The 40894-nt window shown below is 72.2% G+C and carries 37 protein-coding genes and 1 tRNA gene; 15 read left to right on the top strand and 23 right to left on the bottom strand.

Annotated elements, in window-relative coordinates:
- The first annotated feature begins 173 nt into the window (after positions 1–173).
- From ACFXDE_RS10320 to ACFXDE_RS10335, 4 genes are read left to right on the top strand one after another with little or no spacing between them, the layout of a single operon-like run.
- Positions 174–1103, top strand: a complete 930-nt coding sequence (locus tag ACFXDE_RS10320) for a branched-chain amino acid ABC transporter permease (RefSeq protein ID WP_380492781.1) — start codon at positions 174–176, stop codon at positions 1101–1103.
- Complete coding sequence (locus ACFXDE_RS10325; protein ID WP_380492783.1) at positions 1100–3040, top strand: branched-chain amino acid ABC transporter permease; 1941 nt, start codon at positions 1100–1102, stop codon at positions 3038–3040. Before ACFXDE_RS10320 ends, ACFXDE_RS10325 begins: the two co-directional genes overlap by 4 nt.
- A gap of 8 nt (positions 3041–3048) precedes the next feature.
- The gene (locus tag ACFXDE_RS10330; RefSeq protein ID WP_380440602.1) at positions 3049–3888 is read left to right on the top strand and encodes an ABC transporter ATP-binding protein; all 840 of its coding nucleotides are present in this window, start codon (positions 3049–3051) and stop codon (positions 3886–3888) included.
- Entirely contained in the window at positions 3885–4601 is a 717-nt protein-coding gene (locus ACFXDE_RS10335) for an ABC transporter ATP-binding protein (RefSeq protein ID WP_380492785.1), read from the top strand. Before ACFXDE_RS10330 ends, ACFXDE_RS10335 begins: the two co-directional genes overlap by 4 nt.
- Positions 4602–4661: 60 nt before the next feature.
- On the opposite strand, the gene ACFXDE_RS10340 is transcribed toward ACFXDE_RS10335, so the two are convergent.
- Positions 4662–5279, bottom strand: coding sequence for an ANTAR domain-containing response regulator (locus tag ACFXDE_RS10340; RefSeq protein ID WP_380440485.1), 618 nt, complete (start codon positions 5277–5279; stop codon positions 4662–4664).
- Positions 5280–5413: 134 nt separating this feature from the next.
- Between ACFXDE_RS10340 and ACFXDE_RS10345 the strand changes: the two genes are divergently transcribed.
- Both ACFXDE_RS10345 and ACFXDE_RS10350 read left to right on the top strand, forming a co-directional pair.
- Positions 5414–5496: transfer RNA gene (locus ACFXDE_RS10345), tRNA-Leu, on the top strand.
- Positions 5497–5600: 104 nt separating this feature from the next.
- Positions 5601–6389, top strand: a complete 789-nt coding sequence (locus ACFXDE_RS10350; protein WP_380492787.1) for a helix-turn-helix domain-containing protein — start codon at positions 5601–5603, stop codon at positions 6387–6389.
- 46 nt (positions 6390–6435) lie between these two features.
- Here the strand turns inward: ACFXDE_RS10350 and pyk are convergent, their stop codons facing one another.
- A complete protein-coding gene (pyk, locus tag ACFXDE_RS10355; protein ID WP_380440491.1) occupies positions 6436–7866 on the bottom strand; it encodes a pyruvate kinase in 1431 nt (476 codons plus the stop codon).
- Positions 7867–8167: 301 nt separating this feature from the next.
- Between pyk and ACFXDE_RS10360 the strand changes: the two genes are divergently transcribed.
- The 6 genes from ACFXDE_RS10360 (at position 8168) to ACFXDE_RS10385 (ending at position 15668) form a co-directional block, all read left to right on the top strand.
- Positions 8168–9259 (top strand): hypothetical protein, encoded by a 1092-nt coding sequence (locus ACFXDE_RS10360; protein ID WP_380492789.1) that lies wholly within the window; start codon positions 8168–8170, stop codon positions 9257–9259.
- Positions 9256–10914 carry an extracellular solute-binding protein gene (locus ACFXDE_RS10365; protein ID WP_380492791.1) on the top strand — a complete coding sequence of 553 codons (1659 nt, stop codon included), beginning with the start codon at positions 9256–9258 and terminating at the stop codon, positions 10912–10914. The genes ACFXDE_RS10360 and ACFXDE_RS10365 overlap by 4 nt, the downstream gene beginning before the upstream one ends.
- Positions 10901–11365: a hypothetical protein gene (locus tag ACFXDE_RS10370; protein ID WP_380492793.1), complete on the top strand. Its 465-nt coding sequence runs from the start codon at positions 10901–10903 to the stop codon at positions 11363–11365. The genes ACFXDE_RS10365 and ACFXDE_RS10370 overlap by 14 nt, the downstream gene beginning before the upstream one ends.
- Before the next feature lie 238 nt (positions 11366–11603).
- A complete protein-coding gene (locus ACFXDE_RS10375) occupies positions 11604–13445 on the top strand; it encodes a bifunctional metallophosphatase/5'-nucleotidase (protein WP_380492795.1) in 1842 nt (613 codons plus the stop codon).
- A gap of 334 nt (positions 13446–13779) precedes the next feature.
- Positions 13780–14706 (top strand): NADP-dependent oxidoreductase, encoded by a 927-nt coding sequence (locus ACFXDE_RS10380; RefSeq protein WP_380492796.1) that lies wholly within the window; start codon positions 13780–13782, stop codon positions 14704–14706.
- A gap of 29 nt (positions 14707–14735) precedes the next feature.
- Entirely contained in the window at positions 14736–15668 is a 933-nt protein-coding gene (locus ACFXDE_RS10385) for an AraC family transcriptional regulator (protein ID WP_380492798.1), read from the top strand.
- A 25-nt stretch (positions 15669–15693) separates the two neighbouring features.
- Here the strand turns inward: ACFXDE_RS10385 and ACFXDE_RS10390 are convergent, their stop codons facing one another.
- The 3 genes from ACFXDE_RS10390 to ACFXDE_RS10400 form a co-directional block, all read right to left on the bottom strand.
- Positions 15694–17151, bottom strand: a complete 1458-nt coding sequence (locus ACFXDE_RS10390) for an aldehyde dehydrogenase family protein (protein ID WP_380492800.1) — start codon at positions 17149–17151, stop codon at positions 15694–15696.
- A 106-nt stretch (positions 17152–17257) separates the two neighbouring features.
- Positions 17258–18124, bottom strand: a complete 867-nt coding sequence (locus ACFXDE_RS10395) for a helix-turn-helix domain-containing protein (RefSeq protein ID WP_380440509.1) — start codon at positions 18122–18124, stop codon at positions 17258–17260.
- A 78-nt stretch (positions 18125–18202) separates the two neighbouring features.
- Positions 18203–19420, bottom strand: a complete 1218-nt coding sequence (locus ACFXDE_RS10400) for an MFS transporter (protein WP_380492803.1) — start codon at positions 19418–19420, stop codon at positions 18203–18205.
- 67 nt (positions 19421–19487) lie between these two features.
- Here ACFXDE_RS10400 and ACFXDE_RS10405 point away from each other — a divergent pair, with 67 nt between their 5' ends.
- Entirely contained in the window at positions 19488–20459 is a 972-nt protein-coding gene (locus ACFXDE_RS10405) for a DUF5937 family protein (RefSeq protein ID WP_380492805.1), read from the top strand.
- A gap of 214 nt (positions 20460–20673) precedes the next feature.
- Here ACFXDE_RS10405 and ACFXDE_RS10410 read toward each other — a convergent pair whose 3' ends face one another.
- The 18 genes from ACFXDE_RS10410 to ACFXDE_RS10495 all read right to left on the bottom strand — a co-directional run bounded on the left by ACFXDE_RS10410 (position 20674) and on the right by ACFXDE_RS10495 (position 39394).
- Entirely contained in the window at positions 20674–22134 is a 1461-nt protein-coding gene (locus ACFXDE_RS10410; protein WP_380440515.1) for a glutamate synthase subunit beta, read from the bottom strand.
- Positions 22127–26713, bottom strand: coding sequence for a glutamate synthase large subunit (gltB, locus tag ACFXDE_RS10415; protein ID WP_380492807.1), 4587 nt, complete (start codon positions 26711–26713; stop codon positions 22127–22129). Before gltB ends, ACFXDE_RS10410 begins: the two co-directional genes overlap by 8 nt.
- A 450-nt stretch (positions 26714–27163) precedes the next feature.
- Complete coding sequence (locus ACFXDE_RS10420; protein ID WP_380440518.1) at positions 27164–27901, bottom strand: VIT1/CCC1 transporter family protein; 738 nt, start codon at positions 27899–27901, stop codon at positions 27164–27166.
- Positions 27902–28049: 148 nt separating this feature from the next.
- Entirely contained in the window at positions 28050–29156 is a 1107-nt protein-coding gene (lgt, locus tag ACFXDE_RS10425; protein WP_380492810.1) for a prolipoprotein diacylglyceryl transferase, read from the bottom strand.
- A 150-nt stretch (positions 29157–29306) separates the two neighbouring features.
- Complete coding sequence (locus ACFXDE_RS10430) at positions 29307–30170, bottom strand: DsbA family protein (RefSeq protein WP_380440522.1); 864 nt, start codon at positions 30168–30170, stop codon at positions 29307–29309.
- A 62-nt stretch (positions 30171–30232) separates the two neighbouring features.
- Positions 30233–30760, bottom strand: a complete 528-nt coding sequence (locus tag ACFXDE_RS10435) for a MauE/DoxX family redox-associated membrane protein (RefSeq protein ID WP_380492812.1) — start codon at positions 30758–30760, stop codon at positions 30233–30235.
- 159 nt (positions 30761–30919) lie between these two features.
- A complete protein-coding gene (locus ACFXDE_RS10440) occupies positions 30920–31165 on the bottom strand; it encodes a hypothetical protein (RefSeq protein ID WP_380492813.1) in 246 nt (81 codons plus the stop codon).
- A 243-nt stretch (positions 31166–31408) separates the two neighbouring features.
- Positions 31409–32233, bottom strand: a complete 825-nt coding sequence (gene trpA / locus ACFXDE_RS10445; protein ID WP_380492815.1) for a tryptophan synthase subunit alpha — start codon at positions 32231–32233, stop codon at positions 31409–31411.
- A 1-nt stretch (position 32234) separates the two neighbouring features.
- The gene (gene trpB, locus ACFXDE_RS10450) at positions 32235–33485 is read right to left on the bottom strand and encodes a tryptophan synthase subunit beta (protein ID WP_380492817.1); all 1251 of its coding nucleotides are present in this window, start codon (positions 33483–33485) and stop codon (positions 32235–32237) included.
- Between the two features lie 49 nt (positions 33486–33534).
- Positions 33535–33684, bottom strand: a complete 150-nt coding sequence (gene trpM / locus ACFXDE_RS10455) for a tryptophan biosynthesis modulator TrpM (RefSeq protein ID WP_329928299.1) — start codon at positions 33682–33684, stop codon at positions 33535–33537.
- A 9-nt stretch (positions 33685–33693) separates the two neighbouring features.
- The gene (trpC, locus tag ACFXDE_RS10460) at positions 33694–34500 is read right to left on the bottom strand and encodes an indole-3-glycerol phosphate synthase TrpC (RefSeq protein ID WP_359963056.1); all 807 of its coding nucleotides are present in this window, start codon (positions 34498–34500) and stop codon (positions 33694–33696) included.
- A gap of 295 nt (positions 34501–34795) precedes the next feature.
- Positions 34796–35236, bottom strand: coding sequence for a DUF2752 domain-containing protein (locus ACFXDE_RS10465; RefSeq protein ID WP_380440532.1), 441 nt, complete (start codon positions 35234–35236; stop codon positions 34796–34798).
- Positions 35237–35323: 87 nt separating this feature from the next.
- Positions 35324–35587, bottom strand: coding sequence for an HGxxPAAW family protein (locus ACFXDE_RS10470; protein ID WP_380492820.1), 264 nt, complete (start codon positions 35585–35587; stop codon positions 35324–35326).
- 146 nt (positions 35588–35733) lie between these two features.
- Positions 35734–36375 carry a TIGR02234 family membrane protein gene (locus tag ACFXDE_RS10475; RefSeq protein ID WP_380492822.1) on the bottom strand — a complete coding sequence of 214 codons (642 nt, stop codon included), beginning with the start codon at positions 36373–36375 and terminating at the stop codon, positions 35734–35736.
- Between the two features lie 26 nt (positions 36376–36401).
- Positions 36402–36878, bottom strand: coding sequence for a Uma2 family endonuclease (locus tag ACFXDE_RS10480; protein WP_380492824.1), 477 nt, complete (start codon positions 36876–36878; stop codon positions 36402–36404).
- Positions 36879–36908: 30 nt separating this feature from the next.
- Complete coding sequence (locus tag ACFXDE_RS10485) at positions 36909–38432, bottom strand: anthranilate synthase component I (protein ID WP_380440540.1); 1524 nt, start codon at positions 38430–38432, stop codon at positions 36909–36911.
- Positions 38433–38470: 38 nt separating this feature from the next.
- Positions 38471–38842 (bottom strand): phosphoribosyl-AMP cyclohydrolase, encoded by a 372-nt coding sequence (hisI, locus tag ACFXDE_RS10490; protein WP_329928306.1) that lies wholly within the window; start codon positions 38840–38842, stop codon positions 38471–38473.
- Positions 38843–38905: 63 nt separating this feature from the next.
- Entirely contained in the window at positions 38906–39394 is a 489-nt protein-coding gene (locus ACFXDE_RS10495; protein WP_380440542.1) for a hypothetical protein, read from the bottom strand.
- 107 nt (positions 39395–39501) lie between these two features.
- Between ACFXDE_RS10495 and ACFXDE_RS10500 the strand changes: the two genes are divergently transcribed.
- Positions 39502–40083: a hypothetical protein gene (locus ACFXDE_RS10500; protein WP_380492827.1), complete on the top strand. Its 582-nt coding sequence runs from the start codon at positions 39502–39504 to the stop codon at positions 40081–40083.
- 25 nt (positions 40084–40108) lie between these two features.
- On the top strand, positions 40109–40753 hold the full coding sequence (locus ACFXDE_RS10505) for a TIGR03085 family metal-binding protein (protein ID WP_380492829.1): 645 nt from the start codon (positions 40109–40111) through the stop codon (positions 40751–40753).
- Positions 40754–40894 lie beyond the last annotated feature (141 nt).

A 40894-nucleotide genomic window follows, 5' to 3' on the forward strand; every position in this document is an offset into this window, starting at 1 on the left:
CCCACACCCGCCGTCCCCCGGGCCCACCCTACGCACGCTTCCACCCCCGGCCCGGCCGGCCCCCCCCCGACCACCCCCCCCCCCCCCCGGGGGGGGCCGCCCGCTTCCCCCCCGCCCGCGCCCACATCCACCCACCCCACGCGGACACCCGAACGCACAACGGAGGCCCAGCGGTGCACGACCTACCGCAGCAGCTGGCCAACGGCCTGATCCTCGGAGCCCTCTACGGGCTCGTCGCGATCGGCTACACGATGGTCTACGGCATCGTCCAGCTCATCAACTTCGCCCACGGCGAGATCGTCATGGTCGGCGGCTTCGGCGCCCTGACCGCCTACCTCGCCCTCCCGGGCGGCACCACCATGTGGCTGGCCCTACCGCTGATGCTGATCGCCGGCGTCCTGGTCTCCACCCTCACCGCCGTCGCCGCCGAACGCTTCGCCTACCGGCCCCTGCGGAGCGCACCCCGCCTCGCGCCCCTCATCACCGCCATCGGGCTCTCCATCCTCCTCCAGCAGCTCGTCTTCTCCTTCTACCCGGACGCCAAGAAGGCCCGCGTCTTCCCCAAGATCCCCGGCGACCCGCTCAGCCTCGGCTCCGTCACCATCCAGCCCAGCGACCTCTTCCTCATCGCCGCGGCCCCGCTCTGCATGCTCGCCCTCGGCTGGTTCGTCACCCGCACCCGCTCCGGCCGCGCCATGCAGGCCACCAGCCAGGACCCCGACACCGCCAAGCTCATGGGCATCGACACCGACCGCATCATCGTCATGGCCTTCGCCATCGGCGCCGCGTTCGCCGCCGTCGCCGCCGTCGCCTACGGACTGCGCACCGGCCAGGTCGACTTCCGCATGGGCTTCATCCTCGGCCTCAAGGCCTTCACCGCCGCCGTCCTCGGCGGCATCGGCAACATCTACGGCGCCATGCTCGGCGGCCTCGCCCTCGGCCTCGCCGAAACCCTCGCCACCGGCTACATCCAGCACCTGCCCGGCATGCACCTCTTCGGAGGCGGCGCCTGGAAGGACGTCTGGGCCTTCGTACTCCTCATCCTCGTGCTCCTCGTCCGGCCACAAGGCCTGCTCGGCGAGCGCGTCGCGGACAGGGCGTGACCACCATGACCACCACCAGCACCGAGACCACCCCGGTCATCCCCCTGCCCGCCCGCGCCGCCACGGCCCTCACCGGCCTCGGCGCCCTCGCCACCGCCGCCTCCGCCGCCATGCCCTGGACCTGGACCAGCGACTTCCCCGGCGACCTCACCTACGCGGGCTCCCCCGCCGGCCTCCAGTGGCTCGCCCTCGTCGCCGGCGTCCTCGGCCTCGCCCTGCTGCTCGCCGGCCACGGCACCCCCGGCCTTCGCTGGGCCGCCCCCAACCGCAGCAACAACGCCGTCCTGTACGCCGCCACCGGCGCCCTCGCCGTCGCCGCCTACTCCGTCACGGCCATCTCCGTCGAACTCGGCGGCCTCGCCAACCTCGAACCCGGCGGCTGGGTCCTCGCCGCCGGCGGCCTCCTCGGCGTCCTCGGCGCCCTCGGCCTCCCCCTCGACCGGCGCACCGCCGTCCCCCTGAAAATCCTCGACCGGCGGCTCTTCCTGCTCGTCCCCGTCGCCCCCATCGGCTGGATCGGCGCCCACGCCATCCCCGCCGACCACCCCGTCGCCCCGGTGATGACCGCCCTGTCCGGCGCCCTCGCCATCGCCGCCGGCGCCGTTCTCCTCATCCAGCTCGGCCACCTCGCCAACACCTGGCTGCGCCTCGGGAAGATCGACCGGCCGCTGCCCGCGCCGCGCCAACTCCCCTCCTGGGTCGAGGTCCTGCTCATCGTCCTGGCCTTCGGAATCGGCCTGTACGCGATCACCTTCGGCATCGACACCGAGTACGGCGAACTCTTCATCGGCTACCTGCTGCTCGCCGGCCCCACCCTCGCCGCGCTCGCCAGGTCCGGCCTGCTGGGCCGGCTGCGCGCACTGACCGTCAAGTACCGCCCGGTCACCACCGGCGCCGCCTTCGCCGCCGCAGCCAGCTTCCCGTTCACCCAGAGCAGCGACCAGTACACCTCGGTCGCCACCAACATCCTGATCTTCGCCACCGTCGCCCTCGGCCTCAACATCGTCGTCGGCCTGGCCGGCCTGCTCGACCTCGGGTACGTCGCCTTCCTCGGCGTCGGCGCCTACGCCGCCGCCCTGGTCTCCGGCTCCCCCGCCTCGCCCGTCCACGTCCAGTTCCCGTTCTGGGCCGCTATGCTCACCGGCGCCGCCGCCTCCATGGTCTTCGGCGTCCTGATCGGCGCCCCCACCCTGCGGCTGCGCGGCGACTACCTCGCCATCGTCACCCTCGGCTTCGGCGAGATCTTCCGCATCAGCATGCAGAGCCTCAACGGCACCACCGGCCCCAACGTCACCAACGGCGCCAACGGCATCCCCCGCATCCCCGACCTGGAGATCCTCGGCTTCAACCTCGGCAAGTCGCACACCGTCGGCAGCTTCGAACTCGGCCGGTTCTCCAACTACTACCTGCTGATGCTGCTCGTCACGGCCCTCGTCGTGCTCGTCTTCGCGCGCGTCGGCAACTCCCGCATCGGGCGCGCGTGGGTCGCCATCCGCGAGGACGAGACCGCCGCCGAGGCCATGGGCATCAACGGCTTCCGCCTCAAGCTCCTCGCCTTCGCCCTCGGCGCCTGCCTCGCCGGCCTCGCCGGCACCGTCCAGGCCCACGTCAGCTACACCGTGACGCCCGACCAGTACACCTTCGCCGAGGCCCTCCCGCCCAACTCCGCCTTCCTCCTCGCCGCCGTCATCCTCGGCGGCATGGGCACCATCAGCGGACCCCTCGCCGGCGCCACCCTCCTCTTCCTCATCCCGAAGAAGCTCGAATTCCTCTCCGACTACCAGCTCCTCGCCTTCGGCGCCGCCCTCATCGTCCTCATGCGCGTCCGCCCCGAAGGCCTCATCCCCAACCGGCGGCAGCAGCTCGAGTTCCACGAGGCCGCCATCCCGGCCCAGCCCACGGGCGAGCCGACCGCACTCACCAAGGCAGGGGCGTGACCGACCCGATGACCACCACCGATACGCCCCCCGCCGACGCACCGAAGTCCACCGAGCCGATCCTCGACGTCACCGGCGTCACCATGCGCTTCGGCGGCCTCACCGCCGTCAACGACGTCTCCCTCACCGTCGGCGAGGGCGAGATCATCGGCCTCATCGGCCCCAACGGCGCCGGCAAGACCACCTTCTTCAACTGCCTCACCGGCCTCTACGTCCCCACCGAGGGCCAGGTCCGCTACCGGGGCACCGTCCTGCCGCCCAAACCCCACCTCGTCACCCAGGCCGGCATCGCCCGCACCTTCCAGAACATCCGGCTCTTCGCCAACATGACCGTCCTGGAGAACGTCCTCGTCGGCCGCCACACCCGCACCAAGGAAGGCCTCTTCTCCGCCATCCTCCGCGGCCCCGGGTACAAGCGCGCCGAAGCCGAGAGCCGCGAACGGGCCATGGAACTCCTCGCGTTCACCGGACTCGCCGAGAAGGCCGACCACCTCGCGCGGAACCTCCCCTACGGCGAGCAGCGCAAGCTGGAGATCGCCCGCGCCCTCGCCTCCGACCCCGGCCTCCTCCTGCTCGACGAACCCACCGCCGGCATGAACCCCCAGGAGACCCGCGCCGCCGAGGAACTCGTCTTCGCCATCCGCGACAAGGGCATCTCCATCCTCGTCATCGAGCACGACATGCGGTTCATCTTCAACCTCTGCGACCGCACCGCCGTGCTCGTCCAGGGCCAGAAGATCGTCGAGGGCGACCGCGAGACCGTCCAGAACGACGAGCGCGTCATCACCGCCTACCTCGGCGCCCCGCTGGAGGACAGCACCACCGCAACACCGGAGGACACCAAGTGACCGCGCTCCTGGAGGTCGAGGACCTCCGCGTCTCCTACGGCAAGATCGAAGCCGTCAAGGGCATCAGCTTCACCGTCAACCAGGGCGAGGTCACCACCCTCATCGGCACCAACGGCGCCGGCAAGACCACCACCCTGCGCACCCTCTCCGGCCTGCTCAGACCCACCACCGGCCGGATCACCTTCGAGGGCCGGGATCTCGCGAGCGTCCCCGCCCACAAGATCGTCGCCCTCGGCCTCGCCCACTCCCCCGAGGGCCGGCACATCTTCCCGCGCATGACCATCGAGGAGAACCTCCTCCTCGGCGCCTTCCTGCGCAGCGACACCGCCGGCATCACCGCTGACGTGGAACGGGCCTACACCCTGTTCCCGATCCTCGGCGAGCGCCGCAAGCAGGCCGCCGGCACCCTGTCCGGCGGCGAACAGCAGATGCTCGCGATGGGCCGGGCGCTGATGTCCCAGCCCAAGCTGCTGATGCTCGACGAGCCGTCGATGGGCCTGTCGCCGCTGATGATGCAGAAGATCATGGCGACGATCGTCGAACTCAAGTCGAGCGGCACGACGATCCTCCTCGTCGAACAGAACGCCCAGGCGGCGCTCTCGCTGTCCGACCGCGGCTACGTCATGGAGACCGGCCGCATCGTCCTCAGCGGCACCGGCGCCGACCTCCTGCACAACGAGTCCGTGCGCAAGGCGTACCTCGGCGAGGACTGATCCCCGCACACGGCGAAGGGCCCGGCAGAAACGATCTGCCGGGCCCTTCGCCAAGCCGTCCTACTCGGCGGGCTTGCCCTCGTCCGCCTTCTTGCGGTCCTGGGCCTCGCCCTCCTCGATGACCGCCTCGGCGACGGCGGCCATCGTCATGCGGCGGTCCATCGACGTCTTCTGGATCCACCGGAAGGCAGCCGGCTCGTTCAGCCCGAACTTCGTCTGCAGCACGCTCTTCGCCCGGTCCACCAGCTTCCGGGTCTCCAGGCGCTGCGAGAGGTCCGCGATCTCCTGCTCCAGCGTGCGCATCTCCGCGTACCGCGAAACGGCCATCTCGATCGCCGGCACCAGGTCCGCCTTGGAGAACGGCTTCACGATGTACGCCATCGCCCCGGCGTCCCGCGCCCGGTCCACCAGCTCCCGCTGCGAGAACGCGGTCAGCATCAGCACCGGAGCCAGGTGCTTCTCATGGATCTGCTCCGCTGCGGAGAGCCCGTCCAGGACCGGCATCTTCACATCGAAGATCGCCAGATCCGGCTTCAACTCCTCCACCAGCCGCACCGCCGTGGCCCCGTCCCCGGCCTCGCCGACGACGGTGTAACCCTCCTCTTCGAGCATCTCCTTGAGATCAAGACGGATCAACGCCTCGTCCTCGGCGATCACAATCCGAGTGATCTGGGGCATATCGGTCTCAAGCGGCTGTGCCTGCTCGTCGGCGGCGCTCACGTGGCTCCTCGTTCCGGCGGGGTACTGCATGCACGAGGGTACCTAGCTGCGCCCAGCAGCGCTCACGGGGTATCCTTCACGGGCGCGAACTTGCCGGGTTGGTGGAAGGGCAGACACGATCGCCTCAAAAGCGATTGTCCGAAAGGGCGTGTGGGTTCGAATCCCACACTCGGCACTGGAATTCTCCTCATATTCCCAGGTTGCGGGAAATTCACCTCATCTGGTGGATCGCATCCAAGGCGCTCACCCTCCGGCGTGACCCGCCTCAACCTGACGTACATGACGACTCTCTCCGTGCGCGAACAGGCAGTCCATCTCCTTCGCCGCGGCATCAGCAATGCCGAAGTGGCCCGCCGCCTCGGCGTCCCGAAGGGCACGGTTTCCTGGTGGAAGCACCGGGATCTGGCCAAGCAGCACAAGCTTCCCGGCCGAAAGCGCTCCACCTGTCCCCGCTGCTACGGCAGCGAGCTCGACCGCCCCGCCTACAGCTATTTGCTGGGCCTCTATCTCGGCGATGGCCACATCCTGCTGCCCAACGAGTACCGCAGAACCCAGAGCCTCCAGATCACTTGCGACGACAAGTGGCCCGGCATCATCAACTCGGTCGAGCAGGCCATGCGCCTGGTCCTTCCCAACAACAAGCCCTGCCGTGTGCGGCGCACTGGTTGCCATGACGTCAAGATCTACTCGAATCACTTGACCTGCCACTTCCCCCAACACGGCCCGGGCAAGAAGCACGAGCGCACCATAGCCCTGGAGCCCTGGCAGCAGGAGATCGTCGACGAGCACCCCTGGGAGTTCCTGCGCGGCCTCATCCACTCCGACGGCTGCCGCATCACCAACTGGGTGACCCGGACGGTAGGTGGTGTCCAGAAGCGCTACGAGTACCCCCGGTACTTCTTCACCAACACCTCGGCCGACATCATCGGCCTCTTCACCGCCACACTCGACGCCGTCGGCGTCGAGTGGAAGGCCTCAATCCCCCGCCCGACGGGCCAGGTCAACATCTCCATCGCCCGCAAGGACGACGTCGCCCTCATGGACGCCCACATCGGCCCCAAGTACTGACGGCGGCGCGGCCCTTCCGCACGAAGGGCCGCGCCGAAGTGGGGGCTCAGACGTCCAGGGTGCCCACGTGGTGGACGCGGACGAGGTTGGTGGAGCCGGCGAGGCCGGGCGGGGAGCCGGCGGTGATGATGACGATGTCGCCCTTCTGGCAGCGGCCCAGGGACAGCAGGGCGGCGTCGACCTGTTCGACCATCTGGTCGGTGGTCGGGGCGAAGGGGCCGAGGAAGGTCTCGACGCCCCAGGTGAGGGCGAGTTGGCTGCGGACGGCGGGTTCGTAGGTGAAGGCGAGGACGGGGATGGGCGAGCGGTAGCGGGTCAAGCGACGCGCGGTGTCGCCGGACTGGGTGAAGGCGATGAGGTACTTGGCGTGCAGGAAGTCGCCGATCTCGGCGGCCGCGCGGGCGACGGCGCCGCCCTGGGTGCGCGGTTTGCTGCCGATGGTCAAGGGCGGCAGGCCTGCCGCCAGGATGTCGTTCTCGGCGGCCTCGATGATGCGGCCCATGGTCTTGACGGTCTCGACGGGGTACTTGCCCACCGAGGTCTCGCCGGAGAGCATCACCGCGTCCGTCCCGTCCAGGACGGCGTTGGCGACGTCGGAGGCCTCGGCGCGGGTGGGCCGGGAGGCGTTGATCATCGAGTCGAGCATCTGGGTGGCGACGATGACCGGCTTGGCGTTGCGCTTGGCGAGCTTGACGGCGCGCTTCTGGACGAGCGGGACCTGTTCGAGGGGCATCTCCACGCCCAGGTCGCCGCGGGCCACCATGACGCCGTCGAAGGCGTCGACGATGGCTTCCAGGTTCTCGACCGCCTGCGGCTTCTCGATCTTGGCGATGACCGGGACGAACCGCCCCTCCTCGGCCATGATCCGGTGGACGTCGAGGATGTCGCGCCCGCTGCGGACGAAGGAGAGCGCGACGAGGTCGGCGCCGGTCCGCAGGCCCCACCGCAGGTCGGCGACGTCCTTGTCGCTGAGCGCGGGGACGGAGACGGCGACGCCGGGGAGGTTGAGGCCCTTGTGGTCGGAGACGAGGCCGCCTTCGATGACGATGCACCGCACGTGCGGCCCGTCGACCTCGGTGACCTCCAGGGTGACGCGGCCGTCGTCGACGAGGATGCGCTCGCCGCGCGAGACGTCGCCGGCGAGGCCCTTGTAGGTGGTGCCGCAGATGTCCTTGTCCCCCACGACGCCGTCGTCGGTGGAGATCGTGAACTCGTCGCCGCGTTCGAGGAGTACGGGCCCGTGGGCGAAGGTGTCGAGGCGGATCTTCGGGCCTTGGAGGTCGACGAGGACGCCGACGCTGCGGCCGGTCTCGTCGGCGGCCTTGCGGACGCGGCGGTAGCGCTCCTCGTGTTCGATGTGGGAGCCGTGGCTGAGGTTGAAGCGGGCGATGTCCATCCCGGCGTCGACCAGGGCCTTGATCTGGTCGTACGAGTCGGTGGCGGGCCCGAGGGTACAGACGATTTTTGCTCGGCGCATACTGCTGAGCGTAGGCATTACCGGCGCGTAACACCGACGTGGGTCCGGGCCTCGGGATGACCTTTGCCGGACGGCGAGTTGAACAATCTGACACATCCTCGGACCGGTGTGCGACGGGCCCGGTCGCGGTGCTCGCCGCCCGGTCGGCCGATGCGATTCCGTGAAGGGGAGTTCACCCCCGGTTCACCGTCGCTTCGGCCGCCGCTCCCGGCCCGGCGGGACGCTCGTCACCCGGGGACCACCCGGTTGACGTAACGGACGTAACGGACGAGGGGGGAAGCATGAGGGGGAAGCGTTCGGCATGAGACGCGCGTTGGGGGTGCTGGCGGCCTTGGTGCTGCTCGGCGGAGTGACGTACGCGCTGATCCCGGACCCGGATCCGCATCCGGGGCCCGGGCCGCTCGTCAAGGTGAACGGCCTGATCGGTTCGGAGAAGCGCGCCTTCTTCGAGAACCAGGAGGTCAAGGACGAGTTGGCGAAGCAGGGACTGGAGGTGCACGCGGACTCGACCGGTTCGTGGACGATGGTCGACCAGGCGAACCAGGCGAACATCGACTTCGCCTTCCCGGCGAGCACGTCGCCGGTGAAGGACATCCAGAAGATCTGGGGCCTCCAGGACTCGCCGCTGGTGCCGTTCTACTCGCCGCTGGTGATCGTGACGCACGAGGCCGTCGCGGCCGTGCTGAAGGCGAACGGCCTGGCGACCGAGGACGCGGGCATCGTGACGTTCCGGATGGACGCGTACCTGGAGGCGTTGCGGAACAGCAAGAAGTGGCAGGACCTGAACGGCGCGACCGCCCACCCCGAGCTGTCCGGGCGGATCTTCGTGACCACGACGGACCCGCAGAGCTCGTCGTCGGGCGCGATGTACGTCGCCCTGCTGTCGTACCTCCTCAACGGCCACCAGCCGGTGGCCGACCAGGCGGGGATCGACGCCTCGAAGGACGTCCTGCGCACCGCGACGTCCGTGCAGGGCGGCCAGAAGAGCAGCAGCGACGAGCCGTTCAAGGACTTCCTGGCGGGCGTCGGCAACCCGCTGGTGTTCGCCTACGAGTCGCAGGCCGCGCAGCTCGTGCTGAGCGGCGTGCCGACCGGCGACATGGTGGTGATGTACCCGGACTCGACGATCTACTCGGACCACACGGTGGTCGCCCGCGACGACAAGGGCGCCAAGCTGGCCGGCCTGCTCCAGGACGATCCCGAACTCCGCCGCCTGGAGGCGAAGTTCGGCTTCCGCCCGCAGGCCGACAAGGACGTGTTCGCCAAGGAGGTGAACGGCCGGAAGCCGACGTTCGCGCCGGACCTCTCGTCGGCGAAGTTGAAGCAGTGGCAGGTGCCGACCAAGGACGTCCTGCAGAAACTGGTCGCCGCGGCGAAGGGGAACGCTCAGTGAACAACCGTACCGTCCGTACGACGTGGCGCCTGGCCGCCTCCGCCGTGGCGCTCCTCGTGGCGACGGCCTGCACGTCCTCGGCGCCGAAGCCCGACCCGTCCCCCAACGCCACGGACGCTCCCGCGCCCACCGCGCGCCCGGGTGTGCTGCGGATCCTGGCGGGCAGCGAGCTGCAGGACATGGCGCCGATCCTGGAGGACGCGAAGAAGGCCACCGGGGTGACGGTCCAGTTCGCGTGGACGGGCTCGCTCGACGGCGCCGACGCCGTGTCCTCGGGCAAGGCGGACGGCAAGTACGACGCGGTGTGGTTCCCGTCGAACCAGTACCTGCGCCTGGACGGCAACGGACGGTCGAAGCTCCTGTCCGAGACCCCGGTCATGGTCTCCCCGGTGGCGGTCGGCGTGCGCTCCTCCGTCCTGGGCGACCTGGGCTGGGGGGACGGTTCGAAGGTCACCTGGGCGCAGATCGGGGACGCGGCGTCGGCCGGGAAGCTGTCGTACGGGATGTCCGATCCGTCCCGGTCGAATTCGGGCTTCTCGACGCTGGTCGCGGTGGCGTCGGCGTTCTCGGGGGCGGGGGCGGCGCTGACCGAGGAGGACGTGCAGAAGGCGACGCCGTCGCTGAAGAAGTTCTTCACCGGCCAGAAGCTGACCTCGGGCTCGTCGGGCTGGCTGGCGCAGGCGTACACCCGGGCGGAGCCGGGCAAGGTGGGGGCGCTGGTCAACTACGAGTCGGTGCTGCTGTCGATGAACAAGACGCTGCCGGCGGACCGGCAGCTGACGGTCGTGCGCCCGGTGGACGGCGTGGTGTCGGCGGACTACCCGCTGTCGCTGCTGTCGTCCAGTGCCCAGAGCGAGCGCGACTCGTTCCAGCGGCTCACGCAGTACCTGCTGACGCCGGACGTGCAGAAACGCATCTCCGAGGTGACGCTGCGCCGCCCGGTGACCCCGGGGGCCGCGGCCGCGCCGTCGTTGCCGTCCGACCGCCGCCGGGAGCTGCCGTTCCCGGGCACCCGGGCCGTCGCGGACGGGCTGCTGTCCTCGTACCAGAACGAGCTGCGCCGCCCGTCCCGGACGGTGTACGTGCTGGACACCTCCGGTTCGATGGAGGGCTCGCGGATCACGTCGCTGAAGTCCGCGCTCGGCCGCCTGACCGGCACCGACGACACCCGCGGGGTGAGCCGCTTCCGGGACCGCGAGGAGGTCACGCTGATCTCCTTCGCGTCCAAGGTGAAGTGGACGAAGACGCACGCGGTGCCGGCCTCCGGCAGCCGGCCGGGGCCCGAGGCGGAGCTGGGGTCGATCAACGCGGACGTGCAGTCCTTGTCGGCCGACGGCGGCACGGCGCTGTACGACGCGCTGGAGGAGGCGTACCGGGTGATCGACCGGCAGCAGAAGGCGGCCGGGGACGACCGGTTCACCTCGATCGTGCTGATGACGGACGGGGAGAGCAACGAGGGCGCCACGGACGGGGACTTCAAGAAGTTCCACGACGCGCTGGCGGCCGGGCCGAAGGCGATCCCGGTCTTCCCGATCAAGTTCGGCGAGGCGGCGGTGAGCCAGCTGCAGGGGATCGCGGACGAGAGCGGCGGCAAGCTCTTCGACGGGACGAGCTCGCTGGACGGCGTGTTCGAGGAGATCCGTGGCTACCAGTGACGGGCCCGGCCGGCAGGCCTTGAAGTACCTGGAGTCGGGCCGGAACCTGGTCGGCTGCGCGGGCGGCGCGATCGGGCTGGGGCTGCACTTCGCGGGCCTGGGCGGGGCGTGGTGGCCGGGGGTGGTGGCGGGCCTGTACGCGGCGGGCGCGCTGCTCGCGCCCGGGCCGAAGGACGACCCGCCGGAGCACCCCGAGCTGGACGCCCTGGTCGCCTACCTGCGGGCCGTCCCGCTGCCGCCCGCCGCCCGGGTGGACGGCCTGCTGGAGGCGCTGCGCGCCGCCGGGCCGGGCCCGGCGGCCGGGCGGCGGATCGTGCGGGACGGCCTGCCGCTGGCCGTGGCCGGCTACCTGCGGGCCCGCACGTGGCAGCCGTGGGCGGGCGCGGACGGTCCGGATCCGGAGGCCGAACTCGCGCGCGAGGTGGGGCTGCTGAGCGCACAACTCGGCTGATTTCCGCCTTTACCACTCGCAGGCCCCGTGCACTCACGTCACGAACGAGTCGCCAAGATCTCACCTGTTGGAAACGTCGGAGGGCTATCCAACCGCCCGCGCGCACGGCACACTTCTACGCGCGTCCTTCTACGCGCGTCAAACGGGGTTGTACGGAGTTGCACGGGGGTTTCACGCCACACCGGGCCCGGTTGACGGTCCATTCGCCAGCAAGTCCCCCCACTCGGGAGAGTCGTCGATGTCCCTGAACCGCCGTGACTTCGTCACCCGGTCCGCCGCCACCGCCGCCGGTGCCGCCCTGGCCGGCGGCACCGCCTTCGCCGCCGCCCCCGCCGCCGCGGCCGCCGAGCCGGACACCGCGCAGGCCAAGGGCACCAAGCACCGCGGCGAAGACCGCAAGCAGGCCTTCACCGTCATGGGCACCACCGACCTGCACGGCCGGGTGCTCAACTGGGACTACTTCACCGACGCCGAGTACGTCGACAAGGCGCACAACGCGGTGGGCCTCGCCAGGATCTCCACGCTGGCCAACCAGGTCCGCGAGGAGAAGGGCTGGGACCGCTGCCTGCTGATCGACTCCGGCGACATCATCCAGGGCACCCAGCTCACCTACTACTACGCCCGGGTCGAGCCGATCGCCACCGACGGCGACAACGTGCCGGACCACCCGATGGCCGTCGCCATGAACCTCATGGGCTACGACGCCGCCGCGCTCGGCAACCACGAGTTCAACTACGGCATCCCGACCGTGAAGGCCTTCGAGGACCAGCTGGAGTTCCCGCTGCTCGGCGCCAACGCCCTGCACGCGAAGAACGAGAAGCCCGCCTTCAAGCCGTACGTGATCAAGGAGGTGTGGCTGGACGAGGACACCCCGATCAAGGTCGGCATCCTCGGCCTCACCAACCCGGGCATCGCGATCTGGGACAAGGCCAACGTCAGCGGCCAGATGGTCTTCCCGGGCATCGTCGAGACCGCCGCGAAGTACGTGCCCCGGATGAAGGCCGCGGGCGCGGACGTCATCGTCGTCTCCGCCCACTCCGGCATCGACGAGGCCACCACCTACGGCGACCAGCTCCCCTGGCCCGAGGACGCCTCCGGCGAGATGGCCGAGAAGGTCCCGGACATCGACGCGGTGCTCGTCGGCCACACCCACAAGGAGGTGCCGCAGCGCCTCATCGTCAACAAGAAGACCGGCAAGACGGTCGTGCTGTCCGAGCCGCTGTGCTGGGGCCAGCGCCTGAGCTGCTTCGACTTCGAGGTCGAGCTCGTCGACGGCGCCTGGAAGGTGCTGTCGGTCTCCTCGCGCGTGCTGAACTCCAACACCGTGCCGGAGAACCCGGAGATCTCGAACGCCATCACCGACCAGCACAAGAAGGTCGTGGCGTACGTCAACCAGAACATCGGCACCAGCAAGATCGAGCTGTCGATCGCCGACGCCCGGTTCAAGTCGACCCCCATCGTCGACCTGATCGGCAAGGTGCAGGCCGACGCGGTGAAGGCGGCGCTGGCGGGCGGGCAGTACGCCAACCTGCCGGTGCTCGCGCAGGCCGCGCCGTTCAACCGCACCGCGATGATCCCGGCCGGCCAGGTCAAGCTGCGCGACGCGGCCGGCCTGTACATCTACGAGAACACCCTGGAGGCCCGCATCCTGACGGGCGCCCAGCTCAAGGACTACCTGGAGTTCTCGGCCAAGTACTTCAACCAGCTCGCCGCGGGCGCCCCGGTCAACAAGGACACCCTGACCAACGCCGAGGACACCCCGGACTACAACTACGACTCGATCTACGGCCTGAGCTACGACATCGACGTCTCGCAGCCGAAGGGCAGCCGGATCGTCAACCTGTCCTACCAGGGCAAGCCGATCGACCCGGCCGCCCAGTTCGTCCTCGCGGTCAACAACTACCGCGCCAACGGCGGCGGCAACTTCCCGCACGTCGCGACCGCCAAGGCGGTCTGGGCGAACTCCGACGAGATCCGCAACACGATGATCGCCTGGGTGAAGGCCAAGGGCGTCATCGACCCGGCCGACTTCTTCACCAACTCCTGGCGCCTGGTCCGCGCCGGCCAGCCGGTCTTCTAAGCCCCACCACGAAGGCCGCCGCCCCGGACACCACGTCCCGGGGCGGCGGCCTTCGACACGTCCGCGGCGGAAGAATCCGAGCCGTCCGACAGCGGCTACCACCAGTGCTGGAAGGGCACGTTCGGCGACCGCGTGCCGATCCCCGCCCCCTTCGGCTTCGAGCTCGCCACCGACGCCCGCCTCCGCTATCCCGCCTGATCGATCGAGCCTCCCGACGAGACGACGGGACATCTTCCGAAGACTTGAGGATATTCATCCGCTCGTTCGATCTCCCTACCGTGGAGGCATCGCGAACGGCCCGGCGGACGGGCCGGCCACGGACAGGGAGAGTTCGATGCGTGCAGTGATCCAGAAGGCGTTCGGCGGGCCCGAGGTGCTGGAGGTGGCCGAGGTGGAGCGGCCGCAGCTGTTGAGCGGGGAGGTGCTGGTGCGGGTGCGGGCCAGTGCGGTGAACCCGGCGGACATCGCGGTGCGGTCGGGGGCGTTCCCGCTGCTCGGGGAGCCGCCGTTCGGGGTCGGGTGGGACGTGTCCGGGGTGGTCGAGGAGGCCGCGCCCGGGGCCCGGTACCGGGTGGGCGAGGAGGTGTACGGGATGCCGTTCTTCCCGCGCGCCGCCACCGGCTACGCCGAGTACGTCGCCGCGCCCTCGCGCCAGCTGGCCCGCAAGCCCGCGACGCTCGACCACGTGCAGGCGGCGGCCCTGCCGCTGGCCGCGCTGACGGCCTGGCAGGGCCTGGTGGACCTGGCCGGCGTCACGAAGGGACAGCGGGTGCTGGTCCACCGGGCCGCGGGCGGCGTCGGCCACCTCGCCGTGCAGATCGCCAAGGCCCGCGGCGCGTACGTGATCGCGCTGGCGAGCGAGCCCAAGCACGCGTTCGTGCAGGGGCTCGGTGCGGACGAGGTGATCGACTACCGCACCACCGACTACACCGAGGCGGTCTCGGACGTCGACGTCGTCTTCGACTCGTCCTCCGAGGGCACCAGGGCGTTGGAGGTGCTGAAGCCCGGCGGCACGCTGGTCACGATCATGGAGCACTGGAACAAGGACCTCGCCGCCGAGATCGAGGCCGCCGGCCGCCGCTTCGCCGGGGTGTCGGTGGAGCCGGACTACGCCGGCCTGGAGGCGATCGCCGCGCTGGTGGACGAGGGCCTGGTCCGTCCGCACGTCTCGGCGACGTTCCCGCTGGCGGAGGCCGGCCGGGCGCACGAGCTGGTGGCGTCCGGTAGCGTCCGGGGCAAGGTCGTCCTGACCGTCGACTGAACGGTACGAACGGGGAGAAGGGCCGGGAGTTGGACATCCTGACCGAGGCGCTGGGCTCGATGCGCACGGCGCACCCCGCGTCCGTCCGCACCGAGGGCCGTGCCCCCTGGGGCCTGCGGCTGCCGCCGGTGATGGGCGCCGGGTTCCACGTGGTGCTGCACGGCACGTGCTGGCTGGTGCCGCAGGACGGCCGCGCGGAGCCGCTGATGCTCGGCACGGGGGACGTCGTCTTCATGCGGGACGGCAGGGGCCACGTCCTGGCCGACCACCCGGACACCCCGGCGCTCGACGCGTCGGCCTACCGGGTGGAGGAGAGCCTGCCGATCGGCACGCTCTCGCTGGGCGGCGGCGACGGCGCCCGCACCAGCCTGCTGTGCGGCAGCTACCACCTGGACCAGGGCCGCCCGCACCCGCTGGTGCGCCAGCTGCCGGAGCTGATCCACCTGGCGAGCGGGCGCGGCTCGCACCCCGAACTGGACGCCGCCGTGCGGCTGTTGGGCGCCGAGCTGGAGCGCCCGCGGATCGGCTCGGCCGGGATCGTGCCGGCGCTGGTCGACGCGCTGCTGCTGTACATCCTGCGCGCCTGGTTCGAGGCGCAGCCGCCCGCGACGGCCGCCGGGTGGGCGGCCGCGCTGGGCGATTCGGCGGTGGCGCCGGCGCTGGCGGCGATCCACGGCGCGCCGGCGACGGCGTGGACGGTGGAGGCGCTGGCGGGGCGTTCGGGCCTGTCCCGGGCGGCGTTCGCCCGCCGGTTCAGCTCGATGGTGGGCGAGCCGCCGATGGCGTACCTGACGCGGTGGCGGATGACGACGGCGGCGCGTCTGCTGCGGGAGTCGGACGCGCCGCTGACGGCGGTGGCGGCGCAGGCGGGCTACGGCTCGGAGTACGCGTTCGCGAAGGCGTTCAAGCGGGAGTACGGGCGGGCTCCCGGCGGTTACCGCCGGGAGGCCCGGGCCGCTTGACCGCGGCAGCGGCAGCGGCAGCGGATCAGAACGGGAAGCGGCTGCGCCCGTGCTGGATCGAGATCCACTTCACCGTGGTGAACGCGTCGACCGTGTACTCGCCGTTGAGCCGTCCGACGCCGGAGTTCTTCTCGCCGCCGAAGGGCACGATCGGCTCGTCGGCGATGGTCCCGTCGTTGACGTGGATCATGCCGGTCTCGATCCGCTTGGCCACCCGCACGCCACGCTCGACGTCGCCGGTGTGCACGGCGCCGCTGAGGCCGAAGGGGGTGTCGTTGGCGATGCGGACGGCCTCGTCCTCGCCGTCGACGGGCACCACGAGGACGACGGGGCCGAAGAGTTCGCGCTGGAGGATGGGCGAGTCCGCGGGGACGTCGGTGAGGACGACGGGGTCCATGAGGCTGCCGACGGTGGCGCCGCGCAGGAGGACGGTGGCGCCGGCCTCGACGGCCTGGTCGACCTGGGCGTTGATGGAGTCGGCCTGGACGGGGTTGATGAGCGGGCCGATCTGGGTGGCCGGGTCCCTGGGGTCGCCGACGGTGAGCGAGGCGATCTTGGCGACGAACTTCTCGGTGAACTCGGCGACGACGCCGCGGTCGACGAGCACCCGGTTGGCGGCCATGCAGACCTGGCCCTGGTGGGCGAAGCGGCTGAACACGGCGGCGTCGACGGCGTAGTCGAGGTCCGCGTCGTCGAGGACGACGAGGGCGCTGTTGCCGCCGAGTTCGAGGACGGTGCGCTTGAAGTGGGAGGCGGCGACGGTGGCGACGTGGCGGCCGACCTTGTCCGAGCCGGTGAAGGAGATGACCTTGGGCACCGGGTGCTCGATGAAGGCGTCGCCGATCTCGGCGATGTCGGTGACGACGACGTTGAGCAGCCCGGCGGGCAGTCCGGCGTCGGCGAAGATCTTGGCGAGGAGGGTGCCGCCGACGACCGGGGTCTCCTGGTGCGGCTTGAGCACGACGCCGTTGCCGAGCGCGAGGGCGGGACCGACGGCCTTGAGGGACAGGAACAGCGGGAAGTTGAACGGGCTGATCACGCCGACGACGCCGACGGGCAGCCGGTAGAGGCGGTTCTCCTTGCCGTCGACGGGCGAGGGCAGCAGGCGGCCCTCGGCGAGCAGGGAGAGCTGCATGCACTCGCGCAGCATGTCCTTGGTGAGGGAGAGTTCGAAGCCGGCCTTGAGGGCGGTACCGCCGAGTTCGGCCATGATGGCGCGGGTGATCTCGTCCTCGCGCTCCTCGACGAGGCGCAGCGCGCGCTCGAACACGAGCCGGCGGGCGTAGGGGTTGGTGGCGGCCCATTCCTTCTGGGCGCGGGCGGCGGCGCGGTAGGCCCGGTCGACCTGTTCGACGGTGGCGACGGTGACGGTGGCGAGTTTGTCGCCGGTGTAGGGGTCGACGTCGACGATGTCCCAGGAGCCGTCGCCGGCCAGCCATTCGCCGTCGATGTACTGCGCCGCCAACTCGGAGAAGTACGACATCCGATCCCTCTCGTGCCTGAGACGCGTGCCCAGGAGATCGCGCCTGGCACGGTTCGGTGTGGAACGCCTTTGATCAGATCTGATCGGTGCTCATCGTACTGATGGACTAAAGCTCTTGGCGTACGGAGCGCAGAAGTTCCCGGGTCGGTTCGGCGCCGAGGCTGTCGGCGAGGAGGCCTTCCATGGCGCCGGTGTACTCGGCGACCTCGGCGGGCTTGTCGAGGTAGAGCGCGGTGGTGAACTGCTCCAGGTAGACGACGTCGGGCAGTTCGGGTTCGGCGAAGCCGAGCACGGTGAACGCGCCGCCCTCGGCGCGCAGTCCGCCGAAGCCCAGCGGCATCACCTGGAGGTCGACGTTGGGCAGGTCGGTGAGGTCGAGCATCCGGTCGATCTGGGCCCGCATCAGTTCCGGTCCGCCCCAGGGGCGGCGCAGCGCGGCCTCGTCGAGGACGGCGAGCAGGTGGGGGGCGCGGTCGGCGGTGAGGACGGCCTGGCGTTTGAGGCGGACCTCGACGCGGCGTTCGATCTCGTCGGGTTCGGTGACGTGGCCGCCGGCGGCGATGACGGCGCGGGCGTAGTCGGGGGTCTGGAGGAGCCCGTGGACGAACTGGACCTCGTAGCTGCGGATCTCGGTGGCGGCCTCCTCCAGGCCGACGTAGTTCTGGAACCAGGGGGGCAGCACGTCGCCGTAGCCGTGCCACCAGGAGGTGGCGTTGGCGTCGCGGACGAGGCCGAGGACGCCGGCCCGCTCGTGTTCGGCGTCGACGCCGTAGAGGGTGAGCAGGTCGGCGACGTCGCGTTCCTTGAAGCCGACGCGGCCGAGCTCCATGCGGCTGATCTTGGACTCGGAGGCGCGGATCGAGTAGCCGGCCTCCTCGCGGCTGACGCCCCTGGCCTCGCGGAGTTTGCGCAGGTGTGATCCCAGCAGCAGGCGCCGCACCGTCGCGCCTCCGCCTGCCTGAGTCGTGCTCATCGCGTCAACCTCCGCACTCGCGCAGCCCCCCGGCCGTCGGCCGCAGTCTGCCATCTGGCACCGACGAACAACAGTCCGTCAGGCGGTGCGTTCCAGCCGTAGCAGCGCGGGCACGGCGGCGGCGCTGAGGGCGAGCAGGAAGAGCCAGGGCAGGGCGGCGGCGCGGGCGAGGAGCAGGGTGAGCAGGGCGGGGGCGACGGCCTGGCCGACGTTCCAGGAGAGTTGGTAGAGGGCGAGGTAGCGGCCGCGCCGCTCGGGGTCGGCGAGGGAGACGCTGAGATCCTCGCGGAAGGGGGTGGCGACGGTCTCGGCGAGGTTGTAGACGGCCATGGCGGCGAAGAGTCCGGCGAGGACGGCCCAGCCGGGGGCGGCGGCGACGAGGGCGAAGAGGCCGAAGGCGAGCGCGTTGAGCAGGGCGCCGGCGGCGACGACCCGGGTGGGGCGGAAGCGTTCGAGCCGGCGGGCGACGGCGTTCTGGGTGAGCACCACCTGGACGCCGTTGAGGACGAGCAGCGCGCCGGCCGTCCACGCGTCGCGGTGCAGGCCGGCGGTGAGGTAGGCGGCGAGCAGCACGCTGAGGACCATCGAGGCGAGGACGAAGGTCAGGTTGACGGCGATCAGCAGCAGGTAGCGCCGGTCGCGCAGGACGGCGCCGTAGCCGCCGGAGGCGGCCGTGCGGGCCTGCGGGGGCAGGGCGGCCCCGGCGGGCCGCCAGGTGGCCAGCAGGGCCGCGGCGAGGGCGTAGCTGGCCGCGTTGAGCCCGACCAGGAGCCGCAGGGCGCCGCCGTCGGCGACCAGGACGGCGCCGAGCGCGCCGCCGAGGCCGAGTCCGGCGTTGCGCAGGGTCTGGACGAGCGCGAACCAGCGCGGGCGCTGCCCCTCGTCGGCGGCGAGGACGACCAGGCCGGTGCTGGAGGTCCAGTAGGCGGCGTGGCCGGCCTGGGCGAGCAGGCAGACCAGCACGATCTGCCAGGCCTGGTGGGCGAGCAGGAAGCCGCCGTAGGCGAGGGCGGAGAGCGCGTTGCCGGCGGTGGCGACCGCGCGGGCGCCGTACCGGTCGAGCAGCGGGCCGACGGCGACGGCGGTGGGCAGGGCGAGCAGGCGCGCGGTGGAGACGGCGGCGCCGACGGCGGCGACGGACAGGCCGGTGGTGCCCGCGAAGTAGACGAGGGTGAAGGCGAGGATCAGTCCGGTGCCGAGGCTGTCGATGACGTGGGCGCCGATCAGGCGGGCGCGGCCGGCGGTGGCGGGCAGGCCGAGGCGGTCGCGCAGCGGGGGCGCGGTGACGGTGGTCATGGACCGAGCGTCCCTGGCATGATCGCCACCGCCCACTGATTCCACCAGGATCGAATCCTCACCGGAGGTGCCCGTGCTGACCTGGGAGTTCTCGGCGCAGGACCTGGCCCGCACGCGCTTCGCCCGTTCCCCGCTGACCGAGGTCGTGACGAGCGTCGAGGTGCTCAAGGACCCGGGCCGGCAGGCCGCGCACCTGCCGTGGGTGCGCGGGGCCCGGCAGCGGCTGGAGGGGGTCGGCTGGGAGCTGTTGTCGGCGCTGGTGCGGCTGCCGACGGTGTACGTGCCGGACTTCCTGACCCCGGTGCCGCCGGACGCGGACGGGACGTTCGAGGGGCAGACGGCCGTGCTGGCGGCCACCGACCCGGCCGTGGTGCGCCGCGACCTCGGCCGGCTCGACGGCGAACTCCACCCGCTGGTCGCCGAGTTGGCGCGGGACCCGGAGGCCGGCCTGGAGCGGCTGACGGCCGAGGTACGGGCGTACTGGGATGCGGCGATCGCCCCGCACTGGCCGCGGATGCAGCGGCTCGTCGACGGGGAGGTCCTGCGCCGCGGCCGGCAGATGTCGGCGGGCGGCCCGGCGGCGCTCTTCGCGGACCTGCACCCGCGGGTGTCCTGGGAGCACGACACCCTGCGGATCGGGCACCGGATCGACGTCCACCGGCGGCTGGACGGTGAGCGCGGCCTGGTCCTGCTGCCGACGGTCTTCGCCTGGCCGGGCGTGTTCTCCCAGCAGAACCCGCCGTGGCAGCCCGCCCTGGTCTACCCGCCGCGCGGGGTCGCGACGCTGTGGGAGGCGGCGGCCACCCCCGTCCCCGAGGGCCTGGCCCGCGTGCTCGGCCGCACCCGCGCCCGGCTGCTCGCCGAGCTGGACTCCCCCGCCTCGACCACCGAGCTCGCCGCCCGGACCGGCCTGTCCGCCCCGAACGTCTCCCACCACCTGGGCGCCCTGCACGACGCCGGCCTCCTGGCCCGCCACCGCACCGGCCGCACCGTCCTGTACACCCGTACCGGGGCGGCGGACCTGCTGCTGCGCCCGTGACGAAGCGGAACGCGCCCCACCCCGTGGCCGAAACCCACCAACCACCGTGCGGCAGAAGAGACTTCACGCAGAAAACGCGTCGGCGCTCGCCCCCCAACTGGTCGGGGAAGGGGGCGAGCGCCAGGAGACCGCATTGGCCCGACGACGCTGGCGGGGGCAGCGGGTTGAGCTCCCGGCAATGCGGTGCCGGGGGTTCAGGGGGCCGGTCGGACCGTCAGACCACGAGCGGGCGGTCGGTGGGCCGGATCGGGGCCGGAAGCGGGGTCTTGCCACCGAGGTACTTGTCCACCGCCGCGGCGGCCGAACGGCCCTCCGCGATGGCCCAGACGATCAGGGACTGGCCACGGCCGGCGTCTCCGCAGACGTACACGCCATCGACATTGGTGGCGAACCGGCCGTCGCGGCCAATGTTACCGCGCGCGTCGAGGTCCACCCCCAGCTGCTCGACGAGCCCGTTCTTCACGTCCGTCCCGGTGAAGCCCATGGCCAGGGTGACCAGCTGCGCCGGGATGGCCCGCTCGGTGCCGGGGACCTGCTCGAACTTCCCGTCCTTGAACTCCACCTCGACGAGGTGCAGCTCCTGGACGTTGCCCTCCTCGTCGCCGCTGAGGTGGGTGGTGCTCACGGAGTAGATCCGCTCGCCGCCCTCCTCGTGCGCGGAGGTGACCTTGTACGTCATCGGCATGGTCGGCCAGGGCTGGTGCCCGGGCCGGTCCTCGCCCGGGCGCGGCATGATCTCCAGCTGGGTGACGGAGGCCGCCCCCTGCCGGTGCGCGGTGCCGACGCAGTCGGCGCCGGTGTCGCCGCCGCCGATGACGACGACGTGCTTGCCCTTGGCGCTGACCGGCGACTCGACGAAGTCGCCCTCCTGCACCTTGTTGGCCAGCGGCAGGTACTCCATGGCCTGGTAGACGCCCTTGAGCTCGCGCCCGGGCACCGGCAGGTCGCGGGCCGTGGTGGCGCCGGCGGCGACGACGACGGCGTCGAAGCGCTCGCGCAGCTGCTGCCCGGTGATGTCCTCGCCGACGTGGACGCCGGTGCGGAAGCGGGTGCCCTCCGCGCGCATCTGCTCGACGCGGCGGTTGATGTGGCGCTTCTCCATCTTGAACTCGGGGATGCCGTAGCGCAGCAGGCCGCCGATGCGGTCGGCGCGCTCGTACACCACCACGGTGTGCCCGGCCCGGGTGAGCTGCTGGGCGGCGGCGAGGCCGGCCGGGCCGGAGCCGACGACGGCGACGGTCTTGCCGGAGAGGCGCTCGGGGATCTGCGGGGTGACGCCGCCGCGGTCCCACGCCTTGTCGATGATGGTGACCTCGACGTTCTTGATGGTCACCGCGTCCTGGTTGATGCCGAGGACGCACGCGGACTCGCACGGGGCCGGGCACAGGCGGCCCGTGAACTCCGGGAAGTTGTTGGTCGCGTGCAGCCGCTCGATCGCGCCGACGAAGTCGTCCCGGTAGGCGAGGTCGTTCCACTCGGGGATGAGGTTCCCGAGCGGGCAGCCGTTGTGGCAGAACGGGATGCCGCAGTCCATGCAGCGGCCGGCCTGCTTGGTGATGATCGGCAGGAGGCTGCGTTCGACGTAGACCTCGTTCCAGTCCCGCAGACGGACGTCCACGGGACGGCGCTCGGCCAGCTGCTTGGGCGTGGTCAGGAAGCCCTTGGGGTCAGCCATGTGCCGCCTCCATCATCTTGCGAGTGGTCTCGGCCTCGGAGAGGCCATCGCGCTCAGCGGCGTCCTTGGCGGCGAGCACTGCCTTGTAGTCGGTCGGCATGATCTTGGAGAAGCGGGAGACCCCGCTGCCCCAGTCGGCCAGGAGTTCGGCGGCGACGGTGGAGCCGGTCTCCTCGTAGTGCTGCTGCACGGTCTCGCGCAGCCACTCGCGGTCGTCGGCGGTGGGGGCCTCGATGCCCACCATGCCGTCGTTGACGTTCGCGGGGCGCAGGTCGAGGACGTAGGCGATGCCGCCGGACATGCCGGCCGCGAGGTTGCGCCCGGTCTCGCCGAGGACGACGACCCGCCCGCCGGTCATGTACTCCAGGCCGTGGTCGCCCACGCCCTCGACGACGAGGGTGGCGCCGGAGTTGCGGACGGCGAAGCGCTCACCGGCCTTGCCGCGCAGGTGGATCCGGCCCGAGGTGGCGCCGTAGCCGATGGTGTTGCCGGCGATGACGTGGTTCTGCGCGTCGTTGCCGATGGCCGCGGCCTCGCGGGCCGGGCGGACGACGACGACGCCGCCGGACAGGCCCTTGCCGACGTAGTCGTTGGCGTCGCCCTCCAGGCGCAGGGTGACGCCGCGGGGCACGAAGGCCCCGAACGACTGCCCGGCGGAGCCGGTGAAGGTGACGTCGATGGTGCCCTCGGGCAGGCCCTCGCCGCGGTAGCGCCTGGTCACCTCGTGGCCGAGCATGGTGCCGACCGTCCGGTTGACGTTGCGGATCGGCAGCTGGATGCGGACGGTCTCGCCGCGCTCCAGGGCGTCCTCGGCGAGGGTGATCAGCTGGTTGTCGAGGGCCTTGTCGAGCGCGTGGTCCTGCGTGGTGGTGCAGTGGCGCACGGCGCCCTCGGGCAGCTCGGGGACGTGGAAGAGCGGCGCCAGGTCGAGCCCGGCGGCCTTCCAGTGGTCGACGGCGGCCTGGGAGTTGATGTGCTCGGCGTGGCCGACGGCCTCCTCGATCGAGCGGAAGCCCAGCGAGGCCAGGATCTCCCGGACCTCCTCGGCGATGAACTCGAAGAAGTTGACGACGAACTCGGGCTTGCCGGAGAACCGGTCGCGCAGCACCGGGTTCTGGGTGGCGACGCCGACCGGGCAGGTGTCCAGGTGGCAGACCCGCATCATGATGCAGCCGGAGACGACGAGCGGGGCGGTCGCGAAGCCGAACTCCTCGGCGCCGAGCAGCGCGGCGATGACGACGTCGCGCCCGGTCTTCAGCTGGCCGTCGGTCTGGACGACGATGCGGTCGCGCAGCCCGTTGAGCAGCAGGGTCTGCTGGGTCTCGGCGAGGCCGAGCTCCCAGGGGCCGCCGGCGTGCTTGAGCGAGGTGAGCGGCGAGGCGCCGGTGCCGCCGTCGTGGCCCGACACGAGGACGACGTCCGCGTGCGCCTTGGAGACGCCCGCCGCGACCGTCCCGACGCCGACCTCGGACACCAGCTTCACGTGGATGCGGGCGGCCGGGTTGGCGTTCTTGAGGTCGTGGATCAGCTGGGCGAGGTCCTCGATGGAGTAGATGTCGTGGTGCGGCGGCGGCGAGATGAGGCCGACGCCCGGGGTGGAGTGCCGCGTGCTGGCGACCCACGGGTAGACCTTGTGGCCGGGCAGCTGGCCGCCCTCGCCGGGCTTGGCGCCCTGGGCCATCTTGATCTGGATGTCGTCGGCGTTGACCAGGTACTCGGAGGTGACGCCGAAGCGGCCGGACGCGACCTGCTTGATCGCCGAGCGGCGCTCGGGGTCGTACAGGCGGTCCGGGTCCTCGCCGCCCTCACCGGTGTTGGACTTGCCGCCGAGGCGGTTCATCGCGATGGCGAGGGTCTCGTGCGCCTCGCGGGAGATCGAGCCGTAGGACATGGCGCCGGTGGAGAAGCGCTTGACGATCTCGGAGACCGGCTCGACCTCCTCGACCGGGACGGCCTCGCGGCCGAGCGCGTCGAGCCGGAACAGGCCGCGCAGCGTCATGAGGCGCTCGGACTGCTCGTTCACCCGGTCCGTGTACTGCTTGAAGATGTCGTACCGGCGGTTGCGGGTGGAGTGCTGGAGCCGGAAGACGGTGTCCGGGTCGAACAGGTGCGGCTCGCCCTCGCGGCGCCACTGGTACTCGCCGCCGATCTCCAGCGCGCGGTGCGCGGCGGGGATGCCGGAGGCCGGGTAGGCCTTGGCGTGGCGGGCGGCGGTCTCCTTGGCGATCTCGTCCAGGCCGATGCCGCCGAGCTTGGTGGTGGTGCCGGCGAAGTAGCCGTCGACCAGCTCGTGCGAGAGGCCGATGGCCTCGAAGACCTGGGCGCCGCGGTAGGAGGCGACGGTCGAGATGCCCATCTTGGACATGACCTTGAGCACGCCCTTGCCGAGCGCCTTGATCAGGTTCCGGATGGCCTTCTCGGGCTCGACGCCCTGGATGAAGACGCCCTGGGCGACGAGGTCCTCGACGGACTCCATCGCCAGGTACGGGTTGACCGCGCCGGCGCCGTAGCCGACCAGCAGCGCGACGTGGTGCACCTCGCGGACGTCACCGGCCTCGACCAGCAGGGACACCTGGGTGCGCTGCTTGGTGCGGATGAGGTGGTGGTGGATCGCGGAGGTGAGCAGCAGCGAGGGGATCGGGGCGTGCTCGGCGTCCGAGTGGCGGTCGGAGAGCACGATGATGCGGGCGCCGTCGGCGATCGCGGCGTCGGCTTCGGCGGCGATCCCGGCCAGGCGCGCGGCCAGGCCCTCGCCGCCGCTGGCGACCTTGTAGAGGCCGGACAGCGTGACGGCCTTGAGGCCGGGCTGGTCCCCGTCGGCGTTGATGTGGACGAGCTTGGCCAGCTCGTCGTTGTCGATCACCGGGAAGGTGATGCCGACCGAGCGGCAGGCGGCGGCCTCGGCGGCCAGCAGGTTGCCCTCGGGGCCGAGGTTGCTGAGCAGCGAGGTGACGAGCTCCTCGCGGATGGCGTCCAGCGGCGGGTTGGTGACCTGCGCGAAGAGCTGCACGAAGTAGTCGAAGAGCAGGCGCGGCTTCTCGCTGAGCGCGGCGATCGGCGAGTCGGTGCCCATCGAGCCGAGCGCCTCGGCGCCGGTCTTCGCCATCGGCGCGAGGATGACCCGCAGCTCCTCCTCGGTGTAGCCGAAGGTCTGCTGGCGGCGGGTGACGGAGGCGTGGGTGTGGGCGATGTGCTCGCGCTCGGGGAGCTTGGCGAGCTGGATCTGCCCGGCGGTGACCCACTCCTCGTAGGGGTGCTCGGCGGCCAGGCCGGCCTTGATCTCCTCGTCCGGGACGATCCGGTTCTCGTTGAGGCAGACCAGGAACATCTTGCCGGGCTGGAGGCGGCCCTTCTGGACGACCTTCTGCTGGTCGAGGTCGAGGACGCCGACCTCGGAGGAGAGCACGACCAGGCCGTCCTCGGTGACCCAGTAGCGGGCCGGGCGCAGGCCGTTGCGGTCGAGCACGGCGCCGATCCGGGTGCCGTCGGTGAAGGTGACGCAGGCCGGGCCGTCCCAGGGCTCCATGAGGTTGGAGTGGTACTGGTAGAACGCGCGGCGGGCCGGGTCCATGGTGGCGTGGTTCTCCCACGCCTCCGGGATCATCATCAGCACCGAGTGCGGCAGCGACCGGCCGCCGAGGTGGAGCAGCTCCAGGACCTCGTCGAAGGAGGCCGAGTCGGAGTGGTCCGGGGTGCAGACCGGGAAGATCCGGCTCAGGTCGCCGGGGATGACGTCGGTGGCGAGCTGGGACTCGCGGGCGCGCATCCAGTTGCGGTTGCCCTTGACCGTGTTGATCTCGCCGTTGTGCGCGACGAAGCGGTACGGGTGGGCGAGCGGCCAGCTCGGGAAGGTGTTGGTGGAGAACCGCGAGTGCACCAGGCCGATGGCGGACGCGTAGGTGCGGTCCGACAGGTCGGGGAAGAAGGGCTCCAGCTGGCCGGTGGTCAGCATGCCCTTGTAGACGATGGTGCGGGCGGACAGCGACGGGAAGTAGACGCCGGCCTCGCGCTCGGCGCGCTTGCGGACGACGAAGGCGATCCGGTCGAGCTCGACCCCGGCCTTGCCGGCGTGCGACAGGAAGACCTGGCGGAAGCGGGGCATCACGCTGCGCGCGGTCGCGCCGAGGAGGTCGGGGGTGACGGGCACGTCGCGCCAGCCGAGGACGGTGAGGTCCTCCTCGGCGGCGATGGCCTCGATCTGCGCGACGGCGGCGGCGGCCGCCGCGTCCTCGTCCGGCAGGAAGGCGATGCCGACGGCGTAGGAGCCGGCGGCCGGGAGCTCGAAGGAGACCTTGGCGCGCAGGAAGGCGTCCGGGATCTGGGTGAGGATGCCGGCGCCGTCGCCGGAGTCGGGCTCGGCGCCGGTGGCGCCGCGGTGCTCCAGGTTGCGCAGGACGGTCAGCGCCTGCTCGACGATGGTGTGGTCGGCGATGCCGGTCAGCGTGGCGACGAAACCGACGCCGCAGGCGTCGTGCTCGTTTCGCGGGTCGTACAGGCCCTGAGCAGCAGGTCGCGCATCCGGAACGAGCGCGTACGGCGGGCGGGCGGCGCCGGCCTGGGGCTCGTTTGCGGAGTGCATGGATGCAGACAGCATCGGCTCTCCCGTCGTCGTCTTTCGGCAAGTTGGTGCACGTAGGGACGACGTTGGCCCTGATGCGGTGAAACGATTTCGTGCAAGTTACATGATGCCCAAGATCCCGGGAAGCGGAATGCCTCGTCCGCATGGTGGACGGATCCGCAGGTCACGGGGTGGGTGAAGGGACGCGCCACAGTGCACGTCCCGACGATTGTGCCCGGCGGTCGGCCGCCCGAAACAGGGGCGAAACCGGACCGCCACACAAGGCGATCAAGGTCGCCTGCGAATCCTTTCCCGGGGCCGCGTCGCAGATGCGAATCTGCGGCTCCAGGGCTCGGATGGTGAGACTAGGCCAGGCCATGCGCGACAGCCATGTGCGGAACGTCACGCATTCACCGGCATAGTCATGCAAGGGTCTGTGTCATCCCACAGCCCGCCGCCCGCCTCCCCGGGTCAGCCCACGTGCCCGCCGATGAGCCAGCCCAGCAGGTACGTCACCCCCGCGGCCGCGCCGCCCAGCACGAGCTGCCGCAGCCCGCTGTACCACCAGCTGCGCGCCGTCACACGGGCCACCACGGCGCCGCAGCCGAACAGCCCGGCCGCCGCGAGCAGCATGGCGGGCAGCAGCGTCGTCGCGCCCAGCAGGTACGGCAGGAGCGGCAGCAGGGCGCCGAGCGCGAAGCACACGAAGGAGGACGCGGCGGCGACCAGCGGCGACGGCAGGTCGTTGGGGTCGATGCCCAGTTCCTCGCGGGCGTGGATCTCCAGCGCCTGGTCCGGGTTCGCGGACAGCTGCCGGGCCACCTCGTGGGCGAGGTCCGGGTCCACCCCGCGCGAGACGTACAGCTGGGCGAGCTCGGCCAGCTCCCCGTGCGGGTTGCGGCTCAGCTCCAGCCGCTCGGCCTCGATCTCGGCCTGGACGAGCTCGCGCTGCGAGGCCACCGAGGTGTACTCCCCCGCCGCCATCGAGCAGGCACCGGCCGCCAGCCCGGCGAGGCCGGTGAGGATCACCGTGCCGTTGGACGCCGCACCGCCGACCACACCGGTCATCAACGCGAAGTTGGAGACGAGGCCGTCGACCGCGCCGAACACCGCGGGCCGCAGCCAGCCGCCGTTGACGTCCCGGTGGTGGTCCGCCGCGGGTATGCGGGGGTGCTGCCCGGCCTCGGGCTCAAGGATGGTCGCGCTCACGGTTCTGCCCCTCCGTCTTCGTTCGTCTGACTCGAACGTAGCCGGGTTGACCTGGGCATTTCCAGCAAAGTAAGGCTGTCCGAACAGCACTGAGGCCACCCTTCGCAGGCGGTGCGAAGGGTGGCCTCACTGCGGGGAACGCCCCAGGTCAGATCGGGTTCTCGACGTCCTTGCCGGCCTTCTCGGCGGTCGCGGCGGCCTTCTCGGCGCCCGGCTCATCGTCCGCATGCCGAGACAACTCGGCGGTCTCACCGGCTCCGGCGACCTTCTCGGACGGGGCGGCCTTCTTCTCGCCCGCCTCTGCCGTGCCCGCGGTCTCGGCCTTGCCCGACCCCTTGGCCTTGCCCGAACCATCGGCCTTGCCCACGGTCTCGGCCTTGCTGGCGGTCTCGGCCTTGTCCGCGATCACGGCCTCCTCCTCGTGCGCGGCCGGGTCGATGCTCGCCGGGTCCTCGCGGCCGGGCCGCTTCTTGCCGACGATCAGGAAGTACGCCACGGCGCCGATGAACACCACGATGGACGTCCAGTCGTTCAGCCGCAGGCCGAAGTAGACGTGCGCCTCGTCGACCCGCAGCCACTCGGTCCAGAACCGGCCCACCGTGTACGCGGCCACGTACAGCGCGAACGCCCGGCCGTGGCCCAGCTTGAACCGCCGGTCCGCCCAGATCACCAGCAGCGCGACCCCGATGCACCACAGCGACTCGTACAGAAAGGTGGGGTGGTAGGTGGCGGCGTCGGGCGTGGCGGCCGGACGGTGGGCGGGCGCGATCTCCAGGCCCCACGGGAGCGTGGTCGGCCGGCCGAACAGCTCCTGGTTGAAGTAGTTGCCCCAGCGCCCCATCGCCTGCGCGAGCGCGATGCCCGGCGCGATGGCGTCGGCGTACGCGGGCAGCGGCACGCCCCGGCGGCGGCAGCCGATCCAGGCGCCGACCGCGCCCAGCGCGACCGCGCCCCAGATGCCGAGGCCGCCCTCCCAGATCTTGAAGGCGTTCCAGGGGTTGCGGCCGTCGCCGAAGTACAGCTGGTGATCGGTGATCACGTGGTACAGCCGGCCGCCGACGAGGCCGAACGGCACGGCCCACACGGCGATGTCACCGACCGTGTGCTTGGCACCGCCCCGGGCGACCCAGCGCTTGCTGCCGAGCCAGACGGCGACGACGACACCGAGGATGATGCAGAAGGCGTAGGCGCGCAGCGGGACGGGTCCGAGGTGGAGGACGCCCCGCGACGGGCTGGGAATGAAGGCGATATCCATGACAGCTCCGACGCTACAGGGTCGGCGGCCCCCGCCGGACACCCCAGGGGTCACAGAAACCGAACAACAGGGGGCGGGGCCGCCCACGACGGCCGGCCGCCGCCCCCTCCGGACGGGGAGGGGACGGCGGCGGCGGGCGGCGCGGGAGGCTCAGCCGGCGTTCGGCGACGGGTTGTTGGCCTCCGAAGCGGCGCTGGTGGGGGCCGGCGTCTGCCCGTTGGTGCCCGGGGTGCCGGGCTGCTTGCCCTGGTTGGCGGCGTCCACCCACTTCGCCAGGTTCGCCGGGGTGATCTCCTCGGTGCCGTTCTTCGGGTAGATCGGCTGGCCGTTGAGCAGCACGGTCGGGGTCGACTTGAAGCTGGACTTGTCGAAGTCCTGCTGCACCGCGGACACCCACCCGCCGAACTTGTTGTCGTTGACGCAGGCCTCGAAGGCGGGCGTGTCCAGGCCGTTGACCTGCTTGGCGAGGTTGAGCAGGACGGCCTTGTTGCCGAAGGCGTCGTTGGTCTCGTCCGGCTGGTTGCGGTAGAGGACGTCGTGGAAGTCCCGGAAGTGCCCGGCGTCCTGGGCGCAGGCCAGGGCGTTGGCCCCGTTCTTGGAGCCTTTGCCGGGAAGCGCGCGGTCGATGAACGAGACGATGTGGGCGTTGGTGTAGATCTTGCCCTGGTCCTCCAGCTGGTCGATGGTCGAGGAGAACTCGCGCTCGAACATGCCGCAGGCGGGGCAGCGCGGGTCCTCGTACACCGTGAGGACGGAGGGGGCGTCGGCGGAGCCGACCGGGATGACGAGGTTCTTGTCGCCGACCGTCCCGGCCGGGGCGGCGGCCGGGGTCTCCGGCTTGGAGCGCTGGTTCTGCACCACGACGCCGACGACGACCGCGGCGGCGATCACCGCGAGCACCGAGCCGCCGACGATGAGCTTCTTCCTGCGCCGCCCGGCGGCCTCGTCGGCCGCCCGCTGCGCCTGCATCCGCTCGCGGGCGGTGCGCTTGCCTTCTCGGTTCTTCTCGCTCATTGCCTTGACATCCATCGGGGAGGACCTCGGTCGGGGGTTGGGGTGTGGTGGGCGCCGGGCGGTCAGCTGGTCAGCCAGCCGTCCGCCGAGAACTTGGTGCGGGGCCGCCACAGCAGCCACCCGGCCAGCAGCAGGAACCCGGTGTCGCGCAGGATCTCCTGCAGGTACTCGGTCTGCGACGCGTCCACGTGCCCCCCGCCGCCGAAGCACCCGCAGTCGATGGAGATGCCGCGCGCCCAGGCCGAGCCGATCCCGGCGATGAAGGTGAGCAGCAGCAGCGCGGAGACGGCGGCGACCAGCCGGACGCCGAGGCCGATCACCAGCAGCAGGGCGAGCGCCAGCTCCAGGAAGGGCAGCCCGTAGCCGATCGGCTTGACCAGCCCCTCCGGCAGGATCTCGTAGGCGCGGACGGCCTGGGCGGCCTCCGCCGGGTCGGCGATCTTGGCCAGCCCGGCCCAGCCCCACACCACGGCGAGCCCGAGCCGGACGGCGGTGCCGGCCCACTGCGTCCACACCGGCGCGGGCCGGCGCCCGGGCGGCGCGGAGTCCGCGGACACGGATTCGCCGGGCTGCGCTGCCGGGCCGGCCATCAGGGAACCCCCCTCGGGAAAATCGTTCACTTCCTGACGAACCGTAGGGGATGAAGCCCGGTTTCTCCGTATTCAGGAATTAAGCCGTATGAGTGACGGCTGGTGACGGCTCGTCCGATTACGCCCGAACTGTCATACGAATGGGGCGGGCCCGGCACGCTACCGGCAGATCAGCGGACGCCCCGGGTCGACGAGGTCCGTCCGGCTCTCGTGGTACCGGTGGGAGTCCCGCGCGGCGGCCTCCCAGCGGGCCGCCTCGGCGCACACGGACGCGTCCCGCTCGGCCCGCTCGACGGCGGCCCTGGCCAGCGCGTGCCCGACCTCGGAGTGCGCCCCGACGGCGGCGCCGAGGGCCAGGGCGGCCGCCGCCGCCCGCAGCAGGACGGCTCGGTGGAAACACCTCACCGGCTCACCCCTTCGCTCGCCCCCGTGCACGTCGTTCGTGCACTCGTCCCTCCACTCAACGCCCGTCAATCGCGGCTGATGCGTGTGCCCGCCAGTGTTCACCCGTTCGGGTTGCCGGCGGACATCCGATGACGCGTCACCCTCATCCGAAAGGCCGATGACCCCCGTCTCCCGCCCCAAAGCCGACGGCCCGTCGCTCCCCCAGGAGCGACGGGCCGTCAGCCGTCCCTATCGGTCAGCGCGTCAGCGTCGCCGCACGCCCTGCGCCAGTTCGCCGGCCAGGGCGCGGACGGCGTCGAGCGCGGCCGGCTCGTCGCCGTCCGCCTCCAGGATCCGCTTCACGAACGCGGACCCGACGATCACGCCGTCCGCGAAGGCAGCGACCTCGGCCGCCTGCTCCGGCGTGGAGACGCCGAGCCCGACGCAGACCGGCAGGTCCGTGGTGGCCCGGGTGCGGGCGACCAGGTCCTCGGCGAGCGAGCCGACCGCGCTGCGGGTGCCCGTCACGCCCATCACCGCGGCGGCGTACACGAACCCGCTGCCGGCCGCGGTGACCTCGGCCAGCCGCTCGTCCTTGCTGCTGGGGGCGACCACGAACACGGTGTCCAGACCGTGCTCGTCCGCCGCCTCGCGCCACTCCCGGGACTCCTCGACCGGCAGGTCCGGCAGGATGCAGCCGGCCCCGCCGGCGGCCGCCAGGTCGGCGGCGAAGCGGGCCACGCCGTAGCGGTCGACCGGGTTCCAGTACGTCATCACCAGCACCGCCACCCGCGGGTGCGCGGTGGCGACCTCCTGGACGGTCCGCAGGACGTCCTTGATCCGCACGCCGCCGCGCAGGGCGATGTCGTCGGCGGTCTGGATGACGGCCCCGTCCAGCACCGGGTCGGAGTGCGGCAGGCCGACCTCGACGACGTCGCAGCCGCCCTCGACCAGCGCCCCGATCGCCCGGATGCCGCCGTCGACGGTCGGGAAGCCGGCCGGCAGGTAGCCGATCAGCGCGGCGCGGTCCTCGGCCTTGGCCGCCGCCAGACGCCCACTGAGCTTGCCGGCGCTGAGCTTGTTCGCCATGTCACTTACCCCCGTCGGCCGCGTCGCCGGCCGGCTCGTCGTACAGGCCGAAGTACTGGGCCGCCGTGTGCATGTCCTTGTCGCCGCGCCCGGAGAGCGAGACCAGGATGGTGGCCTCCGGCCCGAGTTCGCGGCCGAGCTCCAGGGCGCCGGCCAGCGCGTGGGCGCTCTCGATGGCCGGGATGATGCCCTCGGTGCGGGAGAGCAGGCGCAGCGCCTGCATCGCGGCGTCGTCGGTGACCGGGCGGTACTCGGCCCGTCCGGTGTCCTTGAGCCAGGCGTGCTCCGGGCCGACGCCCGGGTAGTCGAGGCCGGCCGAGATGGAGTGCGACTCGATGGTCTGGCCGTCCTCGTCCTGGAGGACGTAGGTGCGCGAGCCGTGCAGCACGCCGGGGTCGCCCTTGGTGAGGGTGGCCGCGTGCCTGGGGGTCTCGGCGCCCTCGCCGGCCGCCTCGCAGCCGATCAGGCGCACGCCGGCGTCCGGGATGAACTCGTGGAAGATGCCCATCGCGTTGGAGCCGCCGCCGACGCACGCGACGACGGCGTCGGGCAGCCGCCCGGTGCGGTCGAGGACCTGCTCGCGCGCCTCGACGCCGATGACGCGGTGGAAGTCGCGGACCATCATCGGGAAGGGGTGCGGCCCGGCGACGGTCCCGAACAGGTAGTGCGTGGAGTCGACGTTGGCGACCCAGTCGCGGAACGCCTCGTTGATGGCGTCCTTGAGGGTGCGGCTGCCGGACTTGACGGCCACCACCTCGGCGCCGAGCATCCGCATCCGGGCGACGTTCAGCGCCTGGCGCTGAGTGTCGACCTCGCCCATGTAGATCGTGCAGTCGAAGCCGAACAGCGCGCAGGCGGTGGCGGTGGCCACGCCGTGCTGGCCGGCGCCGGTCTCGGCGATGATCCGGGTCTTGCCCATCCGGCGGGTGAGCAGCGCCTGGCCCAGCACGTTGTTGATCTTGTGCGAGCCGGTGTGGTTCAGGTCCTCGCGCTTGAGCAGGATCCGCGCGCCGCCCGCCTCGGCGGAGAAGCGGTGCACGTCGGTCAGCGGGCTCGGACGGCCCGTGTAGTCCTTGAGCAGGGCGTCGAGCTCGGCGGTGAAGGCCGGGTCGGTCTTGGCCTTCTCGTACTCCTCGGCGACCTGCTCGACGGCGGCGACCAGCGCCTCCGGGATGAAGCGGCCCCCGTACGCGCCGAAGTAGCCGCGGGCGTCCGGCACGTGCGCGCCGGACTGGTGGTCCTTGTCGGACATGGTGGTTTCCCTTGGGGAGATGACGACAGTGACGTCTCGTGGCCGGTGATCAGCCGAGCGTCCCGCGCCATCGCCGGCCGGGCACCTGCCCGGGCTCGCAGCCGATGACGTAGCGCACCCGCCGCCCCAGCACCCGGCGCGCGGGCGCGCGGCAGCCGCGCGGGCGGCAGCCGGGGGCGAGACGGGTGGCGATCTTCATCTGCTGCGCTCAGTCCTTGTGCCGCACGGCCGGGTGGGCCCCGGCGGCGACCAGGTCGGCGACCGCGGCCCGCGGGTCCTTGCCGGTCACCAGGGACTCGCCGACCAGCACCGCGTCGGCGCCGAGGTTGGCGTAGGAGATGACGTCCAGCGGGCCGCGCACGCCGGACTCGGCGACCTTGACGATGCCGTCCGGGATCGCGTGGACGACGTTGCCGAAGGTGTCGCGGTCGACCTCCAGCGTCTTCAGGTTGCGGGCGTTGACGCCGATGATCCGCGCCCCGGCGTCCACCGCGCGCTTGATCTCCTCCTCGTCGTGCACCTCCACCAGCGGCGTGAGGCCGATCGACTCGGCGCGCTCGATCAGCGACACCAGGGCCGGCTGGTCGAGGGCGGCGACGATCAGCAGCGCGAGGTCGGCGCCGTGCGCGCGGGCCTCCCACAGCTGGTAGGCGGTGACGATGAAGTCCTTGCGCAGCAGCGGGGTGTCCACCGCCGCGCGGACCGCGTCGAGGTCGGCCAGCGACCCGCCGAAGCGGCGCTGCTCGGTCAGCACGCTGATCGCGGCGGCGCCGCCGGCCGCGTAGTCGACCGCCAGGGCGGCCGGATCGGCGATCGCGGCCAGGGCGCCCTTGGACGGGCTGGAGCGCTTCACCTCGCAGATCACCCGGATCCCGTCGCCCTTGAGGGCGGCGACGCCGTCCTTGGCCTCCGGAGCCTTGGCGGCGAGCTCCTTGAGCTCGTCCAGGGAGACCCGGGCCTGCCGCTCGGCGAGGTCCTCGCGGACCCCTTCGATGATCGTGTCGAGCACACTCATGCGTCCACCTCGCTGCGCTCGGCAGGCGCATCGCGCAACACGCACCTGTCAATGGTTCGGTCGCTCCGCTCACTCACGGCGCAGTGCCCCCATCGTTTCTGCTAGTTCAGCTAGCCGGTAGCCGTCGGACAGAGGCCCGTCGGCTCTTCGATGGTATCGGCACCCGGGGGCGCGAACCGCATCAGCCCGGCGCGCGTCTCGCGGACCGGACGCCCCTTGCGGCGGCTCTCAACTGCGACTTCACCGCTTCTCCACCCAGGGCCGGGCGCCCCCGGCCCGGACCGGGCTCCCCGGCTCAGACCAGCGGCGGAGCCAGCCCCGCCCCGACCGGCAGGTTGCGCACGACGGTGAACACCAGCACCAGCAGTCCGATCAGCGCCCAGCGGCGCGCCCCGACCGACATCCGCGGCACCGGGCCGCCGGTCAGCGCGGCCCAGGCCCAGCGCAGCCACATCAGCGCCAGGACGGCGAACAGGAGCACCGCGACGGCGTTGTCGTGCAGCGCGGCGGTGAAGTCCCCGTGGGCCAGCGCGTGGACGCAGCGCAGTCCCCCGCAGCCGGGGCACCACCAGCCGGTCGCGGCCAGGAAGGGGCAGGTCGGGTAGTGCCCGGGTGCGTTCGGGTCCACCACGGAGACGTACACGGCGGGCACGGCCGCGGCGGCCAGTGCGGCCAGCGGCGGGCCCATCCGCCGCAGCACGGGCGGCGGGGCGGAGGCGGCGGGGGCGGCGTTCACGCCCCCGATTGTGCCCGGCGCGGGGGCCGGGGATGCGAAAACGGCGGGCGTGGCGCCCGCCGTTCTGCAGTGCGAAGGGTGTCGTCGTCAGGCGGCGACGGCAGCGCGCGCGGCGCGGGCCTCGGTCTGCTCCTGGACGGACGCGTAGACGTTGGTGCTCGGCTGCTTGCCCATGCCGGCCATCGCCATGGCCTTGCCGACGATGCCGCCGACGAGGACGACCGCGAGACCGGCCACGACCAGCAGCGGCGACGGCAGGATCATCGCGACGCCCGCGATGCCGAAGCCGACGAAGGAGATGACGACGCCGGTCCAGGCGGCGGGGTTGTGGCCGTGTGCTGCTGCTGCCATCGATGGTGCTCCTTGGCTCTCGGGGCCCGGCCGGGCCTGCGGGGCCGCCGGCGGGTTTGACGGGTTCCATTGTGCCGGGCCACATGTCGGCGGCCCAAAGCGGGTGGCGGGTCTATCGCGTCACAGTGGACGGCCGGGGAGGGGTGCTAGACGGCCGTCGGGTCCTCGCCGCGGTCCAGCGCCTTCCACAGGTCGGCCGGGGTGTCCGCGCCCTTCGCGGCGCCCTTGGCCGGGCCCCTGGCCGGGCCCTTCACCGGGGCCTTGCCGGTGGGCGCCTCGTAGCGGCTGCCCATGGCCGGCCAGCCGCGGCCGAAGCGCAGCGTGAGCAGCCCGGCGACGGCGAGCAGCACCCCGCCGGCCACCGCCACCCACGGCCAGCCGCTGTGGCCGACCTCCGTGGCCGTCGAGCCGGCCAGGGCGAGCTTGCGGGCCGCCTCGGCGTCCAGTGCGGCGGTGTCGCCGGCGCCGGCCACCGCCGTGGCGGCCACGCCGATCCCGGCCAGCAGGGTCAGCGCGCCGACCGCGAGCCGTCCGGCGCCGCGCACCGCGAACACCGCGATGGCGGCGGCCAGGCCCACCAGGGCCAGCCCGCCGGGCAGTTCGGAGATCCGGCCGCCGCTGACGGACACCTCCAGGGTGCCGGCCCGGCCCTGCGCCCAGTCCCGGCCGACCGCGGTCAGCACCAGGACGGCGCTCAGCACGGTCAGCAGCAGCATCACGCCGAGCGTGCGCCGGCCCGGCCGCGCGGCCGGGGCGGTGTCGGGTACGGGGTTCTGGTCAGCGCTCACCCGTCCACTATCCCCCGGCCGCGTTCTCAGGCCGTACCCGGGGTGGGGCGCTCCACCACGAACCCGTCGGTCTGGAGCACGAGCGTCCGCTCGCCGAGCGGCAGGAAGAGGTCGTTGCCGATCGGCACCCGTTCGGCCTCCCGGTACACCCCGCCCGGCGCCGGCGCGGTGTGCACGGTGCAGACGCCGGCCACCGGGTCCACCACCACGTACAGCGGCAGCCCGGACTCCGCGTACGCGCGCGCCGCCGCGCCGTGGCCGCCGCCCGGGGCGGCCACCTCCAGGACGGCCTCCACGGACGTCCCGTCGTAGCGCCCCCCGGCGCCCCGCGCGGCACCCGGGGCGATCACCGCCAGGTCGGGGGCGAGGCCGCCGGGCGCGGCCCGGAAGTCGATCAGGACCTGCGACAACACCCTTCCGTGGCCCGCCAGTTGGTCCCCGATCTGGACGGCGGCGGCGAGCACGGCCACCCACCGCCGCTCGTCCTGCGGCACCTCGGACATCCCGGCCGCCTCCCTTGCGTACCTGTGGGGCTACGAAAGCTCCGGCGTCCGCAGCGTATTGGCGGTGGCGATCGCCCGCAGCACGGCGGCCGCCTTGTTGCGGCACTCGGTGTCCTCGCCGTGCGGGTCGGAGTCGGCCACCACGCCGGCGCCGGCCTGCACGTACGCGGTGCCGTCGCGCAGCACCGCGGTCCGGATCGCGATCGCGGTGTCGGAGTCGCCGGCGAAGTCCAGGTAGCCGACGCAGCCGCCGTACAGGCCCCGGCGGGTGGGCTCCAGCTCCTCGATGATCCGCATCGCCCGGGGCTTGGGCGCGCCCGAGAGGGTGCCGGCCGGGAAGCACGCCGTCAGCACGTCGAAGGCGGTCCGCCCGGGCGCCACCTTGCCGGTGACGGTCGAGACGATGTGCATGACGTGGCTGTAGCGCTCGATGTGCATGAAGTCGACCACCTCGACGCTGCCCGGCTCGCAGACCCGGCCGAGGTCGTTGCGGCCCAGGTCGACCAGCATCAGGTGCTCGGCGCGCTCCTTGGGGTCGGCGAGCAGCTCGGCGGCCAGCGCCGCGTCCTCGTGCGGGCTCGCGCCGCGGTGGCGGGTGCCGGCGATCGGGTGCAGCATCGCCTCGCCGTCGGTGACCTTGACCAGCGCCTCCGGGCTGGAGCCGACCACGTCGAAGCCGCCCTCCGCGCCGCCGTCCGGGCCCGGGAAGCGGAACAGGTACATGTACGGGCTCGGGTTGGTGGTGCGCAGCACCCGGTAGACGTCCAGCGCGGAGGCCGGGCAGGGTGCCTCGAAGCGCTGCGAGGGCACGACCTGGAAGGCCTCGCCGGCCCGGATCCGCTCCTTGATCACGTCCACCGCGGCCCGGTAGGGCGCGCCGCCGAACGGCGAGCGGACATCGCCGGGGCCGGCCGGGGTGAAGGTGGCGAGCCCGGGGTCGACGGGCCTGAGCAGGTCCGCCTCCATCGCGTCGAGCCGGGCCACCGCGTCCGCGTGGGCCTCGTCGACGCCGCTGGCGAGGTCGTTGTGGTTGACGGCGTTGGCGATCAGCAGCACCGTGCCGTCGACGTGGTCCAGCACGGCGAGGTCGGTGGCGAGCAGCATCGTCAGCTCGGGGAGCCCGAGGTCGTCCGGGTTGAGGTCCGGCAGCTTCTCCAGGCGGCGCACGACGTCGTAGCCGAGGTAGCCGACCAGGCCGCCGGTGAGCGGCGGCAGGCCGTCGTCGGAGTGCCGCGGGGTGTGCAGGGCCTCCAGGGCCGCGCGCAGCACCTCCAGCGGGTCCCCGCCGGTGGGGATGCCGACCGGCGGGGCGCCGAGCCAGCGGGCGTCGCCGTCCGGGCCGACGGTGAGGGTGGCGGCGCTGCGCACGCCGACGAAGGAGTAGCGCGACCAGCTGCGGCCCTGCTCGGCGGACTCCAGCAGGAAGGTGCCGGGCCGCTCGCCGGCCAGGCTGCGGTAGAGGCCGATCGGGGTGAGGCCGTCCGCGAGGAGCCTGCGGGTGACCGGGATGACCCGGGTGTCGACGGCGAGCTTGCGGAAGGCTTCGAGGTCCATGGCGGGCGGCACCTTCTGGGTCGGAGGCTTTGGTGTGGTCAGGCGAGCGGGAGCACGTCGGCGTCGAAGCAGGTGCGGTCGCCGGTGTGGCAGGCGGCACCGGTCTGGTCGACCTTGACCAGCAGGGTGTCGCCGTCGCAGTCGAGCGCCACCGACTTGACCGCCTGGACGTGCCCGGAGGTGTCGCCCTTGACCCAGTACTCGCGGCGGCTGCGGCTCCAGTAGGTGCAGCGGCCGGTGGTGAGCGTGCGGTGCAGCGCCTCGTCGTCCATCCAGCCGAGCATCAGCACCTCGCCGGTGTCGTGCTGCTGCGCGATGGCCGGCAGCAGGCCGTCCTCGGTGCGCTTGAGGCGGGCCGCGATCGCGGGGTCCAGGGCGGTGGTGCCGGGGGCGGCGGGTGTGGTGGACATGGGGACATTGTGTCAGCCCGGCCGGGGCGCCCGGTGCGCCGTCCGCATCGCGGCCGGGGCAGGTCAGCGGGGCCGCTCGCAGCCGGCGGGCCAGATCCGGTGGACGAACAGCCCTGCCTCCTGGGCCAGTGCGGCCACCCGGGCCGGCCCGTTGCCGGGCTCGCCGTCCCACGGTTCTCCGTCCCAGACGGCGATCAGCTCGTCGATCATGCCGACCAGCGCCCGCCCGGTGTCGTCGCCGAGGCCCCCGCGCTCGGCCGCGGCCAGCCGGTGGACGGCGTTCGCCTCGTTCATCAGCTCCAGCCGGGTGGCCCGGTGGTGGTCGTCGGCGCGGCCGACGAGCGGCGCACTCGCGGGGACGATGATCTCCAGCTTGCCGCCGTGCTCCAGGACGGACCGGGCGAACCAGGTGTCCGGCCCCTCGTCGGCGCAGGTGACGCCGACGAGCTCGTACGAGCCGAAGGTGGTGACCAGCTGCCAGAGGTCGCCGCGGACCAGCATCTCCGTGATGCCGCCCGACAGGCCCTGGTGTCCGGTGATTCCGACGCGCATTCCCAACTCCCGGGATCGTGTCGTGCCGCCCGGGAGCCTACCCAATGGGGGGACGAGTTCGGCCAACCACCTGCCGCGGAGCACCGGTTTGGGCCATCCTCATGGCCATGACCTCCGAGCAGCCGCCGTCCGCAGCCGCCGACCCGCGCCCGTCCCGCGGCCTGGTCCTCACCGTCGCGGCGGTCCTCGTCGCCCTGCTCGCGGTGGTGGGGACCGTCATGCTCTGGCCCGACGACAAGAAGCCGGCCGCCGCACCTCCCCCGCCCACCCCCACGGCCACGGCCACCGCGACGCCGACCCCCACCCCGACGCCCACTCCCACCCCGACCCCCACCCCGCCGTACGCCTTCTTCCCGGTCGGCACCTGCTTCGACCACCCGCAGCTCAGCCCGGCGATCGTCCGGTCCGAGGAACGGCCCTGCACCGGCGAACACGACGGCGAGGTGATCGCCGACCTCAAGCTGCCCGAGGGCCTCACCGGCGACCTCAAGATCAACCTCGCGATCCTCGACGGCTGTAAGGCCGCCGAGACCGCCGCCAAGGCCCGCCAGGGCGACGCCCGCACCTACTACGGCCGCCCGGTCGGCCCGACCATGGCCAACTACCAGCAGGGCTGGCGGGACTACACGTGCGCGCTGACCCTCAGCAACCGCCAGGGCGGCCCCAAGCTCACCGGCCACCTCCGCTGAGCCCACCACGTTCTAAGGTGACGCCATGTCGAACCACGCCCTCGCCGAGCGTCACCGCCTCGCCGAACTCCTGGCCGCCGCCGGGCCGGACGCCCCCACCCTCTGCGCCGGGTGGACCACCCGCGACCTCGCCGCCCACCTGGTGATCCGCGAACGCCGGGCGGACGCGGCCCCCGGCATCCGCGTCGGCGCCCTCGCGGGCTGGACCCACCGGGTGCAGTCGGCCTACGCCGAGCGCCCGTACGACGAGCTGGTCGGCCTCTTCCGCTCCGGCCCGCCGGTGTTCTCCTTCTTCGCACTCCCCGGCGCGGACGAAGCCGCCAACACCGTCGAGTACTTCGTGCACGCCGAGGACGTCCTGCGAGCGGCCGACGACTGGACCCCCCACCCCGTCCCGCCCGGCCGCTCCGAGGCCCTGTGGCGCCGCCTCCCCCTCCTCGCCCGCTTCGAAGCCGGCCGCCGCTCCCCCGTCCGCCTCGAACTCCACCACCCCGACGGCCGCGCCGTCACCGCCGGCCCCACCGGCGCCCCGGTCGTCCGCATCACCGGCGAGCCGGCCGACCTGATCCTCTTCACCTACGGCCGCGGCGCCCGCACGACCCTCACCGTCGACGGCCCCTCGGACGCCGTCGAGGCCCTCCGCCACGCCCTGCCCCTGCCCCTTCAGTAGCGCGCCCGATGATCCACGGTGTTGGCCGCCCCCCTGCCGGCGGGGCACCCCCCCGGCGCCCCCGCCGCGCCTCGCCACCCCGCCGCCCCGCCCGGACCGGGCGGCCCCCTGCGGGGAGTGGACCCCCCCGCCGTGCCCCGC

It is taken from the genome of Kitasatospora sp. NPDC059408 (assembly GCF_042751525.1).
GTDB lineage: Bacteria > Actinomycetota > Actinomycetes > Streptomycetales > Streptomycetaceae > Kitasatospora.

Bases quoted from the DNA above. Each gene is read 5' to 3' on its own strand.
- ACFXDE_RS10400 (WP_380492803.1), bottom strand. From the start codon at position 19,420: ATGACCACCGTCACCGCGCCCCCGCTGCGCGACCGCCTCGGCCTGCCC.
- ACFXDE_RS10470 (WP_380492820.1), bottom strand. From the start codon at position 35,587: ATGGCAGCAGCAGCACACGGCCACAACCCCGCCGCCTGGACCGGCGTC.
- trpA (WP_380492815.1), bottom strand. From the start codon at position 32,233: ATGGCGAACAAGCTCAGCGCCGGCAAGCTCAGTGGGCGTCTGGCGGCG.
- hisI (WP_329928306.1), bottom strand. From the start codon at position 38,842: ATGTCCACCACACCCGCCGCCCCCGGCACCACCGCCCTGGACCCCGCG.
- ACFXDE_RS10500 (WP_380492827.1), top strand. From the start codon at position 39,502: ATGACCTCCGAGCAGCCGCCGTCCGCAGCCGCCGACCCGCGCCCGTCC.
- ACFXDE_RS10410 (WP_380440515.1), bottom strand. From the start codon at position 22,134: ATGGCTGACCCCAAGGGCTTCCTGACCACGCCCAAGCAGCTGGCCGAG.
- trpC (WP_359963056.1), bottom strand. From the start codon at position 34,500: ATGAGTGTGCTCGACACGATCATCGAAGGGGTCCGCGAGGACCTCGCC.
- ACFXDE_RS10430 (WP_380440522.1), bottom strand. From the start codon at position 30,170: ATGAGCGAGAAGAACCGAGAAGGCAAGCGCACCGCCCGCGAGCGGATG.
- ACFXDE_RS10350 (WP_380492787.1), top strand. From the start codon at position 5,601: ATGACGACTCTCTCCGTGCGCGAACAGGCAGTCCATCTCCTTCGCCGC.
- pyk (WP_380440491.1), bottom strand. From the start codon at position 7,866: ATGCGCCGAGCAAAAATCGTCTGTACCCTCGGGCCCGCCACCGACTCG.
- ACFXDE_RS10480 (WP_380492824.1), bottom strand. From the start codon at position 36,878: ATGTCCGAGGTGCCGCAGGACGAGCGGCGGTGGGTGGCCGTGCTCGCC.
- ACFXDE_RS10435 (WP_380492812.1), bottom strand. From the start codon at position 30,760: ATGGCCGGCCCGGCAGCGCAGCCCGGCGAATCCGTGTCCGCGGACTCC.
- ACFXDE_RS10340 (WP_380440485.1), bottom strand. From the start codon at position 5,279: ATGCCCCAGATCACTCGGATTGTGATCGCCGAGGACGAGGCGTTGATC.
- ACFXDE_RS10395 (WP_380440509.1), bottom strand. From the start codon at position 18,124: ATGAGCACGACTCAGGCAGGCGGAGGCGCGACGGTGCGGCGCCTGCTG.
- ACFXDE_RS10485 (WP_380440540.1), bottom strand. From the start codon at position 38,432: ATGGACCTCGAAGCCTTCCGCAAGCTCGCCGTCGACACCCGGGTCATC.
- ACFXDE_RS10390 (WP_380492800.1), bottom strand. From the start codon at position 17,151: ATGTCGTACTTCTCCGAGTTGGCGGCGCAGTACATCGACGGCGAATGG.
- ACFXDE_RS10330 (WP_380440602.1), top strand. From the start codon at position 3,049: ATGACCACCACCGATACGCCCCCCGCCGACGCACCGAAGTCCACCGAG.
- gltB (WP_380492807.1), bottom strand. From the start codon at position 26,713: ATGCACTCCGCAAACGAGCCCCAGGCCGGCGCCGCCCGCCCGCCGTAC.
- ACFXDE_RS10375 (WP_380492795.1), top strand. From the start codon at position 11,604: ATGTCCCTGAACCGCCGTGACTTCGTCACCCGGTCCGCCGCCACCGCC.
- ACFXDE_RS10380 (WP_380492796.1), top strand. From the start codon at position 13,780: ATGCGTGCAGTGATCCAGAAGGCGTTCGGCGGGCCCGAGGTGCTGGAG.
- trpB (WP_380492817.1), bottom strand. From the start codon at position 33,485: ATGTCCGACAAGGACCACCAGTCCGGCGCGCACGTGCCGGACGCCCGC.
- ACFXDE_RS10495 (WP_380440542.1), bottom strand. From the start codon at position 39,394: ATGCGCGTCGGAATCACCGGACACCAGGGCCTGTCGGGCGGCATCACG.
- ACFXDE_RS10505 (WP_380492829.1), top strand. From the start codon at position 40,109: ATGTCGAACCACGCCCTCGCCGAGCGTCACCGCCTCGCCGAACTCCTG.
- lgt (WP_380492810.1), bottom strand. From the start codon at position 29,156: ATGGATATCGCCTTCATTCCCAGCCCGTCGCGGGGCGTCCTCCACCTC.
- ACFXDE_RS10360 (WP_380492789.1), top strand. From the start codon at position 8,168: ATGAGACGCGCGTTGGGGGTGCTGGCGGCCTTGGTGCTGCTCGGCGGA.
- trpM (WP_329928299.1), bottom strand. From the start codon at position 33,684: ATGAAGATCGCCACCCGTCTCGCCCCCGGCTGCCGCCCGCGCGGCTGC.